This window comes from Bacillus sp. FSL M7-1020 (genome assembly GCF_038050415.1).
In the GTDB taxonomy this organism is placed as follows: Bacteria; Bacillota; Bacilli; order Bacillales; family Bacillaceae_G; genus Bacillus_A; species Bacillus_A toyonensis.
The window spans coordinates 150001-207671 of the sequence record NZ_JBBOTW010000001.1; the positions used below are offsets into that span (position 1 = coordinate 150001).

Annotated in this window: 53 protein-coding genes, 2 rRNA genes and 3 riboswitches (2 of these 58 only partly in view); of the genes, 39 read left to right on the top strand and 16 right to left on the bottom strand. The window is 37.1% G+C overall.

All coding sequences use genetic code 11. The features are described from left to right. Positions 1-859, top strand: a 23S ribosomal RNA gene (locus MHB70_RS00770) (it extends 2063 nt beyond the left edge of the window). Between the two features lie 49 nt (positions 860-908). Next, a 5S ribosomal RNA gene (gene rrf, locus MHB70_RS00775) occupies positions 909-1024 on the top strand. A 45-nt stretch (positions 1025-1069) separates the two neighbouring features. Here rrf and MHB70_RS00780 read toward each other — a convergent pair. After that, positions 1070-1336 (bottom strand): hypothetical protein, encoded by a 267-nt coding sequence (locus tag MHB70_RS00780; protein WP_000927496.1) that lies wholly within the window; start codon positions 1334-1336, stop codon positions 1070-1072. 299 nt (positions 1337-1635) lie between these two features. Next, positions 1636-1737, top strand: a riboswitch (purine riboswitch). Positions 1738-1847: 110 nt separating this feature from the next. Between MHB70_RS00780 and purE the strand changes: the two genes are divergently transcribed. From purE to purD, 12 genes are all read left to right on the top strand, one after another. After that, a complete protein-coding gene (gene purE / locus MHB70_RS00785; RefSeq protein ID WP_000839361.1) occupies positions 1848-2333 on the top strand; it encodes a 5-(carboxyamino)imidazole ribonucleotide mutase in 486 nt (161 codons plus the stop codon). Beyond that, entirely contained in the window at positions 2330-3481 is a 1152-nt protein-coding gene (purK, locus tag MHB70_RS00790; RefSeq protein WP_000196786.1) for a 5-(carboxyamino)imidazole ribonucleotide synthase, read from the top strand. Before purE ends, purK begins: the two co-directional genes overlap by 4 nt. Next, positions 3478-4785: an adenylosuccinate lyase gene (gene purB / locus MHB70_RS00795; RefSeq protein ID WP_000610752.1), complete on the top strand. Its 1308-nt coding sequence runs from the start codon at positions 3478-3480 to the stop codon at positions 4783-4785. The genes purK and purB overlap by 4 nt, the downstream gene beginning before the upstream one ends. Positions 4786-4873: 88 nt before the next feature. Further along, complete coding sequence (gene purC / locus MHB70_RS00800; protein WP_061529454.1) at positions 4874-5593, top strand: phosphoribosylaminoimidazolesuccinocarboxamide synthase; 720 nt, start codon at positions 4874-4876, stop codon at positions 5591-5593. Beyond that, positions 5586-5840: a phosphoribosylformylglycinamidine synthase subunit PurS gene (gene purS / locus MHB70_RS00805; RefSeq protein WP_000278820.1), complete on the top strand. Its 255-nt coding sequence runs from the start codon at positions 5586-5588 to the stop codon at positions 5838-5840. Before purC ends, purS begins: the two co-directional genes overlap by 8 nt. Further along, a complete protein-coding gene (gene purQ / locus MHB70_RS00810; protein WP_000666769.1) occupies positions 5837-6520 on the top strand; it encodes a phosphoribosylformylglycinamidine synthase subunit PurQ in 684 nt (227 codons plus the stop codon). Before purS ends, purQ begins: the two co-directional genes overlap by 4 nt. Further along, positions 6504-8723, top strand: a complete 2220-nt coding sequence (gene purL, locus MHB70_RS00815; RefSeq protein WP_061529453.1) for a phosphoribosylformylglycinamidine synthase II — start codon at positions 6504-6506, stop codon at positions 8721-8723. Before purQ ends, purL begins: the two co-directional genes overlap by 17 nt. After that, positions 8708-10123 carry an amidophosphoribosyltransferase gene (purF, locus tag MHB70_RS00820; protein WP_000879031.1) on the top strand — a complete coding sequence of 472 codons (1416 nt, stop codon included), beginning with the start codon at positions 8708-8710 and terminating at the stop codon, positions 10121-10123. The genes purL and purF overlap by 16 nt, the downstream gene beginning before the upstream one ends. A 104-nt stretch (positions 10124-10227) precedes the next feature. After that, a complete protein-coding gene (gene purM, locus MHB70_RS00825; protein ID WP_001262428.1) occupies positions 10228-11268 on the top strand; it encodes a phosphoribosylformylglycinamidine cyclo-ligase in 1041 nt (346 codons plus the stop codon). Then, positions 11265-11852, top strand: coding sequence for a phosphoribosylglycinamide formyltransferase (purN, locus tag MHB70_RS00830; RefSeq protein WP_000088570.1), 588 nt, complete (start codon positions 11265-11267; stop codon positions 11850-11852). Before purM ends, purN begins: the two co-directional genes overlap by 4 nt. A 24-nt stretch (positions 11853-11876) precedes the next feature. After that, positions 11877-13412 (top strand): bifunctional phosphoribosylaminoimidazolecarboxamide formyltransferase/IMP cyclohydrolase, encoded by a 1536-nt coding sequence (purH, locus tag MHB70_RS00835; RefSeq protein WP_000745414.1) that lies wholly within the window; start codon positions 11877-11879, stop codon positions 13410-13412. Positions 13413-13635: 223 nt separating this feature from the next. Beyond that, entirely contained in the window at positions 13636-14907 is a 1272-nt protein-coding gene (gene purD, locus MHB70_RS00840; protein WP_001101935.1) for a phosphoribosylamine--glycine ligase, read from the top strand. A 36-nt stretch (positions 14908-14943) separates the two neighbouring features. Here purD and MHB70_RS00845 read toward each other — a convergent pair whose 3' ends face one another. The 3 genes from MHB70_RS00845 to MHB70_RS00855 all read right to left on the bottom strand — a co-directional run bounded on the left by MHB70_RS00845 (position 14944) and on the right by MHB70_RS00855 (position 16566). Then, positions 14944-15108: a toxin-antitoxin system HicB family antitoxin gene (locus MHB70_RS00845; protein WP_001085171.1), complete on the bottom strand. Its 165-nt coding sequence runs from the start codon at positions 15106-15108 to the stop codon at positions 14944-14946. 16 nt (positions 15109-15124) lie between these two features. Then, positions 15125-15970: an SPFH domain-containing protein gene (locus MHB70_RS00850; RefSeq protein WP_000660691.1), complete on the bottom strand. Its 846-nt coding sequence runs from the start codon at positions 15968-15970 to the stop codon at positions 15125-15127. Between the two features lie 218 nt (positions 15971-16188). Next, complete coding sequence (locus MHB70_RS00855) at positions 16189-16566, bottom strand: YgaP family membrane protein (RefSeq protein ID WP_000812337.1); 378 nt, start codon at positions 16564-16566, stop codon at positions 16189-16191. 306 nt (positions 16567-16872) lie between these two features. On the opposite strand from MHB70_RS00855, the gene MHB70_RS00860 reads away from it, so the two are divergent. From MHB70_RS00860 to pruA, 6 genes are all read left to right on the top strand, one after another. Then, positions 16873-17562 carry a heptaprenylglyceryl phosphate synthase gene (locus tag MHB70_RS00860; RefSeq protein ID WP_000272083.1) on the top strand — a complete coding sequence of 230 codons (690 nt, stop codon included), beginning with the start codon at positions 16873-16875 and terminating at the stop codon, positions 17560-17562. After that, positions 17563-19812: a DNA helicase PcrA gene (gene pcrA / locus MHB70_RS00865; protein WP_001149618.1), complete on the top strand. Its 2250-nt coding sequence runs from the start codon at positions 17563-17565 to the stop codon at positions 19810-19812. It begins immediately after the preceding gene. Between the two features lie 15 nt (positions 19813-19827). Continuing rightward, positions 19828-21837 (top strand): NAD-dependent DNA ligase LigA, encoded by a 2010-nt coding sequence (ligA, locus tag MHB70_RS00870; protein WP_061529452.1) that lies wholly within the window; start codon positions 19828-19830, stop codon positions 21835-21837. 16 nt (positions 21838-21853) lie between these two features. Then, a complete protein-coding gene (locus tag MHB70_RS00875) occupies positions 21854-23050 on the top strand; it encodes a CamS family sex pheromone protein (RefSeq protein ID WP_000717024.1) in 1197 nt (398 codons plus the stop codon). A gap of 95 nt (positions 23051-23145) precedes the next feature. Further along, on the top strand, positions 23146-23916 hold the full coding sequence (locus MHB70_RS00880; protein WP_061529451.1) for a TSUP family transporter: 771 nt from the start codon (positions 23146-23148) through the stop codon (positions 23914-23916). 153 nt (positions 23917-24069) lie between these two features. Continuing rightward, on the top strand, positions 24070-25617 hold the full coding sequence (gene pruA / locus MHB70_RS00885; protein WP_000259542.1) for an L-glutamate gamma-semialdehyde dehydrogenase: 1548 nt from the start codon (positions 24070-24072) through the stop codon (positions 25615-25617). 249 nt (positions 25618-25866) lie between these two features. On the opposite strand, the gene MHB70_RS00890 is transcribed toward pruA, so the two are convergent. Then, positions 25867-26430, bottom strand: coding sequence for a cysteine hydrolase family protein (locus MHB70_RS00890; RefSeq protein ID WP_000844920.1), 564 nt, complete (start codon positions 26428-26430; stop codon positions 25867-25869). A 241-nt stretch (positions 26431-26671) separates the two neighbouring features. Beyond that, positions 26672-26776, top strand: a riboswitch (SAM riboswitch). 124 nt (positions 26777-26900) lie between these two features. Here MHB70_RS00890 and MHB70_RS00895 point away from each other — a divergent pair. The 3 genes from MHB70_RS00895 to MHB70_RS00905 are packed head-to-tail and all read left to right on the top strand — an operon-like array spanning position 26901 to position 29451. Next, complete coding sequence (locus MHB70_RS00895) at positions 26901-27920, top strand: methionine ABC transporter ATP-binding protein (protein ID WP_000622986.1); 1020 nt, start codon at positions 26901-26903, stop codon at positions 27918-27920. Next, positions 27910-28575: a methionine ABC transporter permease gene (locus MHB70_RS00900; protein ID WP_001261855.1), complete on the top strand. Its 666-nt coding sequence runs from the start codon at positions 27910-27912 to the stop codon at positions 28573-28575. The genes MHB70_RS00895 and MHB70_RS00900 overlap by 11 nt, the downstream gene beginning before the upstream one ends. A 21-nt stretch (positions 28576-28596) precedes the next feature. After that, the gene (locus tag MHB70_RS00905; RefSeq protein ID WP_000721581.1) at positions 28597-29451 is read left to right on the top strand and encodes a MetQ/NlpA family ABC transporter substrate-binding protein; all 855 of its coding nucleotides are present in this window, start codon (positions 28597-28599) and stop codon (positions 29449-29451) included. A 156-nt stretch (positions 29452-29607) separates the two neighbouring features. On the opposite strand, the gene MHB70_RS00910 is transcribed toward MHB70_RS00905, so the two are convergent. From MHB70_RS00910 to MHB70_RS00925, 4 genes are all read right to left on the bottom strand, one after another. Continuing rightward, positions 29608-30075, bottom strand: coding sequence for an HXXEE domain-containing protein (locus MHB70_RS00910; RefSeq protein WP_002106705.1), 468 nt, complete (start codon positions 30073-30075; stop codon positions 29608-29610). A 57-nt stretch (positions 30076-30132) separates the two neighbouring features. Then, positions 30133-30324: a DUF3926 domain-containing protein gene (locus MHB70_RS00915; protein WP_000544097.1), complete on the bottom strand. Its 192-nt coding sequence runs from the start codon at positions 30322-30324 to the stop codon at positions 30133-30135. Then, complete coding sequence (locus MHB70_RS00920; protein WP_002037861.1) at positions 30317-31498, bottom strand: ArsA family ATPase; 1182 nt, start codon at positions 31496-31498, stop codon at positions 30317-30319. Before MHB70_RS00920 ends, MHB70_RS00915 begins: the two co-directional genes overlap by 8 nt. Before the next feature lie 226 nt (positions 31499-31724). Then, positions 31725-32207, bottom strand: a complete 483-nt coding sequence (locus tag MHB70_RS00925; RefSeq protein ID WP_061529450.1) for a MarR family winged helix-turn-helix transcriptional regulator — start codon at positions 32205-32207, stop codon at positions 31725-31727. Between the two features lie 230 nt (positions 32208-32437). Here MHB70_RS00925 and MHB70_RS00930 point away from each other — a divergent pair, with 230 nt between their 5' ends. The 11 genes from MHB70_RS00930 (at position 32438) to MHB70_RS00980 (ending at position 43750) form a co-directional block, all read left to right on the top strand. Further along, on the top strand, positions 32438-32674 hold the full coding sequence (locus MHB70_RS00930) for a YiaA/YiaB family inner membrane protein (RefSeq protein WP_001254393.1): 237 nt from the start codon (positions 32438-32440) through the stop codon (positions 32672-32674). Positions 32675-32815: 141 nt separating this feature from the next. After that, positions 32816-33106, top strand: a complete 291-nt coding sequence (gatC, locus tag MHB70_RS00935) for an Asp-tRNA(Asn)/Glu-tRNA(Gln) amidotransferase subunit GatC (protein ID WP_000086999.1) — start codon at positions 32816-32818, stop codon at positions 33104-33106. A gap of 15 nt (positions 33107-33121) precedes the next feature. Then, positions 33122-34579 carry an Asp-tRNA(Asn)/Glu-tRNA(Gln) amidotransferase subunit GatA gene (gene gatA, locus MHB70_RS00940; RefSeq protein ID WP_061529449.1) on the top strand — a complete coding sequence of 486 codons (1458 nt, stop codon included), beginning with the start codon at positions 33122-33124 and terminating at the stop codon, positions 34577-34579. 14 nt (positions 34580-34593) lie between these two features. Next, positions 34594-36021 carry an Asp-tRNA(Asn)/Glu-tRNA(Gln) amidotransferase subunit GatB gene (gene gatB, locus MHB70_RS00945; protein ID WP_001047676.1) on the top strand — a complete coding sequence of 476 codons (1428 nt, stop codon included), beginning with the start codon at positions 34594-34596 and terminating at the stop codon, positions 36019-36021. A 507-nt stretch (positions 36022-36528) separates the two neighbouring features. Further along, positions 36529-37434 (top strand): diacylglycerol kinase, encoded by a 906-nt coding sequence (locus MHB70_RS00950; protein ID WP_000977668.1) that lies wholly within the window; start codon positions 36529-36531, stop codon positions 37432-37434. Positions 37435-37565: 131 nt separating this feature from the next. Then, positions 37566-38321 (top strand): HAD family hydrolase, encoded by a 756-nt coding sequence (locus MHB70_RS00955; protein ID WP_000416652.1) that lies wholly within the window; start codon positions 37566-37568, stop codon positions 38319-38321. A 145-nt stretch (positions 38322-38466) separates the two neighbouring features. After that, positions 38467-39831, top strand: coding sequence for a 4-aminobutyrate--2-oxoglutarate transaminase (gene gabT / locus MHB70_RS00960; RefSeq protein WP_001093028.1), 1365 nt, complete (start codon positions 38467-38469; stop codon positions 39829-39831). A 115-nt stretch (positions 39832-39946) separates the two neighbouring features. Next, a complete protein-coding gene (locus tag MHB70_RS00965) occupies positions 39947-41314 on the top strand; it encodes a sigma-54 interaction domain-containing protein (protein WP_000225130.1) in 1368 nt (455 codons plus the stop codon). Next, on the top strand, positions 41307-42758 hold the full coding sequence (gene gabD / locus MHB70_RS00970) for an NADP-dependent succinate-semialdehyde dehydrogenase (protein WP_000358974.1): 1452 nt from the start codon (positions 41307-41309) through the stop codon (positions 42756-42758). The genes MHB70_RS00965 and gabD overlap by 8 nt, the downstream gene beginning before the upstream one ends. A 47-nt stretch (positions 42759-42805) precedes the next feature. Continuing rightward, on the top strand, positions 42806-43129 hold the full coding sequence (locus MHB70_RS00975; RefSeq protein ID WP_000641000.1) for a DMT family transporter: 324 nt from the start codon (positions 42806-42808) through the stop codon (positions 43127-43129). A gap of 132 nt (positions 43130-43261) precedes the next feature. Further along, positions 43262-43750: a DUF4352 domain-containing protein gene (locus tag MHB70_RS00980; RefSeq protein WP_000915101.1), complete on the top strand. Its 489-nt coding sequence runs from the start codon at positions 43262-43264 to the stop codon at positions 43748-43750. 44 nt (positions 43751-43794) lie between these two features. Here MHB70_RS00980 and MHB70_RS00985 read toward each other — a convergent pair whose 3' ends face one another. The 4 genes from MHB70_RS00985 to MHB70_RS01000 form a co-directional block, all read right to left on the bottom strand. Then, entirely contained in the window at positions 43795-45024 is a 1230-nt protein-coding gene (locus MHB70_RS00985) for an aminopeptidase (RefSeq protein WP_061529448.1), read from the bottom strand. Between the two features lie 116 nt (positions 45025-45140). After that, the gene (locus MHB70_RS00990; protein WP_001233762.1) at positions 45141-46223 is read right to left on the bottom strand and encodes a polysaccharide deacetylase family protein; all 1083 of its coding nucleotides are present in this window, start codon (positions 46221-46223) and stop codon (positions 45141-45143) included. 175 nt (positions 46224-46398) lie between these two features. Beyond that, positions 46399-47508 (bottom strand): polysaccharide deacetylase family protein, encoded by a 1110-nt coding sequence (locus tag MHB70_RS00995; protein ID WP_000760986.1) that lies wholly within the window; start codon positions 47506-47508, stop codon positions 46399-46401. A gap of 202 nt (positions 47509-47710) precedes the next feature. Next, positions 47711-48907: a NupC/NupG family nucleoside CNT transporter gene (locus MHB70_RS01000; RefSeq protein ID WP_001200495.1), complete on the bottom strand. Its 1197-nt coding sequence runs from the start codon at positions 48905-48907 to the stop codon at positions 47711-47713. A 202-nt stretch (positions 48908-49109) separates the two neighbouring features. Next, positions 49110-49211, bottom strand: a riboswitch (purine riboswitch). A gap of 121 nt (positions 49212-49332) precedes the next feature. Between MHB70_RS01000 and rlmD the strand changes: the two genes are divergently transcribed. The 3 genes from rlmD to MHB70_RS01015 all read left to right on the top strand — a co-directional run bounded on the left by rlmD (position 49333) and on the right by MHB70_RS01015 (position 54089). Next, positions 49333-50709: a 23S rRNA (uracil(1939)-C(5))-methyltransferase RlmD gene (gene rlmD, locus MHB70_RS01005; RefSeq protein WP_061529447.1), complete on the top strand. Its 1377-nt coding sequence runs from the start codon at positions 49333-49335 to the stop codon at positions 50707-50709. A 161-nt stretch (positions 50710-50870) separates the two neighbouring features. Beyond that, a complete protein-coding gene (locus MHB70_RS01010; protein WP_000566715.1) occupies positions 50871-51860 on the top strand; it encodes a tRNA dihydrouridine synthase in 990 nt (329 codons plus the stop codon). Between the two features lie 213 nt (positions 51861-52073). Continuing rightward, entirely contained in the window at positions 52074-54089 is a 2016-nt protein-coding gene (locus MHB70_RS01015) for a GAF domain-containing sensor histidine kinase (RefSeq protein ID WP_061529446.1), read from the top strand. Between the two features lie 157 nt (positions 54090-54246). On the opposite strand, the gene MHB70_RS01020 is transcribed toward MHB70_RS01015, so the two are convergent. Beyond that, positions 54247-54486: a hypothetical protein gene (locus tag MHB70_RS01020; RefSeq protein WP_000924185.1), complete on the bottom strand. Its 240-nt coding sequence runs from the start codon at positions 54484-54486 to the stop codon at positions 54247-54249. Between the two features lie 114 nt (positions 54487-54600). Between MHB70_RS01020 and MHB70_RS01025 the strand changes: the two genes are divergently transcribed. Next, positions 54601-55119 carry a YehS family protein gene (locus MHB70_RS01025; protein ID WP_001251732.1) on the top strand — a complete coding sequence of 173 codons (519 nt, stop codon included), beginning with the start codon at positions 54601-54603 and terminating at the stop codon, positions 55117-55119. 94 nt (positions 55120-55213) lie between these two features. Next, positions 55214-55921 (top strand): M48 family metallopeptidase, encoded by a 708-nt coding sequence (locus MHB70_RS01030; protein ID WP_000582098.1) that lies wholly within the window; start codon positions 55214-55216, stop codon positions 55919-55921. A 215-nt stretch (positions 55922-56136) separates the two neighbouring features. On the opposite strand, the gene MHB70_RS01035 is transcribed toward MHB70_RS01030, so the two are convergent. Beyond that, the gene (locus MHB70_RS01035; RefSeq protein ID WP_000217535.1) at positions 56137-56832 is read right to left on the bottom strand and encodes a hypothetical protein; all 696 of its coding nucleotides are present in this window, start codon (positions 56830-56832) and stop codon (positions 56137-56139) included. A 14-nt stretch (positions 56833-56846) separates the two neighbouring features. Next, positions 56847-57671 carry the 3' portion of a mandelate racemase/muconate lactonizing enzyme family protein gene (locus MHB70_RS01040; protein ID WP_061529445.1) on the bottom strand. 285 nt of this gene lie beyond the right edge of the window, so only the last 825 of its 1110 coding nucleotides appear in the window; its start codon lies beyond the right edge, outside the window — the gene reads right to left on this strand; it ends in the stop codon at positions 56847-56849.

The following is a 57671-nucleotide window of genomic DNA, read 5'->3' on the forward strand; positions in this document are numbered from 1 at the left end:
TACCCGCGACAGGACGGAAAGACCCCGTGGAGCTTTACTGTAGCCTGATATTGAATTTTGGTACAGTTTGTACAGGATAGGCGGGAGCCATTGAAACCGGAGCGCTAGCTTCGGTGGAGGCGCTGGTGGGATACCGCCCTGACTGTATTGAAATTCTAACCTACGGGTCTTATCGACCCGGGAGACAGTGTCAGGTGGGCAGTTTGACTGGGGCGGTCGCCTCCTAAAGTGTAACGGAGGCGCCCAAAGGTTCCCTCAGAATGGTTGGAAATCATTCGTAGAGTGCAAAGGCATAAGGGAGCTTGACTGCGAGACCTACAAGTCGAGCAGGGACGAAAGTCGGGCTTAGTGATCCGGTGGTTCCGCATGGAAGGGCCATCGCTCAACGGATAAAAGCTACCCCGGGGATAACAGGCTTATCTCCCCCAAGAGTCCACATCGACGGGGAGGTTTGGCACCTCGATGTCGGCTCATCGCATCCTGGGGCTGTAGTCGGTCCCAAGGGTTGGGCTGTTCGCCCATTAAAGCGGTACGCGAGCTGGGTTCAGAACGTCGTGAGACAGTTCGGTCCCTATCCGTCGTGGGCGTAGGAAATTTGAGAGGAGCTGTCCTTAGTACGAGAGGACCGGGATGGACGCACCGCTGGTGTACCAGTTGTTCTGCCAAGGGCATAGCTGGGTAGCTATGTGCGGAAGGGATAAGTGCTGAAAGCATCTAAGCATGAAGCCCCCCTCAAGATGAGATTTCCCATAGCGTAAGCTAGTAAGATCCCTGAAAGATGATCAGGTTGATAGGTTCGAGGTGGAAGCATGGTGACATGTGGAGCTGACGAATACTAATAGATCGAGGACTTAACCATATAATATGAAGCAAATGTTATCTAGTTTTGAAGGAATATGCCTTCATAGTTTGGTGATGATGGCAGAGAGGTCACACCCGTTCCCATACCGAACACGGAAGTTAAGCTCTCTAGCGCCGATGGTAGTTGGGACCTTGTCCCTGTGAGAGTAGGACGTCGCCAAGCAAGCTTAAGACGAGTCAGAATGACTCGTCTTTTTTGTGTTTATTTTTATTTACCAAATGTCATAATCCATAAATTTAATAACGCCAAAAATGAAAAAAGAATGAAATAGAGACTGTTTAAAATAATGGCAATGATTTTTGGTGTTCCTGATTTTCCGACTGCCCTAAAATAATACTTAAGAACAGGAAACATTATTTCTATTATAAGTATATATTTTAAAAAATGAGAGTAGAAAAAATGGGATGATATAAATAAGTATTCAATCATTATAGCAATTACTGCGATAGAGAAAAATAAATAAGATAATAGCATAGTTATTTTTTTTCACGGTTATTCTCCCCCTAAAAATTAAATCGCTATAATATAAGTTCTATTGATGTATAGAGAATAAGAGTTTATATACTTTTATTAAAATGTACTGAAGTACCATATAAACAATTGTACGTAAAATAGATCTCTAGAAATATATATTCTAATTCCCTTTCCTTCTTGCATATAGTTGCAATTCTTCTTTTGAATATAACTAAAACACGAACGTTATTGGTAACTAGTAAAAAAACATTCGATTATTTATTGACATTGTTTATAAAATATTGTTAATATAGCCATAGAAACAATAATATATAAGACCTCATATAATCGCGGGGATATGGCCTGCAAGTCTCTACCTAACGACCGTTATTCGTTAGACTATGAGGGAAAGTCACTCGGTATTTTTCTATTCACAAGGGATACGTATGCCTGAGTAGAGCGCTTTCTCTCATAGTAAAAGAGAAACTGTTCTATTTCAGGCTTTTTTTATTTGAATCGGGGGGATTCTAATATGAAATCACTAGTTGGAGTCATAATGGGAAGTACGTCAGACTGGGAAACAATGAAATTTGCTTGTGACATTTTAGATGAATTAAATATACCGTATGAGAAAAAAGTTGTATCCGCTCATCGGACTCCGGATTATATGTTTGAATATGCAGAGACGGCTCGTGAACGTGGATTGAAAGTTATTATTGCTGGAGCTGGTGGAGCAGCGCATTTACCAGGAATGGTTGCAGCGAAGACAAATCTTCCTGTAATTGGCGTTCCAGTTCAATCAAAAGCGTTAAACGGATTAGATTCATTATTATCCATCGTCCAAATGCCAGGAGGGGTTCCAGTTGCAACTGTTGCAATTGGTAAAGCTGGTTCAACAAATGCTGGATTACTTGCTGCACAAATACTTGGATCATTCCATGATGATATACATGATGCATTGGAATTGAGACGAGAAGCGATTGAAAAAGATGTGCGTGAAGGTAGTGAGCTAGTATGACGAGAATCATTTTACCTGGAAAAACAATCGGCATTATTGGAGGCGGCCAGCTTGGAAGAATGATGGCATTGGCAGCTAAGGAGATGGGATATAAAATTGCTGTTTTAGATCCTACAAAGCATTCACCATGTGCACAAGTTGCTGATGTTGAAATTGTTGCACCATATGACGATTTAAAAGCAATTCAGCATTTAGCAGAGATAAGTGATGTTGTCACATATGAATTTGAGAATATTGATTATAGATGTTTACAATGGCTTGAAAAACATGCTTACTTACCACAAGGTAGTCAGTTGTTAAATAAAACGCAAAATCGTTTTACAGAAAAGAATGCAATTGAAAAAGCCGGGTTACCGGTAGCGACGTATAGATTAGTTCAAAATCAAGAGCAGCTTACTAAAGCGATTGCTGAGTTATCATATCCTTCCGTCTTAAAAACAACGACAGGTGGATATGATGGGAAAGGGCAAGTTGTTTTAAGAAGTGAAGCTGATGTTGAGAAGGCACGAAATCTTGCGAATGAAGCAGAATGCATTCTAGAAAAATGGGTGCCTTTTGAAAAAGAAGTATCAGCTATTGTCATTCGTAGTGTAAGTGGTGAAACGAAAGTGTTTCCAGTAGCGGAAAATATTCATGTGAATAACATTTTACATGAATCTATCGTTCCAGCTCGCATTACAGAAGAACTTTCTCAAAAAGCAATTGCTTACGCAAAGGTACTTGCGGATGAATTAGAACTTGTGGGAACACTAGCGGTAGAGATGTTTGCTACAGCTAATGGTGAGATTTACATTAATGAATTAGCACCAAGACCTCACAATTCAGGACACTATACACAGGATGCATGTGAAACGAGTCAATTTGGTCAACATATTCGAGCAATCTGTAATTTACCTCTTGGAGAAACAAATTTGTTAAAACCAGTTGTCATGGTAAACATTTTAGGCGAACATATAGAAGGGGTCCTAGGACAAGTGAATAGATTAACCGGGTGCTATTTACACTTGTATGGAAAAGAAGAAGCAAAAGCGCAGCGAAAAATGGGGCATGTTAATATTTTAAATGATAATATTGAAGTCGCTCTAGAAAAAGCGAAGAGTTTGCATATTTGGGACCATCAAGAACAACTGTTGGAGGGAAAAAGATGATTAATCGTTATACACGCCCTGAAATGGGTGCTATTTGGACGGAAGAGAATAAATTTAAAGCATGGTTAGAAGTTGAGATTTTAGCTTGTGAAGCATGGGCTGAGCTTGGCGATATTCCAAAAGAAGATGTTAAAAAAATTCGTGAGCATGCATCATTTGATATTGATCGTATTTATGAAATTGAAAAAGAAACACGTCATGACGTAGTTGCTTTCACTCGTGCTGTATCAGAAACACCAACATTAGGTGAAGAACGCAAATGGGTTCATTACGGTTTAACATCTACAGACGTAGTAGATACAGCTTTATCTTACATCTTAAAACAAGCAAATGAAATCTTGTTAAAAGACTTAGAAAACTTCGTTAGCATTTTAGCTAACAAAGCGAAAGAGCATAAATACACGATTATGATGGGAAGAACGCACGGTGTTCATGCAGAGCCAACGACATTTGGTTTAAAACTTGGTCTTTGGTATGAAGAAATGAAACGTAACGTAGAGCGTTTCAAACAAGCTGCGGATACAGTTCGCGTTGGTAAATTATCTGGTGCAGTTGGTACATACGCGAACATTGATCCATTCGTCGAAAAATTTGTTTGTGAAAACTTAGGATTAGAAGCGGCACCAATTTCAACACAAACATTGCAACGTGATCGTCATGCACATTACATGTCAACACTTGCGCTAATCGCAACATCTATTGAAAAGATGGCAGTTGAGATTCGTGGTTTACAAAAGAGTGAAACACGTGAAGTTGAAGAGGCTTTCGCAAAAGGTCAAAAAGGTTCTTCTGCAATGCCACATAAACGTAATCCAATTGGATCTGAAAATATGACTGGTTTAGCTCGTGTTATCCGCGGTTATATGATGACGGCTTACGAGAATGTTCCATTATGGCATGAGCGCGACATTTCTCACTCTTCAGCAGAACGCGTAATTCTACCAGATGCTACAATCGCATTAAATTACATGTTAAATCGCTTTGGTAATATCGTTAAAAACTTAACTGTATACCCGGAGAATATGAAACGCAATATGACAAGAACATACGGCTTAATTTACTCTCAGCGCGTAATGCTTACACTAATCGACAAAGGTATGGTACGTGAAGAAGCTTATGATATCGTACAGCCTAAAGCGATGGAAGCTTGGGAAACACAAGTACAATTTAAAGAGCTTGTAGAAGCTGATGAGCGTATTACGAGCAAATTAACGCAAGAGGAAATTAACGAATGCTTCAACTATGAGCATCATATGCAACATGTTGATACAATCTTTGAACGCCTAGGATTAAACGAAGCGTAAAATTTTATATGGCACAGAATAGAGTCATTCTGTGCCATTCTTTATAAAAAAATTATTCACATTTTTCAAACTACAGGGGGCTTGCGAAATGCAAAAGCTAGAATTGCTGTATGAAGGTAAGGCAAAAAGAATTTATCGTACAGAATCAGCAGATATGGTTTGGGTAGAGTACAAAGATAGTGCGACTGCTTTCAATGGGGAGAAAAAAGAGACGATTACAGGAAAAGGTCGTTTGAACAATGAGATTACAACTTTATTGTTCAGAAAGTTACAAGAAGTAGGAATAAAAACACATTTTATTGAGAAGTTATCTGAAACAGAGCAACTTGTAAAAAAAGTGAGTATTATTCCTTTAGAAGTTGTCACAAGAAATGTAATTGCAGGAAGCCTTTCAAAGCGATTAGGAATGGAAGAGGGAACTGTACTTGCAGAACCAATCGTAGAATTTTACTTCAAAGATGATGATTTAGGAGATCCGCTTGTAACGGAAGATCATATTCGTGTATTAAATGTTGCGTCACCAGAGCAAGTAAGCGTATTACGAGATATGGCTCTACAAATCAATCAAGTATTGATTGAGCATTTCGCAAGCTGTCGTGTAAGATTAGTAGATTTTAAATTAGAGTTTGGTGTAACGGAAGAAGGAGAAATCATATTAGCGGATGAGATCTCACCAGATACTTGCCGTTTATGGGATGAAACGAGCAATGAAAAGTTTGATAAAGACGTATTCCGTCGCGATCTTGGAAATTTAACAGAAGCTTATGAAGAGATTTTAAAACGTTTAGGGGGAATTTCACATGTATAAAGTTAAGGTATATGTAACGTTAAGAGAAAGCGTATTAGATCCACAAGGAACAGCAGTAAAAGGGGCACTTCATAGTCTTTCATTTACAGAAGTACAGGATGTTCGAATCGGAAAGTACATGGAACTAACAATTGATAAATCTGTATCTGACCTTGACGCAAAGGTAAAGGAAATGTGTGAAAAATTATTAGCAAACGTTGTAATGGAAGACTTCCGTTATGAAGTTGAGGAGGTTGTCGCACAGTGAAATTTGCCGTAATAGTATTTCCGGGTTCGAACTGTGATGTCGATATGTTCCATGCAATTAAAGATGAGCTTGGTGAAGAAGTAGATTACGTTTGGCACGATAAAGAGAATTTAGATGAATATGATGCAATTTTACTACCTGGTGGATTCTCTTACGGTGACTATTTACGTTGTGGTGCTATTTCTCGCTTTGCTAACGCAATGAAAGCAGTGCAAAAAGCTGCTGAGCAAGGAAAACCAATTTTAGGAGTGTGTAATGGATTCCAGATTCTTGTTGAATCAGGATTACTACCAGGAGCACTAATAAGAAACGAAAACTTAAAATTTATGTGTCGCACGGTTCAGTTACGTGTTGAAAATAACGAAACGATGTTTACATCACAATATGAAAAAGATGAAGTAATCAATATTCCAATTGCACATGGTGAAGGGAATTACTATTGTGATGAAGTAACTCTTAAACAATTAGAAAAGAATAATCAAATCGCATTCCGTTATGTAGAAAATCCGAATGGTAGCGTTTCAGATATTGCTGGTATTGTAAATGAAAAGGGAAATGTACTTGGTATGATGCCACACCCAGAGCGTGCTGTAGATGAATTGCTTGGTGGTGCTGAAGGGTTAAAAGTCTTTCAATCTATCTTAAAACAGTGGAGGGAAACATATGTCGTTAATGCTTGAACCAAATCCAACACAAATTAAAGAAGAGCGTATATATGCGGAAATGGGGCTAACAGACGAAGAGTTTGCCATGGTTGAAAAGATTCTAGGCCGTTTGCCGAATTATACAGAAACAGGTTTATTCTCTGTAATGTGGTCTGAACATTGTAGTTATAAAAATTCAAAACCAGTTCTTCGCAAGTTCCCAACAACAGGTGAGCGTGTCCTGCAAGGCCCTGGAGAAGGCGCTGGAATTGTAGATATCGGTGATAATCAAGCGGTTGTATTTAAAATGGAAAGCCATAACCATCCTTCTGCTATTGAACCATATCAAGGAGCAGCAACAGGCGTTGGTGGTATTATCCGTGACGTATTCTCTATGGGAGCACGTCCAGTAGCTCTATTAAACTCACTTCGCTTCGGTGAACTACAATCACCACGTGTGAAATATTTATTCGAAGAAGTAGTAGCAGGAATCGCAGGATACGGTAACTGCATCGGTATTCCTACTGTTGGTGGCGAAGTACAATTCGATCCATGTTACGAAGGAAATCCACTTGTAAATGCAATGTGCGTAGGTTTAATTAACCACGAGGATATTAAAAAAGGGCAAGCACACGGTGCTGGCAATACAGTAATGTACGTAGGAGCATCAACTGGTCGTGACGGTATTCACGGTGCAACATTCGCATCTGAAGAACTATCTGAAAGCTCAGAAGCGAAACGTCCGGCAGTTCAAGTAGGAGATCCATTTATGGAGAAACTTCTTATCGAAGCATGTTTAGAACTTATTCAGTCTGATGCACTTGTTGGAATTCAAGATATGGGAGCTGCTGGTTTAACTTCATCTTCTGCAGAAATGGCAAGTAAAGCAGGTATGGGTATTGAAATGTACTTAGATGATGTACCACAGCGTGAAACGGGAATGACACCATATGAAATGATGCTATCTGAATCACAAGAGCGTATGTTAATTGTTATCAAAAAAGGTAGAGAGCAAGAAATAGTAGATTTATTTGAGAAGTATGGTCTTGCAGCAGTTACGATGGGGAAAGTAACGGAAGACAAAATGCTTCGCTTATTCCATAACGGTGAAATGGTAGCTGAAGTACCAGCAGATGCTCTTGCAGAAGAAGCGCCAATTTATCATAAACCATCAAAAGAAGCAGCATACTTTGCTGAGTACCAGCAGATGAAAGGGGAAACACCGCAAGTAGAAGATTATAAAGAAACGTTATTCGCTTTACTACAACAACCGACAATTGCAAGTAAAGAGTGGGTATATGATCAATATGATTATCAAGTACGCACAAGCACAGTTGTTACACCAGGTTCAGATGCAGCGGTTGTACGTGTACGCGGTACAGAAAAAGGATTAGCAATGACGACAGATTGTAACTCTCGCTATATTTACTTAGATCCAGAAACGGGCGGTAAAATTGCAGTAGCGGAGGCAGCGCGTAATATCGTATGTTCTGGTGGAGAGCCACTTGCAATTACAGATTGCTTAAACTTTGGTAACCCAGAAAAACCGGAAATCTTCTGGCAAATTGAGAAATCGGTAGATGGTATGAGTGAAGCTTGTCGCACATTACAAACGCCAGTTATTGGCGGAAACGTATCGATGTATAACGAGCGTAGTGGTGAAGCGGTATATCCAACACCGACTGTTGGGATGGTTGGTCTTGTCCATGATTTAAAACATGTAACAACACAAGAATTTAAGCAAGCTGGCGATTTAGTGTACGTAATTGGAGAGACGAAAGCTGAATTTGGTGGAAGTGAATTACAGAAAATGGTCCACGGCAAAATTTTCGGCCAATCACCAAGTATCGATCTAGATGTAGAATTAAAACGCCAAAAACAAGTATTAGAAGCAATTCAAGCTGGCCTTGTTCAATCGGCACATGATGTTGCTGAAGGTGGTTTAGCAGTTGCAATTTCTGAAAGTGCAATTGGTGCTAACGGTTTAGGTGCTACTGTGAAATTAGACGGTGAAGCAACGGCGGTATTATTTGCGGAATCACAATCTCGCTTCGTTCTAACTGTAAAACGTGAAAACAAAGAAGCGTTCGAGAAAGTCGTCGAAGCAATTCAAGTTGGAGCAGTGACAGATACAAATGAGGTAACAATTCATAATGAAGAAAATGAAGTATTACTTACAGCAAATGTAGATGAAATGAGACAGGCTTGGAAAGGGGCAATCCCATGCTTGCTGAAATAAAGGGGTTAAATGAAGAATGTGGCGTCTTTGGAATTTGGGGGCATGAAAATGCGGCACAAGTTTCGTACTACGGATTGCACAGTTTGCAGCACCGTGGGCAAGAGGGCGCAGGCATTGTTGTAAATAATGGGGAAAAAATCGTCGGTCACAAGGGATTAGGTTTAATATCGGAAGTGTTCTCAAGAGGTGAGCTAGAAGGATTGAACGGAAAATCAGCAATCGGACACGTACGATACGCGACGGCTGGTGGAAGTGAAGTAGCTAACGTTCAACCATTATTATTCCGTTTTTCTGATCATAGTATGGCATTAGCTCATAACGGAAATTTAATTAATGCAAAAATGCTTCGCCGCGAATTAGAGGCAGAGGGAAGTATTTTTCAAACGAGTTCAGATACAGAAGTACTTTTACATCTTATTAAGCGTAGTACGAAAGATTCTTTAATTGAAAGTGTAAAAGAGGCACTAAATAAAGTGAAAGGTGCGTTTGCATACCTTTTACTAACTGGGAATGAAATGATTGTTGCGCTAGATCCGAATGGGTTCCGTCCTCTTTCAATTGGAAAGATGGGTGATGCTTACGTTGTAGCATCAGAAACATGTGCTTTCGATGTAGTAGGTGCAACATACATTCGTGATGTAGAACCGGGTGAATTACTTATCATCAATGATGAAGGAATTCACGTAGATCGTTTTACAAATGAAGTAGATCATGCAATTTGTAGTATGGAGTACATTTACTTTGCGCGTCCGGATTCTAATATCGCTGGTATTAATGTCCACGCAGCACGTAAAAACATGGGGAAACGTTTAGCGGCAGAAGCTCCTATTGAAGCTGATGTTGTTACTGGTGTACCAGATTCTAGTATTTCAGCTGCGATCGGTTATGCTGAGGCGACAGGTATTCCATATGAGTTAGGATTAATTAAAAATCGTTACGTTGGACGTACGTTTATTCAACCTTCTCAAGAACTGCGAGAGCAAGGGGTAAAGATGAAGCTTTCCGCAGTAAGAGGTGTAGTTGAGGGGAAACGAGTTGTTATGATTGACGACTCTATCGTAAGAGGAACGACAAGCAAACGAATTGTTCGTATGCTTCGTGAAGCTGGAGCGACAGAGGTTCATGTAAGAATTGCTTCACCGCCTCTAAAATATCCATGTTTCTATGGTATTGATATTCAAACGAGAAAAGAATTAATTGCAGCAAATAATACAGTAGAAGAAATCCGTGAAATGATCGGAGCGGATTCTTTAACATTTTTAAGTGAAGATGGATTAGTAGATGCAATTGGACGTCCATATGAAGGGAAATATGGCGGCCTATGTATGGCTTACTTCAATGGAGACTATCCAACAGCTCTTTATGATTATGAGCAAGAGCTTTTAGAAAGTATGAAATAAGAAAGTGAAAAAAGCTTCTACTTCTTTTGATGTAGAAGCTAGCTTCTTTCTTAAAAACGGCCGCCCTGGATGGGGAGAAATTAAAAGACGAGGTGTAAATAACGATGGCGAATGCATATAAGCAAGCAGGAGTAGATATTGAAGCTGGATATGAAGCGGTATCTCGCATGAAAAAACACGTACAAACAACAATGAGAAAAGAAGTACTAGGCGGTTTAGGCGGTTTTGGAGGTATGTTTGATCTATCAAAATTTGCATTAGAAGAACCTGTATTAGTATCTGGAACAGATGGCGTGGGAACAAAATTGATGCTCGCTTTTATGGCAGATAAACATGACACAATTGGTATTGATGCAGTAGCGATGTGTGTAAATGATATTGTTGTCCAAGGGGCAGAGCCGCTTTTCTTCCTTGATTATATTGCTTGTGGTAAAGCTGAACCTAGTAAAATTGAAAACATCGTCAAAGGTATATCAGAGGGCTGTCGCCAAGCTGGTTGTGCATTAATTGGTGGGGAAACAGCTGAAATGCCAGGAATGTATTCTACGGAAGAATACGATTTAGCTGGTTTTACAGTTGGGATTGTTGATAAAAAGAAAATTGTAACAGGTGAAAAGATTGAAGCTGGTCACGTATTAATTGGCTTAGCATCTAGCGGTATTCATAGTAATGGTTACTCTTTAGTACGAAAAGTGTTACTAGAAGATGGAGAACTATCTTTAGATCGCATTTATGGACGCTTAGAACTACCTCTTGGTGAGGAGTTATTAAAACCAACGAAAATTTATGTCAAACCTATTTTAGAACTATTGAAAAAACATGAAGTGTACGGTATGGCTCATATTACAGGTGGTGGATTCATTGAAAATATTCCACGTATGTTGCCAGAAGGAATTGGTGCTGAGATTGAACTTGGATCTTGGGAAATTCAGCCGATTTTCAATTTGCTTCAAGAAGTTGGGAAACTAGAAGAGAAAGAAATGTTCAATATTTTTAACATGGGTATTGGTATGGTAGTAGCGGTAAGGGAAGAAGATGCAAAAGATATTGTTCGTCTTCTTGAAGAGCAAGGAGAAACAGCTCGTATTATTGGTCGTACTGTACAAGGGGATGGCGTTACCTTCAATGGGGGCACAGCACTATGAGTAGATTAGCAGTTTTTGCTTCTGGAAGCGGATCTAACTTTCAATCTCTCGTTAATGCGGTAGAAGAAAAGAGATTGGATGCAGATATTAGTTTATTAGTATGTGATAAACCAGAAGCACGCGTTATTGGACGGGCACATTATCATCATATCCCATGTTTCGCTTTTTCAGCGAAAGCATATGAGTCAAAAGAAGCATTTGAAAAAGAAATATTAAAGAAGCTAGAAGAGTATGAAATTGATTATGTTATTTTAGCTGGATATATGCGTTTAATTGGGCCAACTTTACTAGAAGCATATGGCGGGAAGATTATTAACATTCATCCATCACTACTACCGAGTTTCCCAGGGAAAGATGCTGTCGGTCAAGCGTTAGAAGCAGGTGTGAAAGTAACTGGAGTAACAATTCATTATGTAGATGCAGGTATGGATACAGGTCCAATTATTGCGCAAGAAGCAGTAGTTGTTTCTGAAGGTGATACGAGAGAAAGCTTACAAAAGAAAATTCAACAAGTTGAACATAAATTATACGTAAATACAGTGAATCAAATTGTTCAGTCTGTGAAAGAACCAACTGTTAACTAACATACAACTAGGGGTGAAGGATAAATGAAAAAGCGTGCATTAGTAAGTGTTTCAGATAAAACAGGAGTAGTAGAATTTGTTAAAGGTTTACTAGAACAAGGGATTGAAGTTATTTCAACAGGTGGTACGAAAAAATTACTAGAAGAAAATGGTTTACAAGTAATCGGTATTTCTGAAGTAACTGGTTTCCCAGAAATTATGGATGGCCGTGTAAAAACATTACATCCAAATATTCATGGTGGTCTATTAGCAGTTCGTGATAATGAAACACATGTAGCGCAAATGAATGAATTAGGCATTCAACCAATTGACTTTGTTGTTGTTAACTTATACCCATTTAAAGAAACAATCGCTAAGCCTGATGTAACATTTGCTGATGCAATTGAAAATATTGATATTGGTGGCCCAACAATGATTCGCTCTGCTGCGAAAAATCATAAATTTGTATCGGTAATCGTAGATCCAGTAGATTATGATGTTGTATTAGCAGAACTGAAAGAGAACGGCGAAGTAAAAGAAGAGACGAAACGTAAATTAGCAGCGAAAGTATTCCGTCATACAGCGGCATATGATGCGTTAATTTCTAACTACTTAACAGAACAAATGGGTGAAGAAAGTCCAGAAACGTTAACTGTGACGTTTGAGAAAAAGCAAGACTTACGTTATGGAGAGAACCCACATCAAAAGGCTACTTTCTATAAAGCACCATTTGCTGCAACTTCTTCTGTTGCATATGCAGAACAATTACATGGTAAGGAATTATCTTATAACAATATTAATGATGCAGACGCAGCGCTTAGCATCGTAAAAGAATTTACAGAACCAGCAGTAGTAGCGGTAAAACATATGAATCCATGTGGCGTTGGAGTAGGAACTGATATTCACGAGGCATATACTCGTGCTTATGAAGCGGATCCAGTATCAATCTTCGGCGGTATTATTGCAGCAAATCGTGAAATTGATAAAGCTACAGCAGAAAAGTTACACGAAATTTTCTTAGAAATTGTTATCGCTCCTTCGTTCTCGCAAGAAGCTTTAGAAGTGTTGCAAAGCAAGAAGAACTTACGCTTACTAACTGTAAATATTGAAAAAGCGACAAGTGCAAGCAAAAAACTAACTTCTGTACAAGGTGGTCTTCTTGTTCAAGAGGAAGATACGTTATCATTAGATGAGAACACAATTTCAATTCCAACGAAACGTGAACCATCAGAGCAAGAGTGGAAAGATTTAAAACTAGCTTGGAAAGTTGTAAAACATGTGAAATCAAATGCAATTGTTTTAGCGAATGATAACATGACGGTTGGTGTAGGCGCGGGACAGATGAACCGTGTAGGCTCTGCAAAAATTGCAATTACACAAGCTGGCGAAAAAGCACAAGGTAGCGCACTTGCATCTGATGCTTTCTTCCCAATGCCAGATACAGTAGAAGAAGCAGCAAAAGCTGGTATTACAGCAATTATCCAACCAGGTGGATCAATTCGTGATGAGGATTCTATTAAAGTGGCAGATAAGTATGGGATTACGATGGTGTTCACTGGCGTACGTCATTTCAAACACTAATAGAGGATGTCTAAAAGGTCCGGTCGAGATAATCTTCGCATGTCGTCGTTGCAATGCCAGTGCGGTACTCATGTAGGAAAACTATACTCCGTATCCTCTTGGAAAATGCGCCTCGACCTGCTCGGTTCTCTCGATCCTCCCTTTTAAACTTCTATTGATATGAAAAAGCAAACTAGGAGCATAGCTTCTAGTTTGTACCTATTTAATTATTGGGGGATGAAATATGAATGTTTTAGTAATTGGCCGCGGTGGGCGTGAGCATGCTTTAGCTTGGAAGTTTGCACAATCTGAAAAGGTGGAGAAGGTGTATGTAGCACCAGGTAATGAAGGTATGCGAGATGTTGCAATACCAGTTGATATTGATGAAAATGATTTTGATGCATTAGTTTTATTTGCCAAAGAGAATAATGTTGAATTAACTTTCGTTGGGCCAGAAATTCCGCTTATGAATGGAATTGTTGATCGTTTTAAAGAAGAAGGACTTCGCGTATTTGGTCCGAATAAAGCGGCTGCTGTTATTGAAGGCAGTAAAGCTTTTACGAAAGAGTTGATGAAAAAGTATAATATACCAACTGCTGCATACGAAACTTTTACAGACTATGATGAAGCAGTAAAGTACATTCAAAAAGTTGGTGCGCCAATTGTTGTTAAAGCTGATGGATTAGCTGCTGGTAAAGGTGTAACGGTAGCAATGACGCTTGAAGAGGCATTACAAGCTGTGAAAGAAATGCTACAAGATGTGAAATTCGGCGTGGCAAGTAAGAAGGTCGTTATTGAAGAGTTTTTAGATGGACAAGAATTTTCATTGATGGCATTTGTAAATGGAACAACTGTACATCCGATGGTAATTGCTCAAGACCATAAACGAGCTTTTGATGGCGATAAGGGTCCTAATACAGGTGGAATGGGCGCATATTCTCCAGTACCACAAATTCCAGAATCAGCAGTTCAAGAGGCGATTGAAACAGTATTACACCCAACTGCTAAAGCGATGATCCAAGAAAATCGTTCGTTTACAGGTATTTTATATGCAGGGCTTATTTTAACAAATGATGGTCCAAAGGTAATTGAATTTAATGCTCGCTTTGGTGATCCTGAAACGGAAGTTGTATTACCTCGCTTAGAGAATGATTTAGTTGATGTATGCAACGCTGTGTTAGATGAAAGTGAACTAACTTTACAATGGTCAGAAGATGCTGTTATCGGTGTTGTACTTGCTTCTAAAGGATATCCAGAAGCGTATAAAAAAGGTGAAGTTATTAACGGATTAGATACATTGCAAGATGTGATTGTTTTCCATGCGGGGACAGTAATGAAACACGGTGATTTTGTAACAAATGGTGGCCGTGTATTATTTGTTGCTTGCAAGGCGAATAGTTTACAAGAAGCAAAAGATAAAGTATATAAAGAAATCGGTAAAATTGAGAGTGATGGTCTATTTTATCGAAGTGATATAGGATATCGTGCAATTGGGCATGAGATGACGAGAAGTTAATGTATAAAAAATCCCGCTGAGAAATCAGCGGGATTTTTATGCATCTTTATCTTTTTTCAATTTTCCTTTTTGCTTTGCCATTTCTCGAAGTAAATACTCGATGTGTGCATTGACGCTACGAAACTCATCATTCGCCCATTTTTCGATGACTGCGTGTAATTCAGGATCAATACGTAATGGAAAGCTTTTCTTTTTAGCCATTATTATTTACAACCTATTAATATAGGCTTCCTGTATTAATAACTGGTTGCGCACCTTTATCTGAAACGATGGCAACCAATAAGTTATTTACCATATTTGCTTTACGCTCGTCATCGAGTTCCAGTACGCCTTCTTCATCTAACATATGGATTGAATCTTTGGCCATCTTCACAGCACCTTCAACAATCTCTTTTCTAGCAGCCAACACTGCTTTTGCTTGTTGACGTTGTAGCATTGCATGGGCAATTTCTGTTGCGTAAGCTAAATGCGTTAAACGAGTTTCTAATACTTCTACACCAGCGATTTCAAGACGCGCTTCTAATTCGCGTTTTAGCTCTTCTGAAATTTCCTCAGTATTTCCACGTAACGTAATACAAGTTTCATCTTGGAAATTATCGTAAGGATATTTTGTTGCAACGTGGCGGATTGCTGTTTCACTTTGGATTTCTACGAATCGATCGTAATGCTCAACACCAAACATTGCTTTTGCAGAATCAACCACTTTATATACGATAACAGCTGCAATTTCAATTGGATTTCCTTCAATATCATTTACTTTTAATTTCTTACTATTAAAGTTTTCAACACGTAAAGATACAGTTTGACGGAATGCAAATGGAATTGTTAAAAATAAACCGTTTTGACGAATTGTTCCTAAATAATTACCGAAGAACGTAATAACTTTCGCTTGATTCGGTTGAACGATACCGATGCCTGTAGCCAAAACAGATGCTAATATGAGAGCTAAAATAGCTATTACAAACATTTCTTGTACAAGGCAAAATACACCGATAGCGGCTAAAACTAAAATTCCAATAACACCCAGAAACCCATTTACATAAAATACTTGTTTTTCTTTCATATGATCGCCTCCTGATATAAAAATGATATCATTTTTATATCATTTTAAGCAAGGGGTTCACACCTAATTTTCTGAATTTTTTTATTTGGTATCTTTTATGTACGTGTTAGGGATGAAAAAAGAATGTATGTTCTGTTTTGTGGTAAAATAAAGAGGACTTAACCGCCCACTGCAGCAGCTAAGTCCCTTTGAGAGCATCTTGCATCGTGACAAATGATTCAAAGCGGTTTGGCCAGGATTATTTCTTCAATCGCTGACTCAATCTCTTTGTCAGAAGAGTCGTAACTTCCATTTGACTTTGGTTTGTCATGGGTAGAAGTTTGATTCACTTCTTCTTTAGCATGTCCTTTTTCAGTAAAATTCATGCTAGGCATTTTAAATGCGCCCATACTCATGTATTTTCCAAATTTACATACTTCAGCAATAGGGCAGAAACGAACAATCCCCTCTGCAATTTTCATGGCACCAATCCATAGTAAAACTTTAGACCAAGTGCACCACGGTTTGCGTACGAGTTTCGCTGTACTACAACCGAAGAGGATAAGTCCGAGTGTAATTCGAATTAGAGCGTTTATTGTACCGATGTTTTGCTTCATTTGAAAAACACTCCTTTTTGATGAACTTCGAAATAGCAAATACTATTTCTTTTATTAGTATTCCATGTGATTTTTGTGATATGTAATCCAACATTTGACGTTAAAAAAGATGTTGGAATGGGCGTGTGTGTAAGTAGCTTTTTTTGTTATAATGAAAGAATGCACAAAAAGAAGTTTAAAACTAGATCCTCTTTTTGAACAAATAGGGAAGAGGAGATTTAAAAGGAATTTTAAAAAATCCTGATGCAAATTAACTGTTATTTTGAACAGACATAGATATAACTAGAGAAAAGAAAGGGTGTTTTCATGTACGATATTTCCGGATGGAAACATGTATTTAAGCTTGATCCAAATAAGGAGTTAAGCGATGAACATTTAGAAATGATTTGTGAGTCTGGAACCGATGCTGTTATTGTAGGCGGAAGTGATGGAGTTACAATTGATAACGTATTACACATGCTAGTTAGCATTCGTAGATATGCAGTTCCTTGCGTGTTAGAGGTTTCTGATGTGGAAGCAATCACACCAGGCTTTGATTTTTATTACATCCCAAGCGTATTAAATAGCCGAAAAGTAGAATGGGTAACAGGTGTTCATCACGAGGCATTGAAAGAATTTGGGGATATTATGGACTGGGACGAAATTTTCATGGAAGGGTATTGTGTTTTAAATCCTGAAGCGAAAGTAGCCCAGCTTACAGATGCAAAATGTGATTTAACAGAAGATGACGTTATTGCATACGCGCGTTTAGCAGACAAGCTATTACATTTACCGATATTCTATTTAGAATATAGCGGTACGTATGGAGATATTGAACTTGTTAAAAATGTAAAAGCAGAATTGAAACAAGCTAATTTATATTATGGCGGTGGCATTTCTAATGCAGAACAAGCGAAAGAAGTAGCGCAGTATGCCGATACAGTAGTTGTTGGAAATGTTATTTATGATGATATAAAATCGGCGTTAAAAACAGTTAAAGCAGTAAAAGGAGAGTAGGTGCAGGCGTATATGAGTATGACGGATAAGTTATTAAATGGTTTAAATCCACAGCAACAAAAAGCAGTGCAAACAACGAATGGACCGCTACTATTAATGGCGGGAGCGGGTAGTGGTAAAACACGTGTGTTAACACATCGTATTGCATATTTACTTGGTGAAAAAGGTGTAGCGCCATGGAATGTACTAGCTATTACCTTTACAAATAAGGCTGCTCGTGAAATGCGCGAGCGTATTGATACACTTGTCGGACCAGAAGCAGAAGATATTTGGATTTCTACGTTCCACTCTATGTGTGTACGTATTTTACGACGTGATATCGATCGTATTGGTATTAATCGTAACTTTACAATCTTAGATTCAGGCGATCAGTTAACTGTAGTCAAAAAAATTATGAAAGAGCGTAATATTGATCCGAAGAAATTTGAGCCGCGCTCTATTTTAGCCGGCATTAGTAATGCGAAAAATGAACTGTTATCTGCAGATAAATATGCAAAAAAAATTACAATCGCTGATCCATATGAAAAATTAACGAGCGATGTATATACAGAATATCAAAAACGTCTTTTGAAAAATAACTCATTAGACTTTGATGATTTAATTATGACAACGATTCAGCTATTTGAACGTGTTCCAGAAGTACTAGAGTTTTATCAGCGCAAGTTCCAATATATTCACGTGGATGAGTATCAAGATACGAACAAAGCACAGTACCTTCTTGTTAAACATTTAGCAACACGTTTTAAAAACCTTTGTGTTGTGGGTGACTCAGATCAGTCTATTTATCGTTGGCGTGGTGCGGATATTTCTAACATTTTGTCATTCGAAAAAGACTATGAGAATGCGCAAGTTATTCTGTTAGAACAAAACTATCGCTCGTCACAAAATATTTTAAATGCAGCCAATGCTGTTATTGAAAAAAATACGAATCGTAAACCGAAAAAATTATGGACAGACAACCAAGTTGGGAGCAAAATTTCGTATTATCGTGCTGCAACTGAAAAGGACGAAGCGTATTTTGTTGCGAAAAAAATTCGTGATGATATTCAAATGGGTAACCGAAAATATACTGACTTTGCAGTATTATATCGTACGAATGCTCAGTCTCGTATGGTTGAGGAGATTTTCCTGAAATCTAATATCCCTTATAAAATTGTCGGCGGTACGAAGTTCTACGACCGTAAAGAAATTAAAGACATTTTGGCGTACTTACGTTTAATTGGGAATCCTGATGATGAGATTAGTTTCGCACGTATTATTAACATGCCGAAGCGCGGGATTGGTGCGACTTCTATCGATAAAATTATTAATTACGGTGTGCAAAACGGAATTTCATTAACGGCTGTATTTGATGAAATTGAGCATGTTGGTGTAAGTGCAAAAATTACAAAGGCAGTAAAAGAATTCGCAAGTTTACTACACAACTGGGTAAATATGCAAGAGTACTTATCTGTTACAGAATTAGTAGAAGAAGTCATTGAAAAAACAGGATATCGCGAGATGTTGAAAAATGAGCGTTCTTTAGAAGCAGAAGGCCGTTTAGAAAACTTAGATGAGTTTTTATCTGTTACGCAAACGTTCGAATCTCAAAGTGAAGATAAGAGCCTTGTTGCATTCCTAACAGACTTAGCTCTTGTCGCGGATATTGATCGTGTAGATGAAGATCCAACTGCTGGTGAAGAAGTTATTTTAATGACGATGCACTCAGCAAAAGGGCTAGAGTTCCCTGTAGTCTTTATCGTTGGTTTAGAGGAAGGAATATTCCCGCATACGCGTTCTCTTATGGAAGAAGATGAAATGCAAGAAGAGCGTCGCCTTGCTTATGTAGGTATTACTCGTGCAGAAGAAGAATTATACTTATCGAATGCGCAAATGCGTACTTTATTTGGTAGGACAAGTATGAATGCAGCATCTCGATTTATTACAGAAATCCCGGCAGAGTTGGTGGAACCATTAAATGAAACAGCGCCGAAGCGTGAAACTTCGTTTAGTGCAAAAGGAAGAACGACAGGAGCTGCGGCAACAACAACACGCTCTCGTTCAGCTTTCGTACGTCCGGCTGTTAAGACAACAGGCGGCGAGCAAATTGGCTGGGCAGTAGGCGATAAAGCTTCCCACCAAAAATGGGGAGTCGGTACAGTTGTAAGTGTAAAAGGCGAAGGTGATTCAAAAGAATTAGATATCGCGTTCCCAAGCCCGATTGGTGTTAAACGTTTATTAGCAAAATTTGCACCTGTGACGAAACAATAGGAAAGGAATGAGGATATGTCAAAAGAGATAGCAAAAAAGCGTATAGAAGAACTACGTGATTTGTTAAATACATTTAACTATCAATATCACGTATTAGACAATCCTTCTGTTTCTGATGCGGAGTATGACCGTAATATGCAGGAGCTTATAAAATTAGAAGCAGAGAATCCAGAGTTCATGAGTGAAGACTCTCCCTCCGTGCGCGTTGGGGGAACTGTTCTTGATATATTTGAAAAAGTAACGCATAAGTCACCGATGTTAAGTTTAGGAAATGCATTTAACGAAGGAGATTTGCGTGATTTTGACCGAAGAGTACGTCAAGGAATTGATGATGCGAATGTAAGATATATATGCGAATTAAAAATTGACGGACTTGCTGTTTCACTTCATTATGAAAAAGGACGCTTTATTCAAGGTGCAACACGTGGTGATGGTATAACAGGTGAAGATATTACCCAAAACTTGAAAACGATTAAAGCAATTCCACTTCGATTAAATGAAGAGGTAACGTTAGAAGCGCGAGGCGAGGCTTATATGCCGAAGCGTTCATTCGTTAAACTAAATGAAGAAAAAGAGCAAAACGGTGAAGATGTATTTGCGAATCCGCGTAATGCGGCAGCAGGTTCAATACGTCAACTTGATACGAAAATTGCAGCAAAGCGTAACCTATCCATGTTTGTATATGGTCTTGCAAATGTAGAAGAAAAAACAATTTCATCGCATAGCGAATCACTTGATTTCTTAGGTGAACTGGGGTTTAAGACAAATCCAAATCGCCGTACATGTGAAACAATTGAAGAGGTTATAGCTTATGTAGAAGAATGGCAGGAAAAACGTCCGAATCTTGATTATGAGATTGATGGGATCGTTATAAAAGTAGACGATGTTGCTCTTCAAGAAAGCCTAGGAACTACTGCAAAGAGTCCAAGATGGGCGATTGCTTATAAATTCCCGGCTGAAGAAGTTGTAACGAGATTAACGGGCATTGAATTAAGTGTTGGCCGTACAGGGGTTGTAACACCGACTGCAGAGTTAGAACCAGTACGAGTGGCTGGTACGATCGTTCGTCGTGCTTCCTTACATAACGAGGATTTAATTCGTGAAAAAGACATTCGAATTGGTGACTACGTTGTTGTGAAAAAGGCTGGAGATATTATTCCTGAGGTTGTGAACGTTATTTTTGATAAGCGTACTGGTGAGGAAGAAGAATACCGCATGCCAACGCATTGTCCGGCATGTGAGGGTGAACTAGTTCGTTTAGAAGAAGAGGTTGCACTTCGTTGTATAAATCCAACTTGTCCTGCCCAAATTCGCGAGGGATTAATTCATTTCGTTTCAAGAAATGCAATGAATATTGACGGACTTGGCGAGCGTGTCATCACACAGCTCTTTGATGCAGATTATATTCGTACGTTTGCAGATTTATATGCATTGACGAAAGAACAATTACTACAGCTAGAGCGTTTTGGTGAAAAATCAGCAACAAATTTAATACAAGCAATTGAGAATTCGAAGGAAAACTCGTTAGAGCGATTATTATTTGGCCTTGGAATTCGCCATGTCGGGGCGAAAGCAGCACGTACATTTGCAGAGCATTTTGAAACGATGGATGCACTTGTGAAAGCGACGGAAGAAGAGCTAAAATCAATTAATGAAATTGGAGAAAAAATGGCGCAATCCGTTGTAACATATTTTGATAATGAAGATGTATTAGAGCTATTACAACAGTTTAAAGAGTATGGCGTGAACATGACATACAAAGGCATAAAAAGTGCAGATTTACAAAATGTTGAATCTTACTTTGCAGGGAAAACTGTCGTCTTAACTGGGAAATTAGAAGTGATGGGACGCAGTGAAGCGAAGAAGAAGATTGAGGCATTAGGTGGAAAAGTAACAGGAAGTGTTAGTAAAAGTACGGATTTAGTTGTTGCTGGTGAAGCTGCTGGCTCAAAATTAGCGCAAGCAGAGAAGCACAATGTTGAAGTTTGGAATGAAGAGAGGTTCTTACAAGAGCTAAATAAGTAAGAGGTGCAAACTTACCATGAAAAAAATAGCATTAGCGGTATTAAGTCTTGGCCTACTTGTAAGTGGTTGTAGCGCAGGTGCCGACAAAGATGAAAAAGTGGCTGAGAAATCAGGGAAAGCAAAAGAGCAAGCAGTCGTTCCGAAGTATGCTATTTCGGATGAATATTATAAGACGACTGTTCCATTTGATGCAGGATCTGCACGTGGATTAGTTGTGCAGGGATTAAATAATCGTCTTGATATAGATGAATTTGAAACAGGATTAATGCGTATTGCAAAAGAATCATTTAATACGAAAGATTATTTCTTTAAAGGTGGAAGTACTCTAGATGATCAAACCGTAAAAATGCTTGTAAAAAGAAAGCGTACAGATGCCGAACAAAAGGAACTAGAGAGCAAATTAAAAAAAGATGCAGTTAAATTTCCGAATATAGGGCTCAATCCAGCGTTAGGCGAAGGATCAGAATCACTAGAAGTGAAAAATAAAAAAAATCCAATATATATTTCAAATATTTTAGAGCATAATTATTATGTGAAAAAAGGCGATAAAGATGTTGAACTTGGTGGTATTGTAGTTGGTTTAGCAATGAATTCTGTTCAATATTTTAATGAAGAGCATGGTTATCCGCGTGAGGCTAAAATCGAGGACGAAAAAATGTTAGCTGAAGGGAAAAAAATGGCGCAAGAAATCTTGAAAGTTATGCACCAAAAAAAGCCCGACATAAAAAACGTTCCGATTACATTTGCGATTTATCGTCAATCTCCAAAGTCTGCACTTGTGCCAGGAAACTTTGTTTCTTATGCTAATGTGGAAAAAGGTAGTGAAACGGTTGAAGATTGGAAACAAATTAACGAGAAATACTATTTGTTCCCGTCTGAACAAGCAAAAACAGACAATAAGCGTGAAGATCTTGCAAGGGTATCTAACTTCAAAGCAAAACTAAGCGATTATTTCCAAGGCGATTATTCCGCTGTTATCGGTACTGGTATGTATAGAGACGAGGAATTAAAAGAAATGAAGCTGGATATTCCTGTCCAGTTTAATGGAAAAGCGGAAATAATTGGTTTTACACAATATGTAGCAGGGCTTGTTATGGAATACTTCCCAAATTATATGAGAGTACAAGTAACGATTAAATCTGTAGAACGTCCAGAAGCGATTATTATACGTGAAGCGAAGCAAGATGAGCCACTCGTAAAAATTTTAGATTAAAGATAAAAGCTGTTCCACAAAGGAACAGCTTTTTTTCTTGAGGAATTTTGTTATAATTTTAAATGTTATAAATAAGGGGATAAGGGGTAAAGGTCATGGACGAACTAAGTCTTCAAGTCATTATTTTATTAATTGCATTCGGATTTTTAGCAGCTTTTATTGATTCAGTTGTTGGAGGTGGAGGATTAATTTCGCTTCCTGCACTAATGTTTGTCGGTTTGTCACCAGCTTCGGCAATTGCAACGAATAAATTAGCTGCAACGATGGGGACGTTTACGAGTGCAACTTATTTTATTCGATCAGGAAAAGTCGATTTTAAAATTGTAGGAAAGTTAATCCCGTTAACTATTATTGGAGCGGTCGCAGGTGCTTTAGTGGTAAAATTTATTCCACCGGATATTTTACGTCCATTAGTACTTGTAATGTTGGTGTTTATTGCCATTTATATTATTGCAAAAAAGGATTGGGGAAGCGTATCTACCTATAAGAAGATGACGAAAAGGAAAACATTAATATTTTTCTTTGTTATTTTAATGATAGGGTTTTATGATGGTTTTTTTGGACCAGGGACAGGATCATTTTTAATTTTTGCATTTTTATTAATAGGTTTGGATTTTATTCAAGCAGCGGCATCTGGAAAACTTTTGAACTTTGTTAGTAATATCGTATCTTTAATTACTTTTTTATTTTTAGATATAATTCATTTTGAATACGGTATTATTATGGGATTATCAATGATTTTAGGTGCTTATTTTGGATCGAAGTTTGCAGTTCAAAAAGGCGTTGGATATGTAAGGACTTTATTTTTATTAGTTACTATATTATTGATCGGAAAAAATGTTTTGGAATATACTCATATTTTGTAGATTCATACGCATGTATGAATCTCTTTTTTTATTATATTTTAAAAATTTATTAATTTTTAAAATATAAGTCTAGGAATATTTGAATAAATCTAAATTATCGTGTAGAATAATGTTGTAAAATGTAAACGTTTTTCTAAGGGGAGGCTAAAAAGAATGGTAGTAGCATACAAACATGAGCCATTTACAGATTTTTCAGTAGAGGCTAACAAATTAGCGTTTGAAGAAGGTTTAAAGAAAGTAGAATCTTATCTTGGACAAGACTATCCATTAATTATTGGGGGAGAAAAAATCACTACAGAAGATAAAATTGTTTCTGTAAACCCTGCAAATAAAGAGGAACTTGTTGGTCGTGTTTCAAAAGCAAGCCGTGAATTAGCTGAAAAAGCAATGCAAGTAGCGGATGCAACATTCCAAACTTGGAGAAAGTCAAAACCAGAAATGCGTGCAGACATTTTATTCCGTGCTGCAGCAATTGTTCGTCGTAGAAAACATGAGTTCTCTGCTATCCTTGTAAAAGAAGCAGGTAAACCATGGAATGAGGCAGATGCTGATACAGCGGAAGCAATCGACTTTATGGAATATTATGCTCGTCAAATGTTGAAATTGAAAGACGGTATTCCAGTAGAAAGCCGTCCAATTGAATATAATCGTTTCTCTTACATTCCATTAGGAGTAGGTGTTATCATTTCTCCTTGGAACTTCCCATTCGCAATTATGGCAGGTATGACAACAGCTGCTTTAGTTTCTGGTAACACAGTATTACTAAAACCAGCTAGTACAACTCCTGTAGTAGCTGCGAAATTCATGGAAGTATTAGAAGAAGCTGGCTTACCAGCTGGCGTAGTAAACTTCGTGCCAGGTAATGGTTCTGAAGTTGGTGACTACTTAGTAGATCATCCTCGTACACGTTTCGTAAGCTTCACTGGATCTCGTGATGTAGGTATCCGCATTTATGAGCGTGCAGCGAAAGTAAATCCAGGTCAAATCTGGTTAAAACGTGTTATCGCTGAAATGGGCGGTAAAGATACAATCGTTGTTGATAAAGAAGCAGATCTTGAATTAGCAGCTAAATCTATCGTTGCATCAGCATTCGGATTCTCAGGACAAAAATGTTCTGCATGTTCTCGTGCTGTAATCCACGAAGATGTATATGATCACGTATTAAATCGTGCTGTTGAATTAACAAAAGAATTAACAGTTGATAACCCAGCTGTATTAGGTACAAATATGGGTCCTGTTAATGACCAAGCTGCATTCGATAAAGTAATGAGCTATGTTGCAATTGGTAAAGAAGAAGGTAGAATCCTAGCAGGTGGCGAAGGAGACGATTCTAAAGGCTGGTTCATCCAACCAACAATCGTTGCTGATGTTGCAGAAGATGCTCGCTTAATGAAAGAAGAAATCTTCGGACCAGTAGTAGCATTCTGTAAAGCAAAAGACTTCGATCATGCACTTGCAATTGCAAACAATACAGAATACGGTTTAACAGGAGCAGTTGTTTCTAATAACCGCGACCATATTGAAAAAGCACGTGAAGACTTCCACGTAGGTAACTTATACTTTAACCGTGGATGTACTGGTGCAATCGTAGGTTACCAACCATTCGGTGGCTTTAACATGTCTGGTACAGACTCTAAAGCTGGTGGCCCAGATTACTTAGCACTTCACATGCAAGCAAAAACTACTTCTGAAACTTTATAAGAAATAGTAGAGGAGCTTTTCACAGAATGTGAAGAGCTCCTTTTAAATTAGAATCCCATATATTACTATTATTCGAAGAGGACGAGCTAAACCCTATTAATAGCGGGATAAACATGTAAATAGAAATAAAGTGACGGGAAAAGTTGATTTATTAGTCACATTTTTTAGTATTCATTTTAAGAATTTCCTGTATAATACAATTTGAAAGAAAATCTATGGTTTGACAAGAAACACTCTTTTCGGTTTTGCTCACTGAATGGAGTGTTTTTTTGTAACCAAAAATTCCTCTGTACTCATTGCATTTGCATATACTCCATTTAAACTGGCCAAAATTGTATTGTGAATATAAACAGCTGGTATAGTAGCATTCTTAAAAGAAAGATCTTTTGTAGCACAAGCATCGTGTATAACGGTACAATGAAAGCCGAAATCAAAAGCAGCTCTTACGGTAGCATCAATACACATATGAGTCATCATCCCGCATATGACGATGTGTTCAATGTCTAAACGTTGTAATTGTTCTAAAAGATTAGTTTCTCGGAAGCTATTTGGATAATGTTTGAGTATAACAGTTTCTTCTCTAAGCGGACGGACATTCTCGTGAATATGGACACCTTCTGTATTAGGTAGGAAAAAAGTAGCATCATTTTTTATTGCTACATGCTGGATATGAAAAATAGGTCCGCCGTTCATTCTAAAGTGTTTTAGTAGCTCACTGGCATACTCACTTGCTTCTACCGGATTGCGCAATTCCATCTTTCCATTTGGAAAATAATCATTTTGGATATCAACGAGTAATAGAGCTGTTTTCATATATTCACCTTCCTCTGATTTCATATTCAAATAATAGTATTCAATTCATAGAAAAAATAATCCTTTTAAAAAATATGAGGGAGAAGAATTTTACATAACCTTCAAGATTACTATTTTATTATGAATTTTTATTTGAAAATTTTAATAAAGAAATAATTAATATTTTTCTAAAAAATGTATTGACTCTCACTATTCTGAGTTCTATAATGAGAATTAATTAAACGACAATTAAATCGATACATTCTTATCCAGAGAGGTGGAGGGACTGGCCCTACGATACCTCAGCAACGGGTTTTTTAATACCGTGCTAACTCCAGCAAGTCTTTATAGGCTTGGAAGATGAGAAGATGTGAACGAGTACATATAAGTGCTCTCCTTCTTATCTTTTATTACTGATAAGAAGGAGAGCACTTTTTATTTTACCTCGAAAGCTCTACTTCCAGTTTTTACAGCATATAGGAGGGAAGAAAATGATTTCTTTTAATAACGTAAGTAAAGTATATGAATCAGGTGGGCAATCTGTTCATGCTGTGGAGGATGTAACATTATCAGTTGAGAAGGGCGAAATTTTTGGCATTATCGGATTTAGTGGTGCTGGAAAGAGTACGTTATTACGCCTAGTAAACATGTTAGAGAGACCGACTGCAGGAACGATCTCAATAGATGATAAAGATATTACATCCTTATCAACGAAAGAATTACGGAAACTTAGACAAAGAATTGGGATGATTTTTCAAAGTTTTAATTTATTTAATTCAAGAACAGTGTTTGGGAATATTGCTTATCCATTAAAGTTAGCGAAAGTACCAAAGAATGAAATAAAAGAAAGAGTCAATGAACTGCTGAAGTTTGTAGGGCTAGAAGATAAAGCAAACTATTATCCGGAGCAGTTATCAGGCGGACAAAAGCAACGTGTTGGGATTGCTAGGGCACTTGCAACATCACCAGATATACTTATATGTGATGAGGCAACATCAGCCTTAGATCCAGAAACAACGACAGAGATTTTAAACTTATTAAAGAAAGTCAATCGTGAATATAATTTAACAATTCTTCTTATTACACACGAAATGCATGTTGTGAAAGAAATTTGTCACCGTGTAGCTGTAATGGAGAAGGGAAAAGTTATTGAAGAAGGAAAACTGTTTGATGTTTTCACACAACCAAAAACAAAGACAACTCAAAACTTTGTACGTTCTGTTATTAATGACCACTTGCCAGAAAGTGTTCTAGCGAAAATTCAAAATGGTGGTCAGATTTATCGCTTAACTTTTACTGGTGAGGAGACAGGACAGCCGGTACTATCATATATCGCAAAAAACTATAACGTCGATGTAAATGTACTGTACGGAAATATTATTGAACTTCAAAATGTGCTATTTGGAAATCTTCTTGTAGAATTGCAAGGTGAACAGAAGGAAATTCAAAAAGCATTACAACATTTAAGACTGCAAGTGAAGCTGAAGGAGGTAGAAGCTCATGCGAGTTGATTGGAGTATATTTTGGCCTCGCATATTAGATGCGACGGGGGACACCCTCTTAATGGTAATTGTAACCCTTATATTCGCTATAATTCTTGGTATACCTCTAGGTTTACTTTTATATGTAACGAGAAAAGGTAATTTTTTAGAAAATAAATGGGTTTTTTCTATTCTTAACGTCATCATTAATACAATTCGTCCAGTTCCATTCATTATCTTTTTAGTAGCTTTAAGCCCACTAACAAGAAGCGTGATCGGAACGACGATTGGAACAGCGGCAGCAATCTTCCCAATGACGTTAGTGGCATCTATTGGTATTGCTAGAATGGTTGAAACAAATCTTGTCTCAGTTCCGAAAGGAGTAATTGAAGCTGCACAAGCGATGGGCGCTTCACCACTTAGAATTGTTTTTGAAATTCTCGTGCCAGAAGCGTTAGCACCATTGATCTTAGGTGTTACGTTTATGACAGTTGGTTTAATTGAATTTTCTGCAGTTGCTGGGCTTGTCGGTGGTGGTGGTCTTGGTGACTTAGCGATGACATATGGTTATCAACGTTTTGATACATCAGTTATGTTCGTAACGGTCGTTTTACTTATTATTCTCGTACAGATAGCTCAAAATTTAGGAAACTACTTTGCGAAAGTGTTTTTACGCAGATCATAAAAAGGAAGAGGGGAAAAGAAAATGAAGAAAATTTTAGCATTTGCATTATCAGCGATTGTAGGAATTTCAGCACTAAGCGGCTGCTCGGGTGGAGACACAGGTGCAGGAGCAAAAGAGAAAGTAGTTCGCGTCGGTGTAACTGGAACGGATGGAGACGTTTGGGAAATTTTGAAGAAAAAAGCTGAAAAAGAAGGAATTAAAATTAAACTGGTTGAGTTCTCTGATTATACAACGCCAAATAAAGCGTTAGCTGATGGAGATATTGAATTAAACTCATTCCAGCATATTGCTTTCTTAGAGCAATTTAAAAAGGAGCATAAGTTAGATATTACAGCTGTCGGTACAACACAAATTGCACCAATGGGCTTATTCTCTGAAAAATATAAGAAAGCAAATGAAATCCCAGATGGTTCAGAAATTGCTATTCCAAATGATCCAACGAACCAAGCACGTGCATTAAAACTTCTTGATGCAGCGGGGTTATTGAAACTTAAAAAAGATTTTGGTCTATTTGGGGATCCAAGTGGTATCGCTGAAAATCCGAAGAAGTTAAAAATTACACCGGTTATTGCACAGCAAACACCTCGTGTATTAAAAGATGTAGCTGCTTCAGTTATTAATAACGGTGTGGCTGGTCAAGCTGGATTAGATCCAGCGAAGGATCCTATTTTCTTAGAAGATCCAAAGAATGAAAATGCGAAGCCTTATATTAATATTTTCGCAGCTCGTACGAAAGATAAAGACGATCCAACACTGAAAAAAGTAATTGAATTATATCATTCAAAAGAAGTAACAGATGCAGTTAAGAAAGAAACAAAGGATGGTTCAATTTCAGTAGATCTTTCATTTGAGGAGCTTGAAAAAATCGTAAAATAATCATTGGGTTTAATGAACTAATAGAAGGAACCCCTCCGCTGTTAGTTCGTTCAACATATAATCTACTTAACAAACAAAACCCTAATTTTGTATAACGTAGAATCCAATGTTTGTTAAGTAGAGTGATGGACCGGGAGTTTTCCTGGTCTTTTTTTATTACTGAAAGCAGCTAGCGAATAGTAAGGTAATCCAAATTATAAGGGGATAAGAAAGTAAGCTGAAAATGAGTGTAATTACGAATTGCTTTTTATGAATTAATTGTTTTTTGGATGAAAAAAAGAAAATAGAAAAGATAACAATGAAAACTGAGGATATTACGCCAGGATTATAGGAGCGATAAATCAAAAACAAAATAATATGTTGCACTGCGTTAAAGAAAATGGCCCCTTGTATAAAAATAATCCAGTATATAGAAGACAAGAAGTTTAGTTGATATAGAAAGACGATAAGTACGACGAAGATTGTTAATATGGAAATGGCAATGAAAAATTGTTGGCTAGTTATAAGATGAATTGAAAATTGATTAGCAAGATATTGTCGCATTTGGAAAGCTTCTTCAAGGTTATGAATGAAAAATAATAAAGGAATGATCCAAAGCGTAATAGTGGAATGTTTTTTTATCAACTTATATCACTCCAATAAAGTATAGAAAGCCTAAAAAGGCCCTCTATACAGAGATGATTATTCAATTATGATACTTTTTAAATTATCTTCATGATGCTCTCGTTCTTTCGGATAAGCAGCTAGCTCCTCTTGCAAAATACTTAGCATTTGCTTAGCTGATTGCTGGATTGGAGTAGGTAGCTCTTCTAATATACGCATACCGACTCTTACTTTTGTCCGAATTACTTTTCGTAGTAATTCCTCATGCATGCACCACACCTCCAAATCGAATGTTTAGTACATCCTCTTCAAACTTGGCTCCTTGAATAGAAAGGTGTGTTAATGTTTTTGGTAATGTGATGTTACGTTTAACAGAGCCGGCTCGAATAATAAGCTCATCACCTTTTTGATTTAATGAAAGTTCACTTTTGTTTGAGAAGGGGATGGACAGAACGAAAATATATTCATCGCCATCTTTTTTCACATATTGTGTGCGACCATTGAATTTCACTTCAGTAGGAGAGGGATCGGATTTAAATAAAGCATTGCCTACACGCTCTAACATAGGTAAACCAACAACTTCTTGTTCAAACATGGGAGCTTCGTAAATAGGAAGCGGCTGAAAACTATCTTGAATTAATGTTTTATATTTCTTTTGCGTATCTTTCCATGCTTGAAAATAAGGATCGGTGACAGTGTTAGGGATGACACGGTTAATCATGATGGCATCTACGTTATAATCGTATAAATTTAAATAAGTAAAACTACGCTGAGCTTCTTTAATGACCATTTTTTCGGGATTTACAACGATGCGGATACTTGTTATTTCTCGGTTCGATAAAATATCTCTCATTTCTCCAAGCTGTTCAAGTGTATTTGTTAATTCGTCCATAATATCATCGGTTGGAAGGGGGACACCAAGAAGTGGTTGAGCTACAGGACGAACGACTTTTAAAACTTTTCTTTTAATAGGAAATAATTTTTCCATCCACCAGCCGAGCATGTCTGGAAAACTAAGCATTGCTAATGTTTCTCCTGTTGGAGCGCAATCAATGATGATAACGTCGTATGTGTTTTTTTTATAATAATCGAGCACGCGAAGTAAGCTAATTAAATCTTCCATACCAGGAAACATCGTTAATTCTTCTGTTGTAATATCATCAGCTGCTTTGGAAGTGAATAACAAGGTAATGTATTTCTGTAACTTTCCCCAACCTTTTTCCATTTCATAAATCGTATTAATCTCTTGTGCCCACAAGTTTTCGCGAATTTCTAATGGCTCAGAAGATAGCTTTATACCAAATGAATCTCCTAAACTATGAGCAGGATCTGTACTCATTACTAATGTTTTTAATCCTTGTTTTGCGCTTTGAAGTGCTGTTGCTGCTGAAATGCTAGTTTTTCCTACGCCGCCTTTACCTGTATACAAAATAATTCTCATCATTCTATCCCCTTTGTTTCGGTTATCGAATATTACGAACATCGAAGTATTTAAGTGAATAAAAACCCAGTTAGGGCTTTATCCCGCATTAACGGGCAGTAAGACTTCCGTCCAAAAATTCGGCTGGAGCAAAGAAATTAGGTGGGGGGCAACTGTCCGTAAATGCCCGATTGGTTCAACTAATAATCAGTGAGGGATGAGAAAACCCCTCACTGATTAAAGTTTCACTTTATTCAATCGGAATGTTTTTCATTCTAGGTGTAGAAACCTTTTCTTCTATTTTTTGCTGTGACGTAGCAATGTGATTCATAATTTTTTGGAAGATTTGTAGTAAGAATGCTTTTTCTTCTTCTGACAATGCTTCTGTCACTAGGCTAAAGTAATGGGCTGCATTTTGTTTTACTTCTTGAACGAGCATTACGCCGTTTTCTGTTAAACGAATTAATACAATGCGTCGATCGTTTTCATCACGGTACCGTTCAATATACCCCTTTTTTACAAGGCGATTTACAACACCTGTCGTTGTACTCATCGGTATATCAAGAAGGTCAGCAATTTTTGTCATTGTAATATCTGTATTTCGCTCCATCCAAAGTAAACAAAATACTTCTGTCTTGGAAAGTGTTAAATCAAGGCTTGCCCATTCTTCAGGATAGAAAAGTTTCTTGGCGTTATCTAGCAGTAAGTCTAAAAAGTGTTCATATTGCAACAATTAATTCCACTCCCGTATATTTCGAGGTTCGTAATATTTGTTTTTATTTTATGTAGAATAGAAATAAATGTCAATATTTTTAATTTATTTTTCAGATTAGACAGAAAACAATCTTTAAAAGGGCATTTTTTTATGATAGATTAATAAATAGAAAAAGAATTTTACATAAAAATCCATAACGGTAAATATATTTATCTATAATGGATGTGCATCTAACAAGGGGGATAATGATGAGAAGAAGAAATACGCAAGCGTTCACGTTTTTAGCATGGACTTCATTTGTTTGTGCGCTTTCAGGGATGCTAATTGGGATTTACACGTTAGATGAAACGCTTAGTGTAAAAGGGTACTATTTAATTGGAACGTTATTTTTAACGATGTCTTGTTTTGTATTACAAAAAACAATTCGTGATAATGAAGAAGATAACGAGAGATTTCCAAAAAATAAACCGTTAGATAAAGAGTAAATTGTAAAGAAAGGCGTTTGCCTTTCTTTTTTTATGTAAAAATGCCGTAAGTGCCATGTGTTGACTTGCTTGAAGTACTGAAAATTTGGTATCATCAATAGTATTGTAGATTGAACGATATATTATGGAGGTGGCCTAGCCGTGTCAAGAATTTCCGTTGAGAATGTAAAGCACGTAGCACATTTAGCACGTCTTGCAATTACTGATCAAGAAGCAGAAAAATTTCAAAAACAACTAGATGCAATAGTTACATTTGCAGAACAGTTAAATGAATTAGATACAACAGATGTAAAACCAACAACTCATGTATTAACTATGAAAAATGTTATGCGTGAAGATGTGCCAGAAAAAGGTTTACCAGTAGAAGAAGTATTAAAAAATGCACCGGATCACAAAGATAATCAAATCCGTGTTCCAGCAGTATTAGAATAGAGGAGGGGAATTTCGATGTCATTATTTGATCATTCTGTATCAGAGTTACATAAGAAGTTAAACAACAAAGAAATTTCCGTTACGGATTTAGTAGAAGCATCTTACAAACGTATTGCGGATGTTGAAGATAACGTAAAAGCTTTTCTTACATTAGATGAAGAAAATGCACGCGCGAAAGCGAAAGAATTAGATGCTAAGATCGGCGCTGAAGATAATGGTTTATTATTCGGTATGCCAATCGGTGTAAAAGATAACATTGTAACTAACGGTCTTCGTACTACTTGTGCGAGCAAAATGTTAGCAAACTTTGATCCAATTTACGATGCGACAGTTGTGCAAAAGTTAAAAGCTGCTGACACAGTTACAATCGGTAAATTAAATATGGACGAGTTCGCAATGGGTTCTTCAAATGAAAACTCAGGTTTCTACGCTACAAAAAATCCATGGAACTTAGATTACGTTCCAGGCGGATCTAGTGGTGGTTCTGCAGCAGCTGTAGCAGCAGGAGAAGTATTATTCTCTCTAGGTTCTGATACGGGTGGTTCTATTCGTCAGCCAGCTGCATATTGCGGTGTTGTAGGTTTAAAACCAACTTACGGACGCGTATCTCGTTACGGATTAGTAGCATTCGCATCTTCACTTGACCAAATCGGACCGATTACACGTACAGTAGAAGACAATGCATACTTATTACAAGCTATTTCAGGTATTGACCGCATGGATGCAACTTCTGCAAATGTTGAAGTTGGAAACTACTTAGCTGGTTTAACAGGCGATGTTAAAGGTTTACGCATTGCTGTACCGAAAGAATACTTAGGCGAAGGTGTTGGCGAAGAAGCTCGTGAGTCAGTACTAGCTGCTTTAAAAGTATTAGAAGGTATGGGCGCAACTTGGGAGGAAGTATCTCTTCCACACTCTAAATACGCTCTAGCAACGTATTACTTATTATCTTCTTCTGAAGCATCTGCTAACCTTTCACGCTTTGATGGCGTACGTTACGGTGTTCGTTCTGATAATGTAAATAACTTATTAGATCTTTACAAAAACACACGTAGCGAAGGTTTCGGTGACGAAGTAAAACGCCGTATTATGCTTGGTACATTTGCACTTAGCTCTGGTTACTATGATGCATATTACAAAAAAGCACAACAAGTACGTACATTAATTAAAAACGACTTTGAAAATGTATTTGCTAACTACGATGTTATTATTGGACCAACAACGCCAACTCCAGCATTTAAAGTGGGCGAAAAAGTGGATGATCCAATGACAATGTATGCAAACGACATTTTAACAATCCCAGTAAACTTAGCAGGTGTTCCAGCGATTTCTGTTCCATGTGGATTCGGTGCTAATAGTATGCCACTTGGATTACAAATCATTGGTAAACACTTCGATGAAGCGACAATTTACCGCGTTGCACATGCGTTTGAGCAAGCAACAGACTATCATACAAAAAAAGCAAGTCTGTAAGGAGGCGAGCATAGATGAATTTAGAAACAATTATTGGTTTAGAGGTTCACGTTGAGTTAAAAACAAATTCGAAAATTTTCTCTGCGAGTCCAACAGAATTCGGAGCAGAGCCAAATACACAAACGAGTGTAATTGACTTAGGATACCCAGGGGTACTTCCAACTTTAAATAAAGAAGCAGTTAACTTTGCAATGAAAGCTGCAATGGCATTAAACTGTGAAATCGCAACGGAAACGAAGTTCGACCGTAAAAACTATTTCTATCCAGATAATCCGAAAGCTTACCAAATCTCTCAGTTTGATAAGCCAATTGGAGAAAATGGTTGGATTGAAATCGAAGTAGATGGCAAAAAGAAACGTATCGGTATTACACGTCTTCATTTAGAAGAAGATGCTGGTAAATCAACGCATACAGCTGACGGGTCATTAGTAGACTATAACCGTCAAGGTATGCCTTTAATCGAAATCGTGTCTGAGCCAGATATGCGTACGCCAGAAGAAGCATACGCATACTTAGAGAAGTTAAAATCAATCATTCAATACACTGGCGTATCTGATTGTAAGATGGAAGAAGGTTCTCTACGTTGTGATGCGAATATTTCCCTTCGTCCAGTTGGACAAGAGAAATTCGGTACAAAAGCAGAACTGAAAAACTTAAACTCATTCACTTACGTACAAAAAGGTCTTGAGCACGAACAAGTGCGTCAAGAAAAAGAATTGTTATCTGGTGGTATCATCCAACAAGAAACACGTCGTTATGATGAAGCAACGAAGAAAACAATCTTAATGCGTATAAAAGAAGGATCTGACGATTACCGTTACTTCCCAGAGCCAGATTTAGTTGAACTTTATATCGATGATGCGTGGAAAGAAGAAGTGCGTGCTTCTATTCCAGAACTTCCAGATGCACGTAAAGCTCGCTATGTTGCTGAAATTGGATTACCAGCTTATGATGCACACGTATTAACATTAACGAAAGAGATGTCTGATTTCTTTGAAGCAACAATTACAGATGGAGCAGATGCGAAATTAACATCAAACTGGTTAATGGGTGAAGTACTTGCATACTTAAACAAACAACAAAAAGAATTAAAAGATGTTGCATTAACGCCTGCTGGTTTATCTAAAATGGTTCAATTAATTGAAAAAGGTACAATTTCTTCTAAAATCGCGAAGAAAGTATTTAACGAGTTAATTGAAAAAGGTGGAGATCCAGAAGAAATCGTTAAAGCGAAAGGTCTTGTTCAAATTTCTGACGAAGGTACACTTCGTAAAGTCGTAACAGAAATCCTTGATAATAATGAACAATCTATTGAAGACTTCAAAAACGGTAAAGACCGTGCAATTGGCTTCTTAGTTGGTCAAATTATGAAAGCGACAAAAGGACAAGCAAACCCACCGCTTGTTAACAAAATCTTACTTGAAGAGATTAATAAGCGATAAAATAAGAGAGAGATTCTTATTTTTGAATGCTAAAATAGTATAGATTCTTAAAGATTAAACAGAAAAAACACCCTTATTTGGGTGTTTTTTCTGAGTTAATCAAACGTTTGTTTAAATGGTGAAAAATAATTTAAATAAACGTTTGATTAACTGTCAAAAGTGAAAAAATGTTTGTATAGCAACTATGGTATGATAGTTGCAAAAAGGTGGGAATAATGATAAATCTAGACATAGAGGTTTTTTTTCATCTCATGAAATAATAGATAATTATTATTCGTTATATGTAAATTTTTATGGAAGAATGGATAGACATAAAGTGAAACTTTAATCAGTAGTGGGGGTGTTCATCCCCCGTTGATTATTAGCCTTCACCAATCGGGTTCTTACTGCCTGTTTGAGCGGGATAAAAGAAGGATAGGAAGATGAGAGGAGGTAGGCATAGGGATACTGAATAAGAATTCGGTGTATTCTTTTTTTCAATGAATAAGGAATTTCCTGTGCTAATAAATGATGAAACGAGCAAGGATTATTTATAACCCTACTTCTGGGCGTGAGCTATTTAAGAAGAGCTTACCAGAAGTATTACAAAAATTAGAACAAGCTGGATATGAAGCGTCTTGTCATGCGACGACTGGTCCTGGAGATGCAACTGTAGCGGCGAGACAAGCTGCGGATCGTAAGTTTGATGTTGTTATCGCCGCTGGTGGTGACGGTACGTTAAACGAAGTGGTAAATGGTTTAGTAGGACATGAGCATCGTCCGAAGTTTGGAATTATTCCAGTTGGAACGACAAATGACTTCGCACGTGCGATCGGTGTACCTCGCGCTATAGAAGAGGCAGCCGATATTATTTGTGAAGGGAAAACAGTTCCTTTAGATCTTGGTAGAGCGAATGATACATATTTCATTAATATTGCTGGTGGCGGCCGTATTACAGAATTAACATATGAAGTACCAAGCAAGCTAAAGACAGTATTAGGCCAACTTGCTTACTATTTAAAAGGAATAGAAATGTTACCATCATTACATCCAACATATGTTGAAATCGAGTATGATGGGAAGTTATTACAAGAAGAAATTACGATGTTTTTAATTACAAATACTCGTTCAGTTGGTGGATTTGAAAAAGTAGCACCGTATGCATCGATTAACGATGGATTATTTGACTTATTAGTGCTGAAAAAAGGTTCTATCGCTGATTTAATTAAAGCAGCAACACAAGCGCAGCGTGGGGAACATATTAACAATCCGAAAGTACTATACACACAAGCAAATCGAATTAAAGTGCATTCACCAGATAAACTAATGATTAATTTAGATGGTGAGTACGGTGGGGATGCCCCGATGGAATTCGAAAACATATATCATTGTCTGGAATTATTTGTTCCTGAACATCAAGAGGATGCCCTGTAAGGGCATCTTTTTTTATTAGAATTGTAAATTGGAAGTTAGTTTGATTTTTATGGTATTTTTACAATTCATTTATTTTATATCCATATTTTATTGATACACTGAAGAGGATAAGAAATGAGAGGTAGGGTGCTATGGAGAAGGTAAAAGCAATACTATTTGATAAAGATGGGACATTAATGGATTTTCACTCAATTTGGATAAAAGTAGCGGAAGAGCTTGTAGCGGAATGTATAAATTTATATCAATTACCAGAGTCAATGCAGCAAGCTTTATTAAAAGAGATTGGTGTGGATGGGGTATTTGTTCATCCAAGTAGCGCACTAGCGGCTGGAACAAGCCTCGATGTAGCAAAGGGGCTTTGTAAGTATATTAAGTCATCTAAGGAAGAGGAGATGCATGAATGGGTAAGTGAAAAATTATTTTCGCTTATGTACGAGCATCGTTCCTATATGAAAATGACGGCAGATCTACCAAGAATTTTACAAAGTTTAAAAGATAAAGGATTTATTTTAGGTGTTGTTACAGCTGATGATTTTGCGCCGACAGAATTATTTTTAAAACAATATCAATTAGAATCCTTTTTTGATTATATTGTAGCTTCTGATACGTTTCCGGCACAGAAACCTGATAAAAGAATTATAGAATCCTTTTGTGAAAGGTTTCATTTAGAGGCATGTGAGGTGGCAGTCGTTGGAGATACGCCAACCGATCTATATTTAGCTAAAAACGGTGGTGATTGTTATGCTATTGGAGTACTATCTGGTACGGGGGACCGTAAAACTTTAGAACCACTTGCGGACTTAGTCGTAGAATCTGTTGGTGAGTTTATTTCTCATTCAGGTGAGTTTATTTGGGAACAAGGAAAGTCTAGTATGCAAGGGAAATAAGTCTATAAAGACTCTTGATGAGTCTTTATAGACTTATTTTTTATGCCTGGATACAAAGAGTATAGGATGAATACTAGAACGGAAAGTTGGCATGTATTTTGCAATAAAAAGAGAAAACAATGTAAAGAAAAGGATGGGGTACGCAATGAACACAAAAAAATTTGCTAAAGTAAATGAACAAATTCCAGGACCAAAAGCAGCAACTTTATTAGAGCGCCGCCAAAATATAGTACCAAAAGGAGTAAGTAACGGCATATCAACGTTTGTACAATCTGCAAATGGAGCTCTTGTAACAGATGTTGATGGTAATCAGTATATTGATTTTGCTGGGGCAATAGGGACAATTAATGTAGGGCATTGTCATCCGGCTGTTAAAGAAGCACTTCATAAACAAGTAGATCAATACATTCATACGGGATTTAATGTCATGATGTATGAGCCATATATTGAATTAGCGGAAAAGCTTGCTGCATTAGCGCCAGGAAGTTTTGATAAACAAGTACTATTTTTAAACAGTGGTGCTGAAGCGGTAGAGAATGCAGTGAAAATCGCCCGTAAATATACGAAAAGATCAGGTATTATTGCGTTTTCTAAAGGTTTCCACGGGCGTACATTGATGACAATGACGATGACAAGTAAAGTAAAGCCATATAAATTTGGATTCGGTCCATTTGCTCCAGAAGTATATAAAGCGCCATTCCCATATGAATACCGTCGTCCAGAGGGGTTAACGGAAGAGCAGTACGATGATTTTATCATTGAAGAGTTTAAGAACTTCTTTATATCAGAAGTAGCACCAGAAACAATTGCAGCTGTTGTTATGGAGCCGGTTCAAGGGGAAGGCGGATTTATCGTCCCAAGTAAGAAATTTGTTCAAGAAGTACGCAATATTTGTTCAGAACATGGCATCTTATTTGTAGCGGATGAAATTCAAACTGGATTTAGCCGTACAGGAAAATACTTTGCAATTGATCATTATGATGTCGTTCCAGATTTAATTACAGTGTCTAAGTCATTAGGAGCTGGTGTACCGATAAGCGGTGTTATTGGACGTAAAGAAATTATGAATGAGTCTGCACCTGGAGAGCTTGGTGGAACGTATGCAGGAAGTCCATTAGGATGTGCGGCTGCATTAGCGGTTCTGGATGTAATAGAAAAAGAAAAATTAAATGATAGAGCGATAGAATTAGGAAAAGTCGTAATGGACCGATTCCAAGAGATGAAAAATAAATATAATTGCATCGGTGATGTGCGCGGATTAGGGGCAATGTGTGCATTTGAGATCGTTCAAGATCGTAAGACGAAAGTGCCTGACAAAATATTAACAGCTAATTTGTGTGCGGAAGCAAATAAACGAGGATTACTTTTATTATCTGCGGGGACATATGGAAATGTTGTCCGTGTATTAATGCCATTGGTTATTACAGGTGAGCAACTTGAGGAAGGTTTAACGATTATTGAAGAATCATTACAAGCTTGTTATGAGCAAGCAAATATCGCCCGTGTATAAAAACTGAATGATAAATCGCAAACATTCTAGCTGACTCTATATAAAATGCAGAAAATTCACTTTATAATAAAGGTAGTGAAGTGAATCGATGGATTTGAAGTTAGGGGTGGCTAGGATGGTTGCAGAAAAGGAACGAGTGTTAATGGATTTAAAAGATGTATTTGAATATGCGTTTGACGAAATTTTTGTTACAGATGAGCAGGGAATCGTTGTCCGTGTAAATAGTACATGCGAAAGGCACTATCAACTAGCTGCTGAAGAGTTAGTAGGTAAACATGTAAAGGAACTACAAAAGGATGGAATCTTTTATCCATCTGCAACATTAGAAGTAATTGAAAAAAAGAGACCGATTGAACTCGTTCAAACGACGAAATCGGGAGAGTATTTACATGTTCGGACGAGGCCAGTTTTTGATGATGAGGGAAATTTAAGAAGAGTGATTAGTTATTCTCGAGATCTTACTGAACTCTATCAATTACGACAAAAGGTAGAGGAAATGGATAATCAGTTAAAAACATACAAAAAAGAATTAAGGGAAACATATGAACATGAAGGACTTATTTTTAAAAGCATTGCTATGCAAAAAATAATAGAAACGATTAAAAAAGTATCTGTGGTAGATAGTACTGTTCTCGTTTTAGGTGAGACAGGCGTGGGAAAAAGCCGCTTAGTACGTCATCTACATGAAGTAAGTCACCGGAAGAATGAAAGTTTCTATGAAATTAATTGTGCGGCTTTGCCAACAAATTTAATTGAATCGGAGCTTTTTGGATATTCAGGTGGGTCTTTTACAGGTGCAAATCGTGAAGGGAAAAAGGGATTATTAGAGTCAGCACATAAAGGGACTCTTTTCTTAGATGAAATTGGTGAAATGCCGCTTGAAATTCAAGCGAAGCTTCTGCAAGTATTGCAAGAAAAAACATTTCGTCCTATAGGCGGAAGAGAATTAAAAAAGGTGGACGTTCGAATTGTAGCGGCAACAAATAGAGATTTAAGTGAGATGGTGAAACGAGGAACATTTCGGAAAGATTTATATTATCGTCTGAATGTCATTCCGATTTCAATTCCGCCACTTCGGGAAAGAACAGAAGACATTTTACCACTCGTTTATCATTATTTACAGCACTTTAATAAAAAGTACGGACGTGATGTAAAGTTAGCACCTAGTACGTTACAAATGTTTGTTGGATACCCGTGGGAGGGAAACAATAGAGAAATAGAGAATGTAATTGAAAGAATTGTTATTACTGCTGACGATGTCGTTACGATAGAGGATTTACCAATAGCAATGCAGGAATCAACAGTTGAACAGTCAGGTCAAAGTCTCTATAAAATGTTGGAAGAAGTGGAACGAAATATTATTTTAAAAGCGTATAAAACATGTGGATCAAGCTATAAAGTAGCAGAGTTTTTAAAAATAAGTCAATCTGCTGCCACTAGGAAGATTAAGAAGTTCATAGAGGAGGAAGAAAACATTGGATAAAAAATCGACGTTTGTAAATGTAGAGAAAAAAGCGATGTATATAAATGGTGAGTGGATTACACTGCAAGAGCAAATCGAAGTAAACAATCCAGCAACGAAAGAAATATTTGCAACTGTACCAAAGGGCGGGATAACAGAGGCAAAGCAAGCCGTTGATGCGGCGCATGAGGCTTTTAAAACATGGTCAAAATTAACAGCCGCGGATCGTGCAACGAAATTAAAAAAGTGGTTCACACTTATTGATGAAAATAAAGAAGAAATCGCAGCGATTATGACGAAGGAGCAAGGAAAGCCGTTTGCAGAAGCGCTTGGTGAAGTGAATTATGCAAATAGCTTTGTTGAATGGTATGCAGAAGAAGGGAAGCGCGTATACGGTGAAATGATTCCTGCTTCTCATCCGAACAAACGTATTTTAGTTATGAAGCAACCAGTTGGGGTTATGGCAGCTATTACACCGTGGAACTTCCCAGCGGCTATGATTACGAGAAAGGTAGCTCCAGCGCTTGCAGCAGGTTGTACAGCAGTTGTAAAGCCTGCAAGTCAAACACCGTTAACTGCATTGAAGTTAGCTGAATTAGCACACGAAGCGGAAATTCCAAAAGGTGTAATAAACATTGTAACAGGTAGTGCAAAAGCAATTGCTGATACGTGGATGGAAGATGAGCGCGTTCGAAAAGTGTCCTTTACAGGATCAACGGAAATTGGGAAAGAGTTAATGGCTAGCGCTGCGCAAACGATGAAAAAAGTTTCATTAGAATTAGGTGGTCACGCTCCATTTATCGTAATGAATGATGCAGATTTAGATAAAGCGGTAGAAGCCGTTATTGGTTCGAAATTCCGTAATGCAGGACAAACGTGTATATGTACAAACCGAGTATTCGTTCAAGAAGAAGTATACGAAGTATTTGTAGAGAAGTTCCAAAAGGCAGTAGGGCAACTTAAAGTCGGAGAAGGATTCGGTGCGGGAACTACTGTAGGACCACTTATTGATGAGAATGCAGTTTCAAAAGTACAAGAACATATTGAAGATGCAGTTCAAAAAGGTGGAGAACTTTTATATGGAGGCCAACAGGTTACAGAGCTAGATGGACATTTCATTCAGCCGACTGTAATTGGATTGGCAAATGATACAATGCTTTGTATGACTGAAGAAACATTTGGACCAGTTGCACCAGTTGCGAAATTTAAAACAGTTGAAGAAGTAATTGAACGTGCAAATAATACACCATACGGTTTAGCTGCGTATATTTTTACGAAGGATATTAGCCAAGCGTTCCAAATTAGTGAAGCGCTAGAGTACGGTATTATCGGTTTAAATGATGGTCTTCCGTCAGTTGCACAAGCGCCGTTCGGTGGGTTTAAAGAAAGTGGTATCGGGCGTGAAGGCGGTCATTTCGGCATCGAGGAATATTTAGAAATCAAATACATTTCATTAGGATTATAAGTAGTACACTAGAATCTCTATAAGGTAACAGAGAAGGAGATTCCAGTATGATATATTGGCTATTATTACTTGTTACAATTATTTTTGAAGTAGCTGGAACGATTGCGATGAAATTATCGAATGGCTTAACAAAGCTTGTTCCAAGTGTACTTATTTTCGTTTGTTATGGTATTTGTTTCAGTATCTTTGCTATCGTTGTAAAAAAGATTCACTTAAGTATTGCTTATGCGATCTGGTCTGGCCTAGGGACACTACTTATTACGATTATTAGTATATACTTCTTTAAAGAGCATATTAACTTATTCCAAGCGTGTTGTATTTTATTTATCGTTTTAGGTGTAATTGGACTTAAAGTATCATCGGCATCATGAGAGCTATCTTGTGTAGAAGATAGCTTTTTTCTATTTGTGAAGTTAGCAATTAATACGACAAAATATGACAAGAAAGTGTGAAGGGTTTTGTTATGATACATATGAAATGTTGTCTTATGTGGAGGAAAAAGTATGTTAAAAAAGGTGAGTCAAATTGTTTTAATTTGTGGCATAGTTTTTAGTTTAAGTGCTTGTACCGAGACTGAAAATAGTAATGAAAGTAAACAAGAGAACGTTCAAGAAAAAATTTATAAAATAGGTGAGACAGTAGATGTAGATGGTTTGCAAGTAACTCTCGATTCAGTCCAATTAGGGTATCCAGATTACACCATAGATAAAAAGAAAGATGATATTTTAGGGATTGTTTTCACGGTGAAAAATAATAGTAAAAAAGAAATACCTTTTGCATTTTACGAATTTGAGATTACAAATAAGAAAGGTACAAAGTTTAAAGAATATAAATATGATAGCTTCATTAGTAAAAAGGTAGCACCAGATGAAAAAATCCAAGACATCATGCGATTTGATGTAGATAAAGAAAATACATATATCGCCACATACAGGCCGGAGTTTACACGTGAGAATAGAACGATAAAATTTGAATTGAAACCAAATAAATAAAAAACACATTGGATTATCCAATGTGTTTCTTTATGGTAATTAATTTAAAACGCCCAGTTACCTTTACGGAAGATAGGCTCATGTCTGCCATCAGCTGTAATACCGTCAATATCAAGCTCAGCTGATCCAATCATGAAGTCGTTGTGTGTGATACTAGCGTTTGCTCCGTTTTCAGCAAGTTCTTCTTTAGACATTGTTTTTCCGCCAACTAAGTTAAATGCATAAGCATTTCCGATTGCAAGGTGGCAAGATGCATTTTCGTCAAATAGTGTATTGTAGAATAAAACATTTGTGTTTGAAATTGGTGAGTCATGAGGTACTAAAGCTACTTCTCCTAAGAAGTGAGAACCTTCATCTGTTTCTACTAAATGTTTTAAAGCTTCTTCACCAGCTTCAGCTTTATAGTCTACGATACGTCCGTTTTCAAATGTTAACGTGAAATTATCGATAATATTACCTGCAAATACTAACGGTTTTGTACTAGAAACTTGGCCGTTTACACCTGTTTTAAGTGGCATTGTAAATACTTCTTCAGTTGGAATATTAGCCATAAATGGTACGTTCTTTTCATTTAAGCTACCGGCACCAGCCCATACATGTTTTTCTGGAAGTTCGATTGTTAAATCTGTTCCAGGACCTGTATAGTGAAGAGCTTTATAATGCTTTTCGTTTAAGTAATCCACTTTTGTATGTAATGTTTCATCATGTTCTTTCCATGCTTCTACAGGATTTTCTAAATCAGCACGAGTAGCTTTGAAAATAGCATCCCATAACTTTGCTTCTTGTTCATCTGGCGCTACGTCAGGGAATACTTTCGCAGCCCATTCTTTCGTAGGAACAGAAATTACACACCAACTTACTTTATCGGCTTGTACGTAATCACGGTATACTTTCATCGCTTCACCAGCTACTTTATGAGCTGTTGCGATACGTGTTGCTTCTACACCTTTTAATAAATCAGGGTTTTCTGCATAGATAGACATAAATGCAGCGCCTTCTTTTGCTAATTCTTCACGAGCATGTGCTTTCCAAGAAGGGAATTCAGCAAATGCTTCTTCAGGAGCTAGATCGAACTTTAAGCGTGTTAACGTCTCATCATTCCAATCAACATATACGTGTTTTGCACCAGATTTATATGCTTTTTCTGTAACGCGGCGTACGAATTGTACAGCTTCAAGAGGTGCGCTAATTGATAAAGTTTGTCCGGGTTGAATATTAACACCAACATTAACTGCAAGGGCAGCATACTTCTCTAACGTTTGTTCAAATGACATATGTATAATCTCCTTTAGTTTGAAAGATTTCTTACTATATATAATACAAGAAAATTCTAAAAATATATATAAATATAAAGTAAAAAGAGAGCTCAAAATGTATTGAGCTCTCACATTTATTTAATGGAAGAAGCGAACTGTTCAACTGTAGTTGTATGGTGTATACGAACACGTTTCATTTTTAGCAACTCATCTGGTTCACCTTTCGTAATGAACTTTCCAGGCTTTGTTGTCGTCGCAAATTGATAATATTTCTTCGTTTCTGTAATGACTTTATCATCTACATGGCCGAATGGATAAGCAATTGCGATAACGGGCTTACCTGTTATTTTTTCTAGCTTTTCTTTCGATCCTTTTAATTCTTCTTCGTAGTTTGTAATCTTCGGTAAATCAGCATGTGTTGCTGTATGAGACTGCACTGAGAAAATACCGGAATCAACCATTTCCTTTATTTCATTTGTAGAGAGAGAACTTTCAACATCGACATTATCAACAATCATATATTCTGTTGCTGTCGGCTTGAAAGTATCGTCTTTTAGTTTTTGCAAAATATGAAATGCAGTCATATTATTTTTCATACCATCGTCAAATGTAACAAAAATTGGCTTGTTGACTTTATTAATATCGCCCCAGCGTTCAAACGTTAATAATGTATAACCGTTATCTTTTAAATATTTCATTTGGCCTTCAAAGTTAGCAGGTGATACGAATAAGTCTTTAATGCCTTGTCCATGATAATCATCGATTGCATGGTACATAAGAACGGGAACCTTTTGCTCGAAAGTAATAGCAGATTTTGTGAGTGAGATGATTTTTCCATCTTCCTTGACTCCTGTTGCTTCAATTTGGAACTCACCGCGTTTTCCTTCAAATTCTTTTATGTCAAATGGAAGTGTAAATTGTTTCTCCTTTTCTTTAGAAGAAAAAGATTTAGCATGTTCCTTTCCATCCGCAGTGCGCCAAATTTTATATTGTACTTCGGTTAGAGAATCTTTTATTTCTGTAATATGGATACTTGTGTTTGTAGAATCGTGTGTAATCGGATTATAAGAAATTTTACCTTGTTCTTGCACAGTCTCCTCTTGTTTTTTAACTTCTTGAACCTTTTTCTCTTTTTTAGGTTCTGGACTTATAGTGCTAGTATTACATCCTGCTAGAATAGCAGACGTACATAAAGCAATTGTTGCGTATTTTCTCATAAAATCACCTTCTATTGTGTAGTATGTTGCATACTTATATTTAAAATCCCCACCGCTGTAAGAGCGGTGGGGACTTACCCTTGTTTATCGTATCATTTTTAGATGGGGGATAGGTTAGTGACTGTAAACAGATCTCTTCTTTCATTTTTTAGTAAGATTTAAAATATCTTATGGTTTACTTTATAAGAGATGCGAATTTCTCCATTGACATATCAGGTCCTACAAAATGGCGTTTAATTAAGAGTTGCTCGTTTGGGGTGCCTTTTGTAATATGATTGCCGTGATCGGTAGTTACTGCGAACTCATAATGTTTTTTTGTTTCTTCGACAGCTGGGTCATTATAAGAGCCGACTGGGTAGGCGAGAGCGATGACCTTTTTACCGGTAAGAGTTTCAATTTTTTCTTTAGAACCGCTTAATTCCTCATCATAATTACCTGAATGAGCCATCATTGTATGATTTGCAGTATGAGATTGAATAGAAAAAATACCTGAATCTATCATTTGTTTTATATCATCTGTTGATAGACGGTTCGGTTTGTCTATCTCATTTGAAGTAAGAAATTCAGTTGCTGCAGGTTGGAATGTATCATCTTTTAATTTTTGTAAAACATGAAGAGCATTCATATTATTTTTTCGACCATCATCCATTGTTATAAAAATAGGTTTATTAACACGGTTTATATCATTCCAACGTTCAAATGTGAGCATCGTATAACCGTTATCTTTTAAATACTGCATATGTTTTTCGAATTGTTCAGGCGGTACGTATAAGCCGTAATCACCATCACCTGGTCCAGGGTATTTTTCAATCGCATGATACATCAAAAATGGTACATGTTGCTGGAATGTAATTTTAGATGTTACTAGATTTGTTTCCGTATTATCTTCTTTAATCCCTACTGTTTCAATTTGAAATTCTCCACGTTTTAAATGAAATGTTTTTAAATGAAGTGGGAGGGCAAAATCACGATCTTTTTCTTGTGAAGTAAAAGTTTGTTTGCTTTCAGGTCCATCGGCAGTACGCCAAATATTGTAACGTACTTGTTTAAATGAATCTCTTAAGTTTTTTGTATAAAGCGTGGTGTTTTGTGCGTTATATTCATACGAATCCCATGTGATAGCCCCTTGCGTTAAAGGGATTTCTACTGTTTTTGCTTGTGCTTTTTTTGGTTCAACTGCTTGTTCCGCTGTTGTTTCTTTTATTTGTTTATCACTAGCATTACTAGTGTTACAACCTACGAGAATAGCAGAGGAAAGTAAAGCGATATATGTATATTTCTTCATTCTATCATCCTTCTATTGTGTTTTAATTATAGTCACTTATACCCTTGTCCATCATATCATCATAGAATATATAGGGGAATACATTTTTGGAATAATTCGGAAAGGGGTCTTACGTTTTTTTGGAGTAGTTTATATATAGAAGATAGTAAAAAACTCCACTCAAACTTCATTTAGAAAAATAGAAGTAAGGTGGAGTTTTTTATTAGATAAATAATCCAGCGATTGTCGCAGATAAAATAGAAGCAAGTGTTGACGCGAATAGCATTTTCCAACCAAATTTAGATACGACGCTTCCTTGTTTTTCAGAAAGGGCACGGATTGTACCAACAATCGCACCAATTTGGCTAATACTTGCGAAGCTAATTAAGAATACTGTAACGATTCCAACTGTACGTGGAGCTAATGTTGTAACTGTTTCTTTTAAATCAAGGATTGCTACAAACTCGTTTAATACAATCTTCGTACCCATAATACCACCAGCTGGGATAATATCTTGAGTTGGAATACCCATTAAGAATGCGAATGGAGCAAGTATATAACCGAAGATTTGTTGTAACGTAATAGCATGTCCCATTGCACCTGAAGCTGCGCTAATTACGTAGTTTACAACTTCCATAACACCGATGAAAGCAATCATTAATGCAGCAACGATCCCAGCTACTTTTAACCCGTCAAGCGCACCGTTAATCATTGCGCCAATAAAACTGTCTCCAAATAGAGTTCTATCAAATTTTTGAATCACTTCGTCTTCTTTTTTCGTATCAACTGGTGTTAATAACGAACAAACGATTAAGCTTGAGAATAAGTTTAGCGGAAGAGCAGCTAGTACATATTTCGCATCTAACATCATTACGTATGATGCTGTAACAGAAGCAGAAACGGAGCTCATCGCAGAACAACAAATAATAAACATACGGTTTTTGTTAAAATGCTGTAAATCATTTTTAATAACGATTAACGCTTCACTTGAACCGAAGAATACAGAGTTTACTGCGTGGAATGATTCAACGCGTGGTAAACCAGTAATTTTTGAAATTGCACCGCCGACAACGCGAACAATAAATGGTAAAACACCTAAATAACTAAAGATCGAAAGTAGTGCTGAGAAAAATACGATAATTAATAATACATTTAAGAAAAAGACAAAATCTCTTTGAATCCCATTAAAGAGAAAATCGACACCTGTCGTACCAAGTTTAATTAGTTTGTTGAAAACTTTACTAATGAAAATAATGATTTGTTGACCAACCTTTGTAGCAAACATAAACCAACCGATTAAAATTTGGAAACCAATCATAATTGCAATTGCGCGGAAGTTGATTTTACTTTTGTTGTTTGACAAAGCAAAACATAAACCTAAAACGACAAGAATACCGATAATGCTCATTACATATTGCATGTAGTTGCCCCTTTCAGAAGTTCGTATAAAGTTTGTACATAAAACGCTCGTTATATTACTAAAAATAAAACAAAGAGGTTTTATGTCATACGTAAGATGTCTGACCTTTTAGAAAAGTAAAAATAAAAAAAGACCCATATGGATTCACTTTCATCTATGAGAGAAAGCTAATCAATATGAGTCCTTTTTTGCGCATAGGCTAATATTCATTAGTTTTCCCCATAGTCCAGCAATTTAAGGTTGCCGGGTAGAAACTCTCGATCCATATTATCGAGTATATATGAGGTAACATCGTCCGTATTAAATTAGTAGTAGCGTAACATTACTAGAGAACTATCGTCAATAGCTTTTTTTCTTCCAATAGAAATAGACCATATAAGTATGATAAAATGTAACGCAGTGTTATGAAAAAGAGAGGTCGGAAAATGAGTACAAAAATGACGCCACCAGTTGAAAAAAACGAGTTTATAGATGTAGTATTTGAAGATTTAACACACGATGGTGCCGGTGTTGCGAAAATAAAGGGTTATCCTATTTTCGTTAAAAACGGACTACCAGGTGAAGAAGCACAAATTAAAATTATTAAAGTGAAGAAAAACTTCGCGTTTGGTCGTTTGATAAAACTTCATACAGAGAGCCCGTATCGTAAAGATGCAGAATGCCCAGTATACAACCAGTGCGGCGGTTGTCAGCTTCAGCACTTAACATATGAAGGACAATTACAAGCGAAAGAAAAACAAGTACGTGACGTTATGCAGCGTATCGGCGGGTTAAGCGATGTCCCTGTTCATCCTGTACTAGGCATGAAAAACCCATGGGTATACCGTAATAAAGCACAAGTACCGATTGGGGAACGTGAAGGCGGACTTGTAGCTGGCTTCTATCGTCAAGGAACGCATGACATCATTAATATGGAATCATGCTTAATTCAGGCAGAAGAAAACGATGCATTAATTCAAGAAGTGAAACGTATTTGTGAGAAACATGGTATCTCGGCATACAATGAAGAGCGTAACAAAGGAACACTACGCCACGTAATGGCTCGCTACGGACAAGTAACAGGGGAAATTATGCTTGTCTTCATTACACGTACAGCAGAATTACCAAACAAAAAAGCAATCATTGAGGAAATTGCAGCGAAATTCCCAGAAGTAAAATCAATCGTTCAAAACGTAAATACGAAACGAACAAACGTTATTTTCGGTGATACAACGACAGTACTGTACGGATCAGAATATATTTATGACTTTATCGGTGACATTGAATTCGCGATTTCAGCACGTTCATTCTATCAAGTCAACCCAGAACAAACGAAAGTGCTATACGATAAAACGCTAGAATACGCAAAGTTAGATGGTAACGAAACAGTAATTGATGCATATTGCGGAATCGGATCAATCTCTTTATTCCTAGCGCAAAAAGCGAAAAAAGTGTACGGCGTTGAAATCGTCCCAGAAGCAATCGAAGACGCAAACCGTAACGCAGCACTAAACAACATGACAAACGCTGAATTTGGCGTAGGAGAAGCAGAAGTAGTCATTCCAAAATGGTACAAAGAAGGCGTAATCGCCGACACAATGGTCGTAGACCCACCGCGTAAAGGTTGTGACGAAGCGCTATTAAACACAATCATCGACATGAAACCAAAGCGCGTCGTATACGTATCATGTAACCCAGCAACATTAGCACGCGACTTAAAAGTACTAGAAGAAGGCGGATATAAAACACAGGAAGTACAGCCTGTTGATATGTTCCCGCATACGACTCATGTGGAGTGTGTGGCTTGGCTTAAGTTGGTATAATAGAAAAGCAGTTGATATAGGAAAAATCTATACCATCTGCTTTTTGCTTTACAAAAATACCATTCATAAGCGATTTTAGTTAAAATAAATATTGCTGATTTTCACAAATTATAAATTGAGAGTTTGAAATTGCATTCATAATGAGAGGATTTGAATTTGAAATGATAGATAATTTTTGGCGTGAATTACCACGACCATTTTTCGTACTTGCACCAATGGAAGATGTGACAGACGTCGTTTTCCGTCACGTAGTAAGTGAAGCTGGCCGACCGGATGTATTCTTCACAGAGTTTACAAACTCGGATAGCTATTGCCATCCAGAAGGTATGAAAAGTGTACGTGGCCGTTTAATTTTTACAGAAGATGAACAACCAATGGTAGCACATATTTGGGGAGATAATCCTGAATATTTTCGTCAAATGAGTATAGGTATGGCAGAGTTAGGATTTAAAGGTATCGATATAAATATGGGATGCCCAGTACCGAATGTAGCATCGAGAGGAAAAGGTAGCGGCCTTATTCTACGTCCAGACGTTGCAGCAGAATTAATTCAAGCAGCAAAAGCGGGCGGATTACCTGTCAGCGTAAAAACGCGACTTGGCTTTAAAGAGTTAAGTGAGTGGGAAGATTGGTTAACGCATATTTTTAAACAAGATATTGCAAACCTTTCTATTCATTTACGTACAAGAGAAGAAATGAGCCAAGTAGATGCGCACTGGGAACTAATTCCGGAAATTAAAAAATTACGTGACCGCATTGCACCAAATACGTTAATAACAATCAATGGAGACATTCCTGACCGTCAAACTGGAATGGAACTTGCTGAAAAATACGGTATTGATGGCGTTATGATCGGGCGAGGTATTTTTAAAAATCCGTTTGCTTTCGAAAAAGAGCCAAGAGAGCATAGCAGTAAAGAACACTTAGATCTTTTAAGACTACAGCTTGATTTACAAGATCAATATGCAGAAGTACTGCCACGCTCAATCACGGGACTTCATCGCTTCTTCAAAATTTATGTAAAAGGATTCCCTGGAGCTGCGGAACTAAGAAATCAATTGATGAGCACGAAATCGACTGATGAGGTGCGTGCGTTGCTTGATAAGTTTGAGGCAAGTGTTAACACGGCTGGAGATAGTGAAACAGTGTAACTTTTGAAAGTTAGAGCTGCTGGGGTGTATCGATTTTATGAGCGTTTGTTTCAGTTTAATTAAGGTGAGCTGTATCATAAGTAATTGAGGTATTCTATGTAAAACAGGGGGAAGAAAAGAATACAGGAGAAAATCGGAAATGGCAGGTTGATCTTGATTTTCACTGATATTATCATGTTTATTTTATTATGCCTATAATTGGAGGCCATGTGAATGTTAAGTGATCAGGCGAGATATTCTAGGCTCGCGAATATAACAAAAATAATAAATACAAAATTAGAACTACGTGAAGTATTGCAGCGTGTAACAATGGCGATATCAGAGGAGATTGTTAGGTGCAATGCTGTTGGAATTTATTTACCCCAGGAAGATGGAACATTTAGAGGGTTTGCAGGAAAACCAGAGACCATAAATGGTGTAACGCTCGATACGCAAGTAATTGATCCTGAAATAGACTTACTGGCAAAAGAAGTTATTGAAACCAAAAAAACGATCTATATTCCTGATACCTCAAAGGATCATCGGCCGGATCCTAGACCAGTTGATGCGTTCAAAATTAAGTCCTTATTAGCCTTGCCTATCTCATTCGGGCAAGAGTTATTTGGTCTGGTTTTTTTATTTGATTATGGAACTCCAATGAACTTAACAGATTCAGAAATTCAAAGTGTTGAAGCTTATGTAAATATGGCTGCGGTCGCAATTCAAAACGCAAATAATTTAACACAAAAGGAAAACCTTATTGCCGAGAAGCAGTTGTTACTAAATGTTACCCGTGATTTATCAATGTGTTCCTCGATACAGGAGAGTTTTGATAAATGTTTTTTTTACTTAGGACAGATTTTAGAGAGTAAAAACGTGGCTGCCCACCTTTTAGACCCGTTAGACAAAAAAACGATTAAAACAACGAAGTTAAGTAAGGACTGTAATTGGACAGAAGTGGATTGGATGGAAAAAAGCTATGACGCCAAAATCCAAGAGGTTATTCAAACAAAAAATATAGATAGTAAGGGTCTTTTGATGATCCCATTGGTTTCAATGGGAGAAGTATTAGGGGTAATTGTTGTTGGTAAAGAGGGAAAATTTTATAATTACGATAATTCCCAAATTCAATTGGCAAAATCTATCGTTGATGCCACAGCTCCTACGTTTTCAAACTTGTTATATATGGATCAACTTGAAAGCATGGTGGAAGAGCGAACGAGAGAACTAGCTGCTGCTAATGAAAAAATTACAAGTGTGATCGAAAGTATTACGGATGGATTCTTTACTTTGAATAATAAATGGGAATTTACGTACGTAAATAAGCATCAATATTTTCCACAAAGAAAAACAGCAAAAGATGTATTAGGCAAGAATATACGGGAGGTTTTCCCGAGTAGCGTCGACACAGTTATGTATAAGGAATTTCATAGTGCAATGTCAGAGCGAACTACAGTTCATTTCGAATTTCTTTCTATATCTGATGAATATTGGTACGAAGTTAGTGCATACCCGTATGATGATGGTATTTGTTGTATTTTTAAAAACATAACGGAAAAAAAGCAATATGAGCAGGAATTGAAAAGGTTATCAAACATAGATTTAATAGGGCAAATGGCAGCAGGTATTAGCCATGAGATTAGAAATCCAATGACAACAGTACGAGGATTTTTGCAGTTATTAAAAAAAGAGAACATCTATGAGAAACATAATAAATACTTTAATTTAATGATAGAAGAACTTGACCGCTCCAATTCTATTATTACTGAATTTCTCTCAATGGGTAATACAAAGAAATCGGATTTGCAGATGTTAGATTTAAATTTAATTATCCATGATACGATTCCTTTAATAAAGATTGATACGCATAATCAAAATAAATATATTCAAGTCGATACAAATGACATTCCGGAATTACTTTTAAATCGTAACGAGATACGGCAATTATTAATAAACCTATACCGTAATGGCTTAGAAGCGATGAGCACAGGGCAAGTTCTAACCATCAGTACCTACAAGGAAGGTCAAAATTGTGTGGTGCTTGCAGTGCGTGATCAAGGAAAAGGTATCAGACCTGAAGTATTAGAGAAACTGGGTACTCCATTTTACACGACCAAAGATAATGGAACTGGATTGGGGCTAGGTATATGTTATGCCATTGCTGCCCGTCATAATGCAAAAATAGAAATTCAAACAGGATCGGAAGGCACGACTTTTTTTGCTAAATTTAACTATGCAAATAATAAATAATAACCTCGTTTAGATTAGTTACGGTGAACCGTAACGCAAATAAAAAGTAAAACCTAAGTAAACATAATCAATATATTTCACCTGAATTTTGCGTAACATTCATGTTTGAGTTGCCCACTAAATTAGAGTTGCATAAAAAGAAATGGACTAACCTATATTAGGTTAGTCCATTTTCAAGTGTGTTAATTAATAGTGAATCTCCCTTCTGTACTTTTAGGAGCTTTTCGGTATTAGCTCCTGACTCTCCATATGTATATTCTGTTAGCATTGGGTCCTCATGTCCGAAATTTCGTTCAGCATTTTTATACCCAATTAAATAATTTAATTGGGTATAAATGGATAATACCAAGTGCCTAAACAACATATGTTGCTGTTTTAAAATCATCCCCAAAAGCATTAATCCACCTAAGACTACAAAACCTCCCCCTAAAATGTTAAAGTAGTAACTTGACGACATTAATTTATACATGCTAAAAGCATTACTATAATCAATATTTCAGGAGGCAAAACAATGGCAATGAGCAACAACGATATATTAAAGAGAGTAAGATATGCTTTAGATATAAGAGATATAGATATGGTGGAAATCTTTAAACTTGGCGGGATGGAAGTAACGAAAGAAGACGTAGTTGATATGCTTACAAAAATAAAAAGAGCTCCTCAGCATGAACCTGAAGATGCTGATATAATCGAAGATGAGTACGTAAAAACATGCGATATGATGATGTTAGAGGCATTTTTAAATGGATTTATTACTTTAAAAAGAGGAAAGCAAGATCCGAAACCAGGACAACCGGCACCTGTACAGAGCAAGGAGAGTGCCAATAACCTTCTTCTAAAGAAAATGAAAATTGCACTATCGTTAACGACTGAGGATGTGCTTGATATATTAGATAGCGTAGGAGTTACGGTGACAAAAGGAGAATTAGGCGCCTTATTAAGAAAGAAAGGCCATAAGAATTACAAAGAGTGCGGCGATAGATACGCAAGGAATTTCATTAAAGGATTAGCTGTAAAGTATAGAGGATAATGAGTTTGTTAAAGCAGTAAATGATATAATAAGTAGAGTAGGACGTTTGTATCCTACTCTTTTTTATTTGTAAAATAATACGCTAGGTGATGAAATGATACATACATATTTAGGTGAGACAATTAATTTTCATATAACTTATAAGAAGAAAAAGTCCGTGCGTCTTTTTGTAGATTCGTACGGAAATGTGGAAGTGCAAGCTCCAAAAGGGACACCTGTTGAATACTTAGTCCAGTTGCTAGAGGAGAAGTGGGATTGGATTCAGAGAACCCGTAAGGAAATGCAGGAGCGAGTGCTTGGACCACAGGAAAAAGATTATGATCAAGGAGAGGAATTTCTGTATTTAGGAAGTACGTATCCGATACAGATTTCTCAAGATACAAGTATGGAGCAAGACAATGCAGTGTTTGAAGGGGATAAGCTACATATTTATGTGAAAGAGCTTAAGGATGAGAAAATACAACAAGCTTTAAAACGATTTTATTATAAGCAGTGTAAAGCGCTAGTAGAGAAGAGTATTAAAGCGCATCAAAGTAATTTTAAAACAAAACCGCGATCTATTCGTATTACAGATAGTAGTCGTACGTGGGGAACTTGTGATTCTAATTTACAATTAACATTTAATTGGAAGCTAGCGATGGCACCACAGCGAGTGATTGACTATGTAGTTGTTCATGAAATGTGCCATATGGTTCATTTAAATCATGATCGTTCTTTTTGGCGCCTTGTCGGAAAGATAATGCCTGATTATAAGGAAATGGAGAATTGGTTAGCGTTATCTAGTTGGAAGATGACGATTTAGGAATATCGATTTTTGTCGGTAAATCGATATTCCTTGTCGAATCGTTGATATATTGTGAGTTTTGATAGATATATTTGAAAAACCGTTGATATATTGTAAGTTATGATAGATATATTCGAAAAATCGTTGATATAATTTCATTTACCACAAAATTGTTCAAAGGATCGAAAAAAGGAGATGTCACAAGGGACATCCCCTTTTTTCGAGCATATAGATTATCGCCCAAACTTCACAATGAAAGTATCTGCTGTTTTCTCCATCTCATACCCACGATACCCCTCCGAAAGCAAAGCCTGCTGTCCATTAGCATCACTCATTAGAATACTTTGAACATCTGTCCAATCTCTTTCTTTATCTCTGCGCAATTCCTTCACAAAAACATACCGCATACTACCACCATACTTCTCTTTCAGCGCAGCAATCTCCATCCCTTGCGCAAACTTATCCTTCAAACTTGGAATGTTAAAAGGAGCAACCGTGCAACATACATAATCATATTTGCTATCTTCTTTTTGCAATTCTTCCATAATGACTTTTGCTAATGTTTTTTGCATCCCATTTCCTCGGCAGTTCGGATGAACGTTTGAGATTTCTTGATAGATAACTCTTTGTAGTTCGCTTTCGTGTAATCCGATATCGAGTCCTAAATGTTCATCGTCGATAGGAGGGACGAGTAGAGCACGAAATGCGACGAGTTCATTTTCGATAAAAGCGCCAATCATCATGCCGTTTCCTTCTAGAATATATTGAAATTCTTCTTGTGAGAGTGGTTGTAAACGACTTTTATCTTCCAACGCTTCAACTATAATGTTTTGTAATGATAAAATTTGTTCGATGTGCTTTCTTGATAGTAATGTAACGTGAAATGGTTGTTCGTTTTGTTTTAATGTTCCTTCATATAGAACAGTCATGCGTTAGTCCTCCTTTAGCGTACAACGTCTTGAAAGACGGTTAGTTCTTGTAATGTATCTTCATTTATTTCAATGCCGAGTCCTGGCTTTTCGTTTAAGCGAATAAATGGTACGTCGTAATGTAAGTTTCCGATGTCTTTCGTGAACTTTAATGGACCTGTAAGTTCAACACTTGTAATGATTTTTTTTGAGAAAGCGACGTGGAATCCTGCGGAAGAGGCAACGGATGATTCGACCATTGATCCCACTTGGCATTCAATGCCGGTCATTTCTGCTTGATGAGCGAGCTTTACTGCGGGATATATGCCGCCGCATTTCATTAGTTTTATATTTACTTTATCAGCTGCGTCTAATTTAATAATTTGGCGCATTTCACGAGAACTTTTTAATCCCTCATCAATCATAAGCGGAAGGTCTGTTTTCGAACGAATACGAGCCATTGCGTCAATATCATCGGCTACAACAGGTTGTTCAATCCAGTCGATGTTTAAATGTCCTAATGAACGAAGTGCAGTTAATGTATTTGCGCTATTTTTCCAGCCTTGGTTCACATCAACACGAATGGCGATGTCATTTCCTACACGTTCACGCACAGCTTCAATTCTTTTTACATCTTCTTTTACATTCGTACCGACTTTCATTTTGAAAGATTGATAACCTTTCTGAATCATGGAAGCAGCTTCTTCCGCCATATCTTCTGGAGGAGCAATGCTTAAAACGTGAGTGATAGGAAATTCTTCATGGTAGCGCCCGCCAATTAATTGATATACAGGTTGTTTTAGTTTTTTGCCCATTATATCAAAGCAAGCAATATCAATCGCAGCTTTTGCTGTAGGCAC

What these genes read in the sequence shown, in the direction of transcription:
- MHB70_RS00780 (WP_000927496.1), bottom strand. Translation starts at nt 1,336, where the DNA reads ATGCTATTATCTTATTTATTTTTCTCTATCGCAGTAATTGCTATAATG.
- purE (WP_000839361.1), top strand. Translation starts at nt 1,848, where the DNA reads ATGAAATCACTAGTTGGAGTCATAATGGGAAGTACGTCAGACTGGGAA.
- purK (WP_000196786.1), top strand. Translation starts at nt 2,330, where the DNA reads ATGACGAGAATCATTTTACCTGGAAAAACAATCGGCATTATTGGAGGC.
- purB (WP_000610752.1), top strand. Translation starts at nt 3,478, where the DNA reads ATGATTAATCGTTATACACGCCCTGAAATGGGTGCTATTTGGACGGAA.
- purC (WP_061529454.1), top strand. Translation starts at nt 4,874, where the DNA reads ATGCAAAAGCTAGAATTGCTGTATGAAGGTAAGGCAAAAAGAATTTAT.
- purS (WP_000278820.1), top strand. Translation starts at nt 5,586, where the DNA reads ATGTATAAAGTTAAGGTATATGTAACGTTAAGAGAAAGCGTATTAGAT.
- purL (WP_061529453.1), top strand. Translation starts at nt 6,504, where the DNA reads ATGTCGTTAATGCTTGAACCAAATCCAACACAAATTAAAGAAGAGCGT.
- purF (WP_000879031.1), top strand. Translation starts at nt 8,708, where the DNA reads ATGCTTGCTGAAATAAAGGGGTTAAATGAAGAATGTGGCGTCTTTGGA.
- purM (WP_001262428.1), top strand. Translation starts at nt 10,228, where the DNA reads ATGGCGAATGCATATAAGCAAGCAGGAGTAGATATTGAAGCTGGATAT.
- purN (WP_000088570.1), top strand. Translation starts at nt 11,265, where the DNA reads ATGAGTAGATTAGCAGTTTTTGCTTCTGGAAGCGGATCTAACTTTCAA.
- purH (WP_000745414.1), top strand. Translation starts at nt 11,877, where the DNA reads ATGAAAAAGCGTGCATTAGTAAGTGTTTCAGATAAAACAGGAGTAGTA.
- purD (WP_001101935.1), top strand. Translation starts at nt 13,636, where the DNA reads ATGAATGTTTTAGTAATTGGCCGCGGTGGGCGTGAGCATGCTTTAGCT.
- MHB70_RS00845 (WP_001085171.1), bottom strand. Translation starts at nt 15,108, where the DNA reads ATGGCTAAAAAGAAAAGCTTTCCATTACGTATTGATCCTGAATTACAC.
- MHB70_RS00850 (WP_000660691.1), bottom strand. Translation starts at nt 15,970, where the DNA reads ATGAAAGAAAAACAAGTATTTTATGTAAATGGGTTTCTGGGTGTTATT.
- MHB70_RS00855 (WP_000812337.1), bottom strand. Translation starts at nt 16,566, where the DNA reads ATGAAGCAAAACATCGGTACAATAAACGCTCTAATTCGAATTACACTC.
- MHB70_RS00860 (WP_000272083.1), top strand. Translation starts at nt 16,873, where the DNA reads ATGTACGATATTTCCGGATGGAAACATGTATTTAAGCTTGATCCAAAT.
- ligA (WP_061529452.1), top strand. Translation starts at nt 19,828, where the DNA reads ATGTCAAAAGAGATAGCAAAAAAGCGTATAGAAGAACTACGTGATTTG.
- MHB70_RS00875 (WP_000717024.1), top strand. Translation starts at nt 21,854, where the DNA reads ATGAAAAAAATAGCATTAGCGGTATTAAGTCTTGGCCTACTTGTAAGT.
- MHB70_RS00880 (WP_061529451.1), top strand. Translation starts at nt 23,146, where the DNA reads ATGGACGAACTAAGTCTTCAAGTCATTATTTTATTAATTGCATTCGGA.
- pruA (WP_000259542.1), top strand. Translation starts at nt 24,070, where the DNA reads ATGGTAGTAGCATACAAACATGAGCCATTTACAGATTTTTCAGTAGAG.
- MHB70_RS00890 (WP_000844920.1), bottom strand. Translation starts at nt 26,430, where the DNA reads ATGAAAACAGCTCTATTACTCGTTGATATCCAAAATGATTATTTTCCA.
- MHB70_RS00895 (WP_000622986.1), top strand. Translation starts at nt 26,901, where the DNA reads ATGATTTCTTTTAATAACGTAAGTAAAGTATATGAATCAGGTGGGCAA.
- MHB70_RS00900 (WP_001261855.1), top strand. Translation starts at nt 27,910, where the DNA reads ATGCGAGTTGATTGGAGTATATTTTGGCCTCGCATATTAGATGCGACG.
- MHB70_RS00905 (WP_000721581.1), top strand. Translation starts at nt 28,597, where the DNA reads ATGAAGAAAATTTTAGCATTTGCATTATCAGCGATTGTAGGAATTTCA.
- MHB70_RS00915 (WP_000544097.1), bottom strand. Translation starts at nt 30,324, where the DNA reads ATGCATGAGGAATTACTACGAAAAGTAATTCGGACAAAAGTAAGAGTC.
- MHB70_RS00920 (WP_002037861.1), bottom strand. Translation starts at nt 31,498, where the DNA reads ATGATGAGAATTATTTTGTATACAGGTAAAGGCGGCGTAGGAAAAACT.
- MHB70_RS00930 (WP_001254393.1), top strand. Translation starts at nt 32,438, where the DNA reads ATGAGAAGAAGAAATACGCAAGCGTTCACGTTTTTAGCATGGACTTCA.
- gatA (WP_061529449.1), top strand. Translation starts at nt 33,122, where the DNA reads ATGTCATTATTTGATCATTCTGTATCAGAGTTACATAAGAAGTTAAAC.
- gatB (WP_001047676.1), top strand. Translation starts at nt 34,594, where the DNA reads ATGAATTTAGAAACAATTATTGGTTTAGAGGTTCACGTTGAGTTAAAA.
- MHB70_RS00950 (WP_000977668.1), top strand. Translation starts at nt 36,529, where the DNA reads ATGATGAAACGAGCAAGGATTATTTATAACCCTACTTCTGGGCGTGAG.
- MHB70_RS00955 (WP_000416652.1), top strand. Translation starts at nt 37,566, where the DNA reads ATGGAGAAGGTAAAAGCAATACTATTTGATAAAGATGGGACATTAATG.
- gabT (WP_001093028.1), top strand. Translation starts at nt 38,467, where the DNA reads ATGAACACAAAAAAATTTGCTAAAGTAAATGAACAAATTCCAGGACCA.
- MHB70_RS00965 (WP_000225130.1), top strand. Translation starts at nt 39,947, where the DNA reads ATGGTTGCAGAAAAGGAACGAGTGTTAATGGATTTAAAAGATGTATTT.
- MHB70_RS00975 (WP_000641000.1), top strand. Translation starts at nt 42,806, where the DNA reads ATGATATATTGGCTATTATTACTTGTTACAATTATTTTTGAAGTAGCT.
- MHB70_RS00980 (WP_000915101.1), top strand. Translation starts at nt 43,262, where the DNA reads ATGTTAAAAAAGGTGAGTCAAATTGTTTTAATTTGTGGCATAGTTTTT.
- MHB70_RS00985 (WP_061529448.1), bottom strand. Translation starts at nt 45,024, where the DNA reads ATGTCATTTGAACAAACGTTAGAGAAGTATGCTGCCCTTGCAGTTAAT.
- MHB70_RS00990 (WP_001233762.1), bottom strand. Translation starts at nt 46,223, where the DNA reads ATGAGAAAATACGCAACAATTGCTTTATGTACGTCTGCTATTCTAGCA.
- MHB70_RS00995 (WP_000760986.1), bottom strand. Translation starts at nt 47,508, where the DNA reads ATGAAGAAATATACATATATCGCTTTACTTTCCTCTGCTATTCTCGTA.
- MHB70_RS01000 (WP_001200495.1), bottom strand. Translation starts at nt 48,907, where the DNA reads ATGCAATATGTAATGAGCATTATCGGTATTCTTGTCGTTTTAGGTTTA.
- rlmD (WP_061529447.1), top strand. Translation starts at nt 49,333, where the DNA reads ATGAGTACAAAAATGACGCCACCAGTTGAAAAAAACGAGTTTATAGAT.
- MHB70_RS01010 (WP_000566715.1), top strand. Translation starts at nt 50,871, where the DNA reads ATGATAGATAATTTTTGGCGTGAATTACCACGACCATTTTTCGTACTT.
- MHB70_RS01015 (WP_061529446.1), top strand. Translation starts at nt 52,074, where the DNA reads ATGTTAAGTGATCAGGCGAGATATTCTAGGCTCGCGAATATAACAAAA.
- MHB70_RS01020 (WP_000924185.1), bottom strand. Translation starts at nt 54,486, where the DNA reads ATGCTTTTGGGGATGATTTTAAAACAGCAACATATGTTGTTTAGGCAC.
- MHB70_RS01025 (WP_001251732.1), top strand. Translation starts at nt 54,601, where the DNA reads ATGGCAATGAGCAACAACGATATATTAAAGAGAGTAAGATATGCTTTA.
- MHB70_RS01030 (WP_000582098.1), top strand. Translation starts at nt 55,214, where the DNA reads ATGATACATACATATTTAGGTGAGACAATTAATTTTCATATAACTTAT.
- MHB70_RS01035 (WP_000217535.1), bottom strand. Translation starts at nt 56,832, where the DNA reads ATGACTGTTCTATATGAAGGAACATTAAAACAAAACGAACAACCATTT.